Annotated in this window: 44 protein-coding genes, 1 other RNA gene and 1 riboswitch (1 of these 46 only partly in view); of the genes, 8 read left to right on the plus strand and 37 right to left on the minus strand. The window is 43.4% G+C overall.

What is annotated here, in order from left to right:
* The 11 genes from accC to ADI74_RS02040 all read right to left on the minus strand — a co-directional run.
* Positions 1-1,151: the 5' portion of an acetyl-CoA carboxylase biotin carboxylase subunit gene (gene accC, locus ADI74_RS01990; protein WP_049536708.1), read on the minus strand. 217 nt of this gene lie to the left of the window's left edge; the window shows 1,151 of its 1,368 coding nt (coding positions 1-1,151); its start codon is at positions 1,149-1,151; its stop codon lies off the left edge, out of view.
* Positions 1,152-1,162: 11 nt separating this feature from the next.
* Positions 1,163-1,585 carry a 3-hydroxyacyl-ACP dehydratase FabZ gene (gene fabZ, locus ADI74_RS01995; RefSeq protein ID WP_000565515.1) on the minus strand — a complete coding sequence of 141 codons (423 nt, stop codon included), beginning with the start codon at positions 1,583-1,585 and terminating at the stop codon, positions 1,163-1,165.
* Positions 1,582-2,070 carry an acetyl-CoA carboxylase biotin carboxyl carrier protein gene (gene accB, locus ADI74_RS02000; protein WP_049536710.1) on the minus strand — a complete coding sequence of 163 codons (489 nt, stop codon included), beginning with the start codon at positions 2,068-2,070 and terminating at the stop codon, positions 1,582-1,584. Before accB ends, fabZ begins: the two co-directional genes overlap by 4 nt.
* 2 nt (positions 2,071-2,072) lie before the next feature.
* Positions 2,073-3,308 (minus strand): beta-ketoacyl-ACP synthase II, encoded by a 1,236-nt coding sequence (gene fabF, locus ADI74_RS02005; protein WP_049536711.1) that lies wholly within the window; start codon positions 3,306-3,308, stop codon positions 2,073-2,075.
* Between the two features lie 28 nt (positions 3,309-3,336).
* A complete protein-coding gene (gene fabG / locus ADI74_RS02010) occupies positions 3,337-4,068 on the minus strand; it encodes a 3-oxoacyl-[acyl-carrier-protein] reductase (RefSeq protein WP_049536713.1) in 732 nt (243 codons plus the stop codon).
* 44 nt (positions 4,069-4,112) lie between these two features.
* A complete protein-coding gene (gene fabD, locus ADI74_RS02015) occupies positions 4,113-5,033 on the minus strand; it encodes an ACP S-malonyltransferase (protein WP_049536714.1) in 921 nt (306 codons plus the stop codon).
* The gene (gene fabK, locus ADI74_RS02020; RefSeq protein ID WP_049536715.1) at positions 5,026-6,000 is read right to left on the minus strand and encodes an enoyl-[acyl-carrier-protein] reductase FabK; all 975 of its coding nucleotides are present in this window, start codon (positions 5,998-6,000) and stop codon (positions 5,026-5,028) included. The genes fabD and fabK overlap by 8 nt, the downstream gene beginning before the upstream one ends.
* A 119-nt stretch (positions 6,001-6,119) precedes the next feature.
* Positions 6,120-6,344 (minus strand): acyl carrier protein, encoded by a 225-nt coding sequence (locus ADI74_RS02025; protein WP_000257839.1) that lies wholly within the window; start codon positions 6,342-6,344, stop codon positions 6,120-6,122.
* 56 nt (positions 6,345-6,400) lie between these two features.
* A complete protein-coding gene (locus ADI74_RS02030; protein ID WP_049536718.1) occupies positions 6,401-7,375 on the minus strand; it encodes a beta-ketoacyl-ACP synthase III in 975 nt (324 codons plus the stop codon).
* Positions 7,375-7,809 (minus strand): MarR family winged helix-turn-helix transcriptional regulator, encoded by a 435-nt coding sequence (locus ADI74_RS02035; RefSeq protein ID WP_049536719.1) that lies wholly within the window; start codon positions 7,807-7,809, stop codon positions 7,375-7,377. Before ADI74_RS02035 ends, ADI74_RS02030 begins: the two co-directional genes overlap by 1 nt.
* Before the next feature lie 90 nt (positions 7,810-7,899).
* A complete protein-coding gene (locus ADI74_RS02040) occupies positions 7,900-8,685 on the minus strand; it encodes an enoyl-CoA hydratase (protein WP_049536720.1) in 786 nt (261 codons plus the stop codon).
* Between the two features lie 277 nt (positions 8,686-8,962).
* Between ADI74_RS02040 and ADI74_RS02045 the strand changes: the two genes are divergently transcribed.
* From ADI74_RS02045 to serS, 3 genes are all read left to right on the plus strand, one after another.
* Complete coding sequence (locus tag ADI74_RS02045; RefSeq protein ID WP_049536721.1) at positions 8,963-10,327, plus strand: aspartate kinase; 1,365 nt, start codon at positions 8,963-8,965, stop codon at positions 10,325-10,327.
* A gap of 2 nt (positions 10,328-10,329) precedes the next feature.
* A complete protein-coding gene (locus tag ADI74_RS02050; RefSeq protein WP_000079374.1) occupies positions 10,330-10,701 on the plus strand; it encodes a DUF956 family protein in 372 nt (123 codons plus the stop codon).
* Between the two features lie 214 nt (positions 10,702-10,915).
* The gene (gene serS, locus ADI74_RS02055; protein ID WP_000884222.1) at positions 10,916-12,190 is read left to right on the plus strand and encodes a serine--tRNA ligase; all 1,275 of its coding nucleotides are present in this window, start codon (positions 10,916-10,918) and stop codon (positions 12,188-12,190) included.
* Between the two features lie 25 nt (positions 12,191-12,215).
* Here the strand turns inward: serS and ADI74_RS02060 are convergent, their stop codons facing one another.
* The 6 genes from ADI74_RS02060 to zapA all read right to left on the minus strand — a co-directional run bounded on the left by ADI74_RS02060 (position 12,216) and on the right by zapA (position 18,859).
* Entirely contained in the window at positions 12,216-13,115 is a 900-nt protein-coding gene (locus tag ADI74_RS02060) for a TDT family transporter (protein ID WP_049536722.1), read from the minus strand.
* Between the two features lie 110 nt (positions 13,116-13,225).
* Positions 13,226-13,774, minus strand: coding sequence for a carboxymuconolactone decarboxylase family protein (locus ADI74_RS02065; protein WP_049536723.1), 549 nt, complete (start codon positions 13,772-13,774; stop codon positions 13,226-13,228).
* Between the two features lie 131 nt (positions 13,775-13,905).
* On the minus strand, positions 13,906-15,228 hold the full coding sequence (locus tag ADI74_RS02070; protein ID WP_049536724.1) for an alanine/glycine:cation symporter family protein: 1,323 nt from the start codon (positions 15,226-15,228) through the stop codon (positions 13,906-13,908).
* A gap of 89 nt (positions 15,229-15,317) precedes the next feature.
* Positions 15,318-15,406: riboswitch (glycine riboswitch) on the minus strand.
* Between the two features lie 168 nt (positions 15,407-15,574).
* Positions 15,575-17,911 carry an endonuclease MutS2 gene (locus ADI74_RS02075; RefSeq protein WP_049536725.1) on the minus strand — a complete coding sequence of 779 codons (2,337 nt, stop codon included), beginning with the start codon at positions 17,909-17,911 and terminating at the stop codon, positions 15,575-15,577.
* 100 nt (positions 17,912-18,011) lie between these two features.
* On the minus strand, positions 18,012-18,560 hold the full coding sequence (locus ADI74_RS02080) for a CvpA family protein (RefSeq protein ID WP_049536726.1): 549 nt from the start codon (positions 18,558-18,560) through the stop codon (positions 18,012-18,014).
* Positions 18,557-18,859, minus strand: a complete 303-nt coding sequence (gene zapA, locus ADI74_RS02085) for a cell division protein ZapA (RefSeq protein ID WP_000002028.1) — start codon at positions 18,857-18,859, stop codon at positions 18,557-18,559. The genes ADI74_RS02080 and zapA overlap by 4 nt, the downstream gene beginning before the upstream one ends.
* Positions 18,860-18,945: 86 nt before the next feature.
* Here zapA and rnhC point away from each other — a divergent pair, with 86 nt between their 5' ends.
* From rnhC to ADI74_RS02100, 3 genes are all read left to right on the plus strand, one after another.
* Positions 18,946-19,827 (plus strand): ribonuclease HIII, encoded by an 882-nt coding sequence (gene rnhC / locus ADI74_RS02090; RefSeq protein ID WP_049536727.1) that lies wholly within the window; start codon positions 18,946-18,948, stop codon positions 19,825-19,827.
* 3 nt (positions 19,828-19,830) lie between these two features.
* Entirely contained in the window at positions 19,831-20,445 is a 615-nt protein-coding gene (gene lepB / locus ADI74_RS02095; RefSeq protein WP_049536728.1) for a signal peptidase I, read from the plus strand.
* A gap of 129 nt (positions 20,446-20,574) precedes the next feature.
* Positions 20,575-22,944, plus strand: coding sequence for an ATP-dependent RecD-like DNA helicase (locus tag ADI74_RS02100; protein ID WP_049536729.1), 2,370 nt, complete (start codon positions 20,575-20,577; stop codon positions 22,942-22,944).
* Between the two features lie 198 nt (positions 22,945-23,142).
* Here the strand turns inward: ADI74_RS02100 and tig are convergent, their stop codons facing one another.
* The 18 genes from tig to ADI74_RS02190 form a co-directional block, all read right to left on the minus strand.
* A complete protein-coding gene (gene tig, locus ADI74_RS02110; RefSeq protein WP_000116504.1) occupies positions 23,143-24,426 on the minus strand; it encodes a trigger factor in 1,284 nt (427 codons plus the stop codon).
* A gap of 90 nt (positions 24,427-24,516) precedes the next feature.
* A complete protein-coding gene (locus ADI74_RS02115; protein ID WP_049536730.1) occupies positions 24,517-25,173 on the minus strand; it encodes a DNA alkylation repair protein in 657 nt (218 codons plus the stop codon).
* Positions 25,174-25,806, minus strand: a complete 633-nt coding sequence (locus ADI74_RS02120; protein WP_049536731.1) for a response regulator transcription factor — start codon at positions 25,804-25,806, stop codon at positions 25,174-25,176.
* Between the two features lie 10 nt (positions 25,807-25,816).
* A complete protein-coding gene (locus tag ADI74_RS02125; protein WP_049536733.1) occupies positions 25,817-26,815 on the minus strand; it encodes a sensor histidine kinase in 999 nt (332 codons plus the stop codon).
* Positions 26,812-27,510, minus strand: coding sequence for a cell wall-active antibiotics response protein LiaF (gene liaF / locus ADI74_RS02130; RefSeq protein WP_000714479.1), 699 nt, complete (start codon positions 27,508-27,510; stop codon positions 26,812-26,814). Before liaF ends, ADI74_RS02125 begins: the two co-directional genes overlap by 4 nt.
* 116 nt (positions 27,511-27,626) lie before the next feature.
* Positions 27,627-28,628 carry a type 2 isopentenyl-diphosphate Delta-isomerase gene (gene fni / locus ADI74_RS02135; RefSeq protein WP_049536735.1) on the minus strand — a complete coding sequence of 334 codons (1,002 nt, stop codon included), beginning with the start codon at positions 28,626-28,628 and terminating at the stop codon, positions 27,627-27,629.
* Positions 28,612-29,619: a phosphomevalonate kinase gene (locus ADI74_RS02140; protein ID WP_049536736.1), complete on the minus strand. Its 1,008-nt coding sequence runs from the start codon at positions 29,617-29,619 to the stop codon at positions 28,612-28,614. The genes fni and ADI74_RS02140 overlap by 17 nt, the downstream gene beginning before the upstream one ends.
* Positions 29,606-30,559, minus strand: coding sequence for a diphosphomevalonate decarboxylase (gene mvaD / locus ADI74_RS02145; protein ID WP_049536737.1), 954 nt, complete (start codon positions 30,557-30,559; stop codon positions 29,606-29,608). Before mvaD ends, ADI74_RS02140 begins: the two co-directional genes overlap by 14 nt.
* Positions 30,541-31,419, minus strand: a complete 879-nt coding sequence (gene mvk, locus ADI74_RS02150; protein WP_049536738.1) for a mevalonate kinase — start codon at positions 31,417-31,419, stop codon at positions 30,541-30,543. The genes mvaD and mvk overlap by 19 nt, the downstream gene beginning before the upstream one ends.
* Positions 31,420-31,537: 118 nt before the next feature.
* Positions 31,538-32,557 (minus strand): choline-binding protein CbpC, encoded by a 1,020-nt coding sequence (cbpC, locus tag ADI74_RS02155; protein WP_049536740.1) that lies wholly within the window; start codon positions 32,555-32,557, stop codon positions 31,538-31,540.
* Between the two features lie 17 nt (positions 32,558-32,574).
* Positions 32,575-33,585, minus strand: a complete 1,011-nt coding sequence (cbpJ, locus tag ADI74_RS02160; protein ID WP_049536742.1) for a choline-binding protein CbpJ — start codon at positions 33,583-33,585, stop codon at positions 32,575-32,577.
* A 99-nt stretch (positions 33,586-33,684) separates the two neighbouring features.
* Positions 33,685-34,374 (minus strand): response regulator transcription factor, encoded by a 690-nt coding sequence (locus tag ADI74_RS02165; protein ID WP_000518005.1) that lies wholly within the window; start codon positions 34,372-34,374, stop codon positions 33,685-33,687.
* Positions 34,375-34,385: 11 nt separating this feature from the next.
* Complete coding sequence (gndA, locus tag ADI74_RS02170) at positions 34,386-35,810, minus strand: NADP-dependent phosphogluconate dehydrogenase (RefSeq protein WP_049536744.1); 1,425 nt, start codon at positions 35,808-35,810, stop codon at positions 34,386-34,388.
* Positions 35,811-35,885: 75 nt separating this feature from the next.
* Positions 35,886-37,325, minus strand: a complete 1,440-nt coding sequence (mapZ, locus tag ADI74_RS02175) for a cell division site-positioning protein MapZ (RefSeq protein ID WP_049536746.1) — start codon at positions 37,323-37,325, stop codon at positions 35,886-35,888.
* Positions 37,326-37,337: 12 nt separating this feature from the next.
* Positions 37,338-38,495 carry a THUMP domain-containing class I SAM-dependent RNA methyltransferase gene (locus ADI74_RS02180; protein ID WP_049536747.1) on the minus strand — a complete coding sequence of 386 codons (1,158 nt, stop codon included), beginning with the start codon at positions 38,493-38,495 and terminating at the stop codon, positions 37,338-37,340.
* Between the two features lie 84 nt (positions 38,496-38,579).
* Positions 38,580-38,961: RNase P RNA component class B (gene rnpB / locus ADI74_RS10585), an RNA gene on the minus strand.
* Between the two features lie 28 nt (positions 38,962-38,989).
* Positions 38,990-39,319 (minus strand): cell division regulator GpsB, encoded by a 330-nt coding sequence (gene gpsB, locus ADI74_RS02185; protein WP_000146521.1) that lies wholly within the window; start codon positions 39,317-39,319, stop codon positions 38,990-38,992.
* A 69-nt stretch (positions 39,320-39,388) separates the two neighbouring features.
* A complete protein-coding gene (locus ADI74_RS02190; RefSeq protein ID WP_049536748.1) occupies positions 39,389-39,916 on the minus strand; it encodes a DUF1273 domain-containing protein in 528 nt (175 codons plus the stop codon).
* Between the two features lie 67 nt (positions 39,917-39,983).
* Between ADI74_RS02190 and recU the strand changes: the two genes are divergently transcribed.
* On the plus strand, positions 39,984-40,580 hold the full coding sequence (gene recU, locus ADI74_RS02195) for a Holliday junction resolvase RecU (protein ID WP_000248765.1): 597 nt from the start codon (positions 39,984-39,986) through the stop codon (positions 40,578-40,580).
* Positions 40,577-42,730, plus strand: a complete 2,154-nt coding sequence (gene pbp1a, locus ADI74_RS02200; RefSeq protein WP_049536750.1) for a penicillin-binding protein PBP1A — start codon at positions 40,577-40,579, stop codon at positions 42,728-42,730. The genes recU and pbp1a overlap by 4 nt, the downstream gene beginning before the upstream one ends.
* A gap of 170 nt (positions 42,731-42,900) precedes the next feature.
* Here the strand turns inward: pbp1a and ADI74_RS02205 are convergent, their stop codons facing one another.
* On the minus strand, positions 42,901-51,156 hold the full coding sequence (locus tag ADI74_RS02205) for an SIALI-17 repeat-containing surface protein (protein WP_049536752.1): 8,256 nt from the start codon (positions 51,154-51,156) through the stop codon (positions 42,901-42,903).
* A 141-nt stretch (positions 51,157-51,297) separates the two neighbouring features.
* Positions 51,298-57,666: a SpGH101 family endo-alpha-N-acetylgalactosaminidase gene (locus ADI74_RS02210; protein ID WP_080980335.1), complete on the minus strand. Its 6,369-nt coding sequence runs from the start codon at positions 57,664-57,666 to the stop codon at positions 51,298-51,300.
* Between the last annotated feature and the right edge of the window lie 5 nt (positions 57,667-57,671).

The raw sequence follows: 57,671 nt of genomic DNA on the forward strand, positions 1-57,671 counted from the left end.
TAGTATGGAGGAATGGTATAACCTGGATAGACTGCAGAGTCTACACGCAAGCCAACTCCTCCACTTGGAAGGTAGAGGTTGGTGATTTTTCCTGGACTTGGAGCAAAGTTAAAAGCAGGATTTTCTGCATTGATCCGACACTCGATAGCATGACCTCGTAGGACAATATCTTCTTGTTTGAAAGGTAAAGGTTGCCCGGCAGCAATGCGAATCTGTTCCTTCACGATATCCACACCTGAAACAAACTCTGTGACTGGATGTTCAACTTGCACTCGAGTATTCATTTCCATGAAGTAGAAATTGCCACTGGCTTCATCTAGCAGAAACTCAATCGTCCCTGCATTTTCATAACCAACAGACTCCGCTGCACGAACGGCTGCAGCACCAATTTCATGACGAAGGGTTTTGCCAATCGCGATGGACGGGCTTTCTTCTAAGACCTTTTGGTTATTTCGTTGAAGAGAACAATCCCGTTCTCCTAGGTGGATGACGTGTCCCTCTTGGTCAGCAAGGATTTGGACCTCGATATGGCGAGCTGGATAAATCACACGTTCAAGATACATAGCGCCATTCCCAAAATTAGCCTTGGCTTCACTGGATGCTGTCTCAAAGGCTGCGACCAAGTCTTCTGCCTTTTCAACCTTACGAATCCCTTTTCCACCACCACCTGCCGATGCCTTAAGCATAACTGGGTAGCCAATCTTTTCTGCAACTGCAAGTGCCTCTTCAGCCGTATGAACTTCACCATCAGAGCCTGGGATAACTGGAACTCCAGCCTTGATCATTTGCTCACGCGCATTGATCTTATCTCCCATGGTATCCATCACAGCCCCAGAAGGACCGATAAACTTAATCCCCACTTCATCACACATAGTGGCAAACTTGGAGTTTTCGCTAAGAAAACCAAAACCAGGGTGAATGGCTTCTGCTTCTGTCAAAACTGCAGCAGATAAAATCGCATTGATATTGAGATAAGACTCTGTCGCCTTACCGGGTCCGATACAGATAGCTTCATCCGCTAGGAGTGTGTGAAGAGCTTCCTTATCAGCTGTTGAATAAACTGCTACGGTCGCAATGCCCAATTCACGCGCAGCTCGGATAATGCGAACCGCAATCTCACCACGGTTGGCAATCAAAATTTTACGAAACATGGAGAACCTCCTTAGTTTCCAATTGCAAAGGTAAGAGTACCACTCGCTGCAAGTTTGCCATCTACTTCAGCCTTTGCTTCAACCACGGCAATCGTACCACGACGTTTGACAAAGGTAGCCGTCATGACTAATTGATCACCTGGTACAACTTGCTTCTTAAACTTGACCTTGTCCATGCCAGCGTAAAAGACTAACTTTCCTTTGTTTTCAGGCTTGGACAATTCCAAGACACCCGCAGTCTGTGCCAAAGCTTCCATGATAAGAACACCTGGCATGACTGGGTATTGTGGAAAATGACCATTGAAGAAAGGTTCGTTGATCGTGACATTTTTAATGGCAACAATAGTATCTTCGCTCACTTCCAAGACACGGTCCACTAGGAGCATAGGGTAGCGATGGGGTAGAGCTTCTTTAATTCCTTGAATATCGATCATTTGATACGTACCAATCCTTTACCAAACTCAACCATTTCTTCATTTGAAACGAGAATTTCTGTCACCACACCATCCTTAGGTGCAGGAATTTCATTCATGACCTTCATGGCTTCGATGATTACCAAAGTTTGACCTTTTTTAACACTGTCTCCGACTGTGACAAAGGCAGGTTTATCTGGTCCAGCAGCCAAGTAAGCCACCCCTACAAGTGGACTCTCAACGACATCACCCTCTGGAGCAACAATCGATTCAGCTGGTGCTGGTGCTTCTACTACTGGACTCTCTACTGGAGTCGAAGGAGCTGAAACCGCTGGACTAGCAACCACTGCAGCAGGCGCTGAAGGAACTGGAGCTGGTGCTTCAGAAACCATTCTTCCTTCATTCTTACTGAACTGCAATTCGTCCTGTCCGTTTTTATAAGAAAATTCTCTCAAACTTGATTGGTCAAATTGAGCCATCAAGTCCTTGATCTCATTTAGATTCATAATTATTTATTCTCCCAACGTTTGAAAGCAAGAACCGCGTTGTGTCCACCAAAACCAAATGTATTTGAAATGGCATAAGGAATTTCTTGCCCCAAGCCTTGTCCATAAACGACATTTGCTTCGATATAGTCTGACAACTCGCTTGTTCCAGCTGTCATTGGTACATAGTTATGACGCATGGCTTCAATTGTAGCGATGGCTTCTACTGCCCCTGCAGCACCAAGCAAGTGTCCTGTAAAGGACTTGGTTGAAGATACAGGTACTTCTTTACCAAGGACAGCTACGATTGCGCCGCTTTCTCCTTTTTCATTAGCAGGAGTTGACGTTCCGTGGGCGTTGACGTAAGCCACTTGCTCTGGAGAAATTTCTGCTTCTTCCAAAGCTAATTTCATAGCCTTAATCGCACCTTGACCTTCTGGGTGAGGTGAAGTCATATGATAAGCATCACAGGTATTTCCATAACCAACTACTTCAGCCAGGATAGTTGCACCACGTTTTTCAGCATGTTCAAGGCTTTCAAGAACCAACATTCCTGAACCTTCTCCCATGACAAAGCCATTACGGTCTTTGTCAAACGGAATAGAAGCACGAGTTGGATCCTCTGTTGTTGATAGGGCTGTCAAAGCTTGGAAGCCAGCAATGGCAAAAGGAGTGATTGATGATTCTGATCCACCAACTAGCATGACATCTTGGAAACCAAACTTGATGGAACGGAAGGCATCTCCGATAGCATCATTTGACGAGGCACAGGCTGTATTGATTGATTTACAGATACCGTTTGCTCCGAAACGCATGGCAACATTTCCTGAAGCCATATTTGGCAAGGCTTTTGGAAGTGTCATTGGTTTAACACGTTTTGGACCTTTTTCATGAAGACGGATAACCTGATCTTCGATTTCCTTGATACCACCTATACCGGAAGCAACGATGACACCAAAGCGATCTTTATCTACCGTTTCTACATCAAGGTTAGCATGTGTCACTGCCTCTTGAGCCGCATACAAGGCATACAAAGAATAATCATCAAAACGGTTGGTATCTTTTTTGACAAAGTATTTATCAAATGGGAAATCTTGAATTTCAGCCGCATTGTGTACGGCAAACTCGCTGTGATCAAACTTAGTGATTTCACCAATTCCAATCTTCCCAGTCTGCAAACTGTTCCAAAATTCTTCTGGAGTATTTCCGATAGGAGAGGTCAATCCGTAACCTGTTACTACAACTCGATTTAGTTTCATCTGTCTTACCTATATCTTTCCTTATTTTTTACATGCTAAGTCCGCCATCAACAGCGAGAACTTGTCCAGTCAAATAATCTTGTCCAGCCAGGAACACTGTAGCATCTGCGATATGTTCTGCTTGTCCAAACTGTTTCATTGGGATTTGGGCCAATGTCGCTTCCTTGACCTTATCAGATAAAACAGCAGTCATATCTGACTCGATCATCCCTGGTGCAAGAGCATTTACACGCACATTGCGATTGGCAACCTCACGCGCTACTGACTTGGTAAAACCAATCAAACCAGCCTTGGAAGCCGCATAGTTGGCTTGTCCGATATTTCCCATCAGACCAACCACACTGGACATGTTGATAATCGCTCCTTCACGCGCCTTAATCATCTGTTTCAAGACAGCTTGAGTCATGTTAAAGGCCCCTGTCAGATTAATCTTAAGCACTTTTTCAAAGTCTTCTTCAGTCATCTTGAGCATGAGCATATCTTGAGTGATTCCAGCATTGTTGACCAAGACATCGACAGAACCGAGTTCAGCAATCGCTTGATCTACCATTCGCTTGGCATCTGCAAAGTCTGAAACATCACCTGAGATGGGTACTACTTTGACACCATAGTTTGAAAACTCAGCCAGCAATTCTTCTGAAATTGCCCCACGACTATTCAAAACTACATTAGCGCCTAGTTGGGCAAATTTGTGAGCAATGGCAAGTCCGATACCACGACTTGAACCTGTTACAAAGATATTTTTATTTTTTAGTTGCATTCTGTTCTCCTGTTTCCTGTTGTAATTTGTGGGAGAAGGGATCATTAGTTTCCTAACAAAGCAGCCAAGCTTGCTTGGTCTTCAACGTTAGCTAGCTTAGCTGATTTATCAATCTTTTTGACAAAGCCTGACAAGACTTTTCCTGGACCGATTTCAATGAAGTTGGTCACGCCAGCATCCTGCATGACTGCGATACTTTCGTAGAAACGAACCGGTTCCTTCACCTGACGCGTCAAGAGCTCTTGGATTCGGTCTTTTTCCATGATTGTAGCTTCAGTATTGCCGACTAGAGGGCAAATAAAGTCTGAGAAACTAATCCCCTCAAGAGCCCCAGCTAGCTGTTGGCTAGCTGGCTCTAGAAGGGCTGTGTGGAAAGGACCCGACACATTTAGGGGGATCAATCGTTTGGCTCCTGCTTCCTGCAAGAGTTGGACCGCACGGTCAACTGCAGCTACTTCACCACCAATGACGATTTGGCTTGGAGTATTGTAGTTAGCTGGAGTGACTATACCGACTTCAGAAGCTGTTTTACAAGCTTCCTCAATCACTTCTACTGGAGTGTTAAGGACAGCTACCATCTTCCCGGAGCCTGCGGGTGCCGCCTCTTCCATATAAGCTCCACGCTTAGCAACCAAGGCAACTGCCTCTTCAAAGTCCAAGGCTCCGCTAGCTACTAAAGCAGAATATTCCCCAAGGGACAATCCTGCTACCATATCCGGCTGATAACCCTTTTCTTTCAATAGACGGTAGATGGCAACCGAAGTCGCTAAAATTGCTGGTTGCGTATAACGGGTCTGGTTTAACTTGGTTTCTTCCTTATCAATCAGATCACGAAGGTCATAATCCAGTACTTGACTGGCTTGATCAATGGTTTCCTTGACGATAGGATAGTGGTCATAGAGGTCTCGTCCCATCCCTAGATACTGAGCACCTTGACCTGCAAATAGAAAGGCTGTTTTAGTCATTTCTTACAACTCCTGCCCAACGAGAGGCTTCTTCTTGAATTTTCTTGGCAGCGCCATAGTATAAATCTTTTAGGATTTCTTCGACGGTTTCTTCTTTAGAGACCAAACCAGCAATCTGACCTGCCATGACGGATCCACCTTCTACATCTCCATGAACAACAGCTTTGGCAAGAGCACCAGCTCCCATTTGTTCAAAGATTTCTAAATCTGGATTTTCTTGTTTAAAAGCATCTTTTTCAGCCTGCTCAAAGTCACGTGTCAACTGGTTTTTAATGGCACGAACAGCATGACCAAAATGTTGAGCTGAGATGGTTGTATCAATATCGCGCGCTTTGAGGATTTTTTCCTTGTAGTTTGGATGAGCGTTTGATTCCTTAGCTACTACAAATCGTGTACCAACCTGAATAGCATCCGCGCCTAACATAAAGGCTGCTGCCGCACCTTCACCATCAGCAATTCCTCCAGCAACAATAACTGGAATCGAAACAGCTGCAGCAACTTGACGAGCTAAGGTCATGGTTGTCAACTTTCCGATGTGTCCACCAGCTTCCATTCCTTCTGCAATGACCGCATCCGCACCGATTTTTTCCATCCGTTTTGCCAAAGCAACACTTGGAACAACAGGGATGACTGTGATACCTGCCTCGTGAAAACGAGACATATATTTACTTGGATTTCCAGCTCCTGTTGTTACTACCTTGACTCCTTCTTCGATCACAAGATCAACAATGTCATCAACAAATGGAGACAGGAGCATGATGTTGACTCCAAAAGGTTTATCAGTCAGTGCTTTAATCTTATCAATATTTGCCTTCACGACCTCTTTCGGTGCATTTCCACCACCGATAATCCCTAAACCGCCAGCTTTAGAAACAGCTCCAGCCAAGTCGCCATCAGCAACCCAGGCCATTCCTCCTTGGAAGATAGGGTAATCAATGTTCAATAATTCTGTAATACGTGTTTTCATAGTGCCTCCATCAGTCCTTGCTTACGTAATAGTTCGATTAGTATATTATTTGAGTCTCAAACTATTACCTAAACAAGAGGGAGTGGGTTTCCCCAACTCCTTCTATATCTTATTCGCTCTTATTTTGTTTTCTCTTCAACGTAGGCAACCAAGTCACCAACTGTTTTCAAGTTATCTTCTGCTTCGATTTGGATGTCAAAAGCATCTTCGATTTCAGAGATTACTTGGAACAAGTCCAAAGAATCTGCATCCAAATCATCAAAAGTAGATTCAAGTGTTACTTCTGATGCATCTTTTCCAAGTTCTTCAACGATAATTTCTTGTACTTTTTCAAATACTGCCATGATAGGACTCCTTTAAAATATAAAAATTTATAACAATGTGTTCACCACATGATTACCTAGATTGTAAGAATGAGCGTGCCCCAGGTCAAGCCTCCACCGAAGCCTGATAAAAGAATGGTCTGGCTACCGTCTAAACGGATCAACCCCTGATCCACACACTCTGATAGTAAAATCGGGATGCTAGCCGCACTGGTATTCCCATACTCCATCATATTGGCTGGAAGTTTGTCTCGGTCTACACCGATTTTTTTAGCCATCTTATCCAATATGCGGATATTGGCCTGATGAAGTAAGAGATAGTCCAAATCAGATGCCCCTACTGGACCTTCGTCAATGGTCTGCTTGATTGACCTAGCAACATCTCGAATCGCAAAATCAAAAACTGCTCGCCCATCCATCTTCAAAAATGCAGGAACTGCTTCTTGATTAGAGAAGGGGGGAGTCAAGGTCGTTTGCCCATAAGTTAAGCACTCGCTTCGAGCACCATCACTGTGTATACTCTCTGCAAGGAAGTGGCGGTTGTCACTTGTTTCCAAGAGAACTCCACCAGCACCGTCCCCAAAGAGTACAGCAGTCGATCGATCTGACCAGTCAACCGCCTTGGACAAGGTTTCAGCACCGATAACAATCCCTTTTTTGAACTGTCCAGATGTCAGAAACTTCTCAGCAGTTGAAAGTGCAAAAATAAATCCACTGCAGGCAGCTGTGAGATCAAAAGCAAAGGCTCTGTTAGCACCAATATTGGCCTGAACTCGCGCTGCTGTAGAGGGCATCATTGAGTCAGGTGTGATCGTTGCTACAATGATAAAATCGATCTGCTCAGCTTTTATGTTCGCCTTAGCCAGTAAACTTTTGGCAACTTCTGTCGCCAAATCACTCGTTGACTCCGTTTTTGAAATATGTCTTTGTTTAATTCCTGTACGACTTGAAATCCACTCATCGCTTGTATCCATGATTTGAGCCAAGTCTTGATTGGTGACCACTTGCTCGGGTACATAATGAGCAACCTGGCTTATTTTTGCAAAAGCCATTATTTCAAATCCTCCAAAAATTGATAAAGGTTAGTCAATCCTTTGCCCATAACATCCATTTCCTCAGGACTCATACCGTCGATAATTTTTTCGACCATGGCCTTGTGAAAACGTTTATGAAGGCGGTGGACTAGACGACCTTTCTTTGTCAAATGCAGATACACTACACGTCTATCCTGATCAGAACGAATACGCTCAATATAACCCTTTCTTTCCAGGTTATTCAAGCTCGTTGTAACCGTTCCAAGAGTTACCATCAGTTCCTTTGAAACCTTGCTTGGTGTTGCCTCCGGGAACTTCCCAATCACATCGATCGTGTGCATTTCTTTGATGGAGATGTCTTTGAATCGACTACCTCGTAAGCTAACCTCCTCGATCACAAGGACATTATTAAAAATGGATGTTAAATAATCATTTACTTGTTGGTAGTCCAAACTTTTTCCCTCCTCTTCAAAAAACTTTTACAATCAAAACATTTGATAGAGAAAGTATATCAAACTTCAAAAGATAGTGCAAGTATTTTTTTACTTTCCTGAAAATTTTGGTCGTCTTCTTTCTGAATGAGCCCGAACTCCTTCTTTAAAATCTTCGGTTTGAGCCAAGGATTCCTGCAACCTCAACTCTAATTCAGCATAATTTTGCCAATCCTTAAATTGGCTTTCCCAAACCAGCTTTTTAATTGCTGCATAGGAGTTAGCTGAACCGCGTCTGAGTTTTTTTAGAACTTGGTCTCGTGTTTTTTCCAGCTTATCTGCCTCACAGACTCGATAAACCACGCCCCACTCCAGAGCTTTTTCTGCTGTCAAGGCTTCTCCTGTCATTGCAAGCTGGGCTGCTCGTGTTACTCCTATACTACGACTTAGGAGATGAATACCTCCTGCATCAGGAGCCAAGCCAACCCCGACAAAGGCTTGAATGAACTTGGCCTTGTCTGTTGCTATACAAAAATCAACCGCTACTGCCATATTGGCTGCAGCTCCTGCAACGGCTCCATCTACTTCCATCAAAACTGGTTTTGGTATTTGCTTGATCTTATAGGAAATTGTATTGACCAATTCAGCGATTTTTGTCAGTGAAGGAATATCGTCCTCATCCACCGCCCGCTTCATCTCGACCAGGTCTCCCCCCACTGAGAAAACTTTTCCGTTCGCGTTAATCAAGATATACTGTACTGCTTGGTCCTGCTCTGCCAAGGTCAAAGCTTCTAAGATTTCCTCACACATTGGAATGTGAAAACCATTTGCCACTTCAGGACGATTCAGAGTAATAATAGCTAGATCATCTACGATCTGGTATAGGATATGATTCATAGCTTCTCCTTTTGTATGGTGATAAAATTATTTTATTATCAAAGTATACCTTTTTTGGGATAAAGGAACAAGAAAAAATCAATTAAAAGTGTCTCAGCCGATTATTTTACCTTCATTTATGAATTTGAGGAAAATTGACTTTCTTACTTTTTATCTATTTATCGATTGCCAGAATAAATTACCATTTGCTTCTATTAAAATAGGAAGATATTTTCTTCATTGAAAAAAGCCCCTCTTTCTGCTATAATCGTATAAAATACTTACTTGAGGAGTCCCTATGAAGGTTGTAAAATTTGGTGGAAGCTCTCTTGCCTCTGCTAGTCAGTTAGAAAAAGTTTTAAATATCGTTAAAAGCGATAAAGAGCGCCGTTTTGTGGTTGTTTCTGCACCGGGTAAACGCAATGCTGAGGATACCAAGGTTACAGATGCCTTGATCAAATACTATCGTGACTATGTGGCTGGAAATGACATCAGCACTAGCCAAAATTGGATTATCGACCGCTATGCGGCTATGGTGAGCGAACTAGGCTTAAAACCAACTGTTTTAGAGAAAATTTCTAAAAGTATCCGCGCCTTAGCGACTCTTCCCATTGAAGAAAATGACTTTCTCTATGACGCCTTCCTAGCGGCTGGGGAAAACAACAACGCCAAATTGATCGCAGCCTACTTTAACCAAAATGGTATTGATGCGCGCTATGTCCATCCTAGAGAAGCGGGAATTATCGTAACAAGCGAACCTGGAAATGCTCGCATCATTCCATCTAGTTATGACAAGATTGAAGGCTTGGCTGACAGCAACCAAGTCCTTGTTATTCCTGGTTTCTTTGGGGTTACTAAGGAAGATCAAATCTGTACCTTCTCACGTGGTGGATCCGACATAACAGGTTCCATCATTGCTGCAGGTGTCAAAGCTGATCTCTACGAAAACTTTACGGATGTTGACGGTATCTTTGCTGCCCATCCGGGTATCATTCACCAACCGCACTCTATCCCTGAATTGACCTACCGTGAGATGCGTGAATTGGCATATGCAGGTTTCTCAGTCCTTCACGATGAAGCTCTGCTCCCTGCCTACCGTGGGAAAATTCCTCTGGTTATCAAAAATACTAATAATCCTGATCATCCGGGTACTCGTATCGTTCTAAAGCATAGCAGTGATGAATTCCCAGTCGTTGGAATCGCTGGTGATTCTGGCTTTGTCAGCATCAACATGTCAAAATACCTCATGAACCGTGAAGTAGGATTTGGTCGCAAGGCACTACAAATCCTAGAAGATCTTAACATCGGATGGGAACACATGCCAACTGGTATTGATGATCTTTCAATCATTCTCCGCGGTCGCGAACTCACTCCTATCAAGGAAGAAGAAATTCTTCGTCAGTTGGTCCAAAAAGCTGAAGTGGATCATGTAGAGATCGAACACGATCTTTCCATCATTATGATTGTCGGAGAAAAAATGAAGAGTCACATCGGTGTAACAGCTACCGCAACACGGGCTCTATCAGAAAACAAGATCAACATCCAGATGATGTCCCAAGGTTCAAGTGAAGTTTCCATCATGTTTGTTGTCAATAAAGACCAAGAAAAGGCAGCTATCAAGGCTCTCTACCATGCCTTTTTCGATGAAAGTAAGGAAGACTAATTATGGCCCAATCTCTCAATAAAGTCATTGACCTGCAAACCACTGGAACATCTTATCTCTCTATCTCTGGAAAGGTTGGAAAATTTCTAGTCGGAGACCAAGCCTTGGAGTTTTATCCTGATGTCAATGTCGAACAATATATCCAAATCCCCTGGTCTAGCGTCAATCAAATCGGAGCCAACGTAAGTGGACGTAAAATCAGCCGTCACTTTGAAGTCTTTACCGATCAAGGTAAATTCCTCTTTGCCTCAAAAGACTCTGGAGCTATCCTCAAAATCGCTCGGGAAAAATTAGGAAACGACAAGGTCGTGAAACTTCCAACTCTACTCCAGACCATTGGACAAAAACTTAAAAATCTATTTGCAAAAAAGTAGAAACTTTAGTATAATCATAGCAACGGATAAGTAGGTTATCCTCTTCTTTCAGAAAGTCTGCGGGTGCTGCGAGCAGATAGGAGGGATAGGTGAAATTCTACCGTTGTTCACAATTACATATACAATCAAGTGCACACCTGTGAAGTTGGATGGAACCGTGGCCCTGCCACTCCAACGCTTTGTCAGGTGTGCTTTTTCATATAAAGGAGGACTTATGTTAGATATTAAACGTATTCGTACAGACTTTGATGCTGTCGCTGAAAAATTGGCTACACGCGGTGTAGATGCTGCTATCTTAAATGAGATGAAAGAAATCGATGCTAAACGTCGTGACATCTTGGTCAAGGTTGAAACTCTAAAAGCAGAACGTAACACAGTTTCTGCTGAGATTGCCCAAGCTAAGCGCAACAAGGAAAATGCCGATGACAAGATTGCTGCTATGCAAACCCTATCTGCTGAAGTCAAAGTCTTGGATGCTGAATTGGGGGAAATCGATGCTAAGTTGACAGAATTTACCACGACTCTTCCAAACATCCCAGCTGACAGCGTTCCTGTTGGAGCTGATGAGGACGATAATGTGGAAGTTCGCCGTTGGGGAACTCCGCGAGAGTTTGACTTTGAACCAAAAGCTCACTGGGATCTTGGTGAAGACTTAGGTATCCTTGACTGGGAACGTGGTGGAAAAGTGACGGGTGCTCGCTTCCTTTTCTATAAAGGTCTTGGCGCTCGTTTGGAACGTGCCATCTACAACTTTATGTTGGATGAGCATGGCAAGGAAGGCTATACAGAAGTCATCACACCGTACATAGTTAACCACGACTCTATGTTTGGCACTGGTCAATATCCAAAATTCAAAGAAGATACTTTTGAACTCAGCGATACCAACTTTGTCTTGATTCCAACGGCTGAGGTGCCCCTCACAAACTACTACCGTGATGAAATCCTTGACGGTAAAGACCTACCAATCTACTTCACTGCCATGAGTCCATCATTCCGTTCTGAAGCTGGTTCTGCAGGTCGTGATACACGTGGCTTGATTCGTCTACACCAATTCCACAAGGTTGAAATGGTCAAATTTGCCAAACCAGAAGAATCATACGAAGAACTGGAAAAAATGACAGCCAACGCTGAAAATATTCTTCAAAAACTCAACCTTCCATACCGTGTGGTTGCGCTCTCTACTGGGGATATGGGCTTCTCAGCTGCAAAAACTTATGACTTGGAAGTTTGGATTCCAGCGCAAAATACCTATCGTGAAATCTCAAGCTGTTCAAATACAGAAGATTTCCAAGCCCGTCGTGCCCAAATCCGTTACCGTGACGAAGCCGATGGCAAGGTGAAACTTCTTCATACCTTGAACGGTTCTGGACTTGCAGTTGGACGTACAGTGGCTGCTATTCTTGAAAACTATCAAAATGCAGATGGTTCTGTAACCATTCCAGAAGCTCTTCGTCCATACATGGGTGGAGCTGAAGTTATCAAACCATAAAAAATAAGGCCTAGCTAGAATATAGCTAGACCTTTTTTCGTAACCAAATCAGATAAGCACCTAAGACAAATAGCAAAAGACTTAAGCTAAAGAAAGTTTCCGCAAACACTAGATAATCTAAGAAAGGCAGTTTTACAATTCCTTGAGACATCTTGAGAGAGGTTGCTGAGATAATAGTGGGAAAGGTGAGGGCTGAGAAGGCTGTTTGAAAACCTTGTTTTAAAATTTTGGGCAAGCGAGTCAAAACGAAAATGAAAAACGACTGAGAGACAAGCATCAACAGTAGCAAGGCCCAGGTTGGCAGAGCAAGTCCACCGATACGCACCAGAGCTGCTAAGAGCAAAGAAAAAGGAGCACAGTAGATTCCTTCTTGCCCTAGTAGGGCTGGAGTCAATGGTTTTTTCTTTAAATCACTGTAAATCAATGGATAGAGAAAACAAGTAGCTAGAAAGCCGAAAGTCACCGTTAGGTAGGCAATCTGAATCAGGCCAACGACTGGATAGGTCAAGGCTGCCACTGCTATTCCCACATAAAGTACTGTCCAGCTTGGTGTTGCACTAGCTCTTTCCTCCACTCCCACAAAGCGACGAGAAAAATAAGCAATCAAAGCAAGATCCAAGATAAAGGAGAACCACCACAAAAGCTGGGCTAGGATAGACATAGACGGAACTAGTCGTAAGATATATGTTGAGAAAATCATCCCTGCCATGGGAAAAGTGGCCATGCCAGATAAGAGAGGGGCTTTGGTCAATTCTCGCTTGGTTTCAGACCAATTTCTTAGATGAAAAAGGAGAAAGAAGATCCATAAGACCAATCCAGTCAAACTAAATAAGTGCGATAGCACAGGCCAAGTATCCGCAATCAGGTTTCCTGCACCTGCCAAACCTAACAAACAACCAGAAAATACCAAGGGGAGTTTTTTCATGGCAACCTCCGTTAATCATATTATTATCAGTATAGCATAAAAACCCTTAAAATAGCATAGAAAAATGAAGACTGGATTGCTCAGCCTTCATTTTTTATTTATGATTCGAACTAGGCATAGGGTTGCAACTCTGGATTGATTGGCGTATCAGCTAGGTTGTTTGCATAATTGCAAAGGCTGGCTAGGCTGACTCCCAGAACCACGTCCAAGGCATTTTGTTGCGTATAGCCGACTTCTAAAAATTCACTAAGCGCTTCATCCCCTACACGACCCTTGGTATTGATGACTGCCAAGGTAAACTTAGCTAGGGTGTCCAATTTAGGATCTGTTTCAATCGGAGTGCGGTTGCGGAGAGCTTGGAGAAGATCATCATTCATCTGGATTTGTTTGATTGAAAAGGCTGTGTGACCTGCGACGCAGAAAGCACAACCATTGGTTACGGCAGCTGTGATTTGCACTACTTCTCTCTCAACTGGTGTCAGGCTGTTGCGACGGTTGATGGCTCCGACAGTTCGGTAGGCTTCAAGCGCGGTAGGAGCGTTGGCCAAGAGACCGATTAGGTTGGGAATATAGCCGTTGTTGTCTTTTTGTACTGTTTCAAGAACTTCTTTTACTTCTGCTGGTGCTGATTCTACTGTGTGGATTGTAAATGTTGTCATAAGAAACCTCTTTTCATTTTATTGTCATTTAGTCTATCATAGAATTTCACCCTTGGATAATATATATTTTCAATCGCCATGATAGGAATTGTCTATGAAATGAAAAAAATCACACTAAAAGTGTGATTGGGTTAGTGTTTAAAATACTTTTTAGTCTCAGCAATGACGACTGGCGACAAGACCAAAAGGGCAATCAAGTTTGGTAAAGCCATCAAGGCGTTGACGATGTCTGCAATAATCCAAACCATATCCAACTCGATAAATCCTCCCAACAAGACCATGACTACAAAGACTACACGGTAAAGCCAGATAAAGCGGACACCAAAGAGAAACTCGAAACAGCGTTCACCGTAGTAATTCCAGCCGAGAATTGTCGTAAAGGCAAAGAGAACCAAAAATATGGTCAAAAGAGCAGGGCCAAAATTTGAAAAAACTGTTGAAAAGGCTGACTGGGTCAAGGCAACTCCATTCAAATCACCACTCCAAACCCCAGTTACCAAGATTGTTAAACCAGTCAACGTACAGATAATGAGGGTATCAATAAAGGTTCCTGTCATGGAAATCAAGCCTTGCTCGACAGGCTCATTTGTCTTAGCTGCAGCCGCTGCAATGGGAGCTGAACCAAGACCAGATTCGTTAGAAAAGACTCCTCGCGCCACACCATTTTGGATAGCCATTCGAATGCTGGCACCTGCAAAACCTCCTACCGCAGCTACTGGGCTAAAGGCTGAAGTAAAGATCAGTGCAAGTGTGGCTGGGATTTTCTCGATATTGAAGAGAATAACTGTAAGAGTTCCTAGAATATAGACAATAGCCATAAAAGGAACCACTGCTGTCGAAACTTTTGATATGGATTTGAGGCCCCCAAAGACAGCAACCCCTACAAAAATGGATAAAATCAGAGCTGTGATAGCTGGATCAACTTGGGCTGTATTTTGAATGGATTCTGTAATCGAATTGACTTGGGTAAAGGTACCAATACCTAAAAGGGCTACCAATACACCCGCTAGGGCAAAGAAGATAGCAAGTGGACGCCACTTTTCTCCCATCCCCAAAAGAATGTAGTGCATGGGTCCTCCAGCTACAGCTCCATTTGCATCCTTGGTGCGGTACTTGATAGCCAGCAAGCCTTCGGCATATTTGGTCGCCATCCCAAAGAAGGCCGCCATCCACATCCAAAAAAGGGCACCTGGTCCCCCAACCTTAATGGCTGTCGCGACCCCGATGATATTTCCCGTACCAACGGTGGCTGCTAGAGCCGTACAGAGAGCGGCAAAGCTCGACACATCGCCGTGCCCCTTGTCCTTGGTAAAGATCAACTGAAAGGCCTTCGGGAGACGAGCTACCTGCAAAAGGCCTAATCGGATGGTCAAATAGATACCCGTCCCGACCAATAAGATCAAGAGGGGAGGTCCCCAAACGAAAGCATCAAGCGCTTTTAGCAATTCTAACATATCCTACTCCTATCTTTCAACCCCAAAAGAAAGAGCACATGCAAGATACATGTACTCTGGAATGCTTAGATAAATGCCAAAAAGCGGTCTATCCTAGCTCTGTCCTTTTACCTGAGAGTTTGAGCAGTTACCTGCCTTGCCCCTTCGGTGCCTTTACGGTCTCTCCAGAGTTCCGTCCATTTACAGTCATGGAAAACAAACCTTTCTCCACTTCTATTAAACTTCATTCGGTGTTGGTATTTTATTTTTTATTATTTTACAAGAAAAGTTAGCCTTTGTCAATATATTCTATGAAAATTTTTGACCTTTCATTTCTTTTTTCAGAAAGAGCGAATCCTTCTTCTCTCTATCCTTTAAAGGTCACAATAGTGGCGCCACTGCCTCCAGCATTTTGTGGGGCATAGCCGAAAGTCTTGACATGCTTGTTTCTTTGTAGGTATTTGGTGACACCTTCACGGATGACTCCCGTACCAATACCGTGAATGATGTCGACTTGCGCCATATTGTTTAGCAGAGCTTGGTCAATAAAGGCGTCCAGCTCATTCATGGCTTCTTCGTAACGTTTGCCTCGGAGATCTAGTCTTGCTTGCGGACCACGACCAGAAGCTCGTTTCACGACATTAACTTGTTTTTTCTTGACTGGAGCTTCTTGTTGAGCCTGAACAAGATCAAATTCCTTTTCTTCCAGGGTCATCTTAATCAAACCAACTTGGGCTTCCCAACGGCCATCCTTGAGCTGATTGGTCAAGGTTCCACGCTGACCATAACTGAGAACCACGATATCATCTCCAACCTTTGGAGCTCGTTTTTTCTTGGCTTTTTGAAGAACCTTGTTTTTGGACAAGTCGACTTTTTCAGGAGCCAGTTTTTTCAACTCAGCCTTAGCTTCAATGATTTCGTGGGGTTTGAGTTGAGACTTACTGTGGAGGTTTTTCAGGATTTGGTCACTCTCACTTAGAGCGAGTTCCACAATCTCAGCAGCTTGTTCACGCGCCTTGTTAAGCTCTGTTTCCTTCTCGCGATTGAGTTCGTTGTAGAGCTTTTTGAGAGCACGGTTCATCTTGAGGTTTTCTTGCTCGACCTCACGGATATTGTCCAAGCGTTTACGGCTTTCAAGCGTTTGCTCTTCCAATTGTTCAATGATACGGTTGACATCATTATCTTGATTGACCTGCTGGCTAGCATCTTCGACAATGACATCTGACAAACCCAGACGTTTGGCAATTTCAAAGGCATTACTTCGACCAGGAACTCCCTGCATAAAGCGATAGGTCGGACGCAGACTGGCTGTATCAAACTCCATGCTGGCATTTTGCACAAAGGCTGTCTCAATACCATAGGCCTTGAGTTCTGGATAGTGGGTCGTCGCCATGGTCTTGACCTGACGGAGACGAAGATCCTCCAAAATAGCCATAGCGAGGGCTGCCCCTTCCTGCGGATCGGTACCTGCCCCAAGCTCATCTAGCAATAAGAGCGAGTGCTGATTGACCTTGCCAAGAATATCTACGATATTGGTCATGTGGCTCGAGAAGGTAGACAGGCTTTGCTCGATAGACTGCTCATCCCCGATATCTGCGAAGATTTCTTCGAAAATAGCGACACGGCTCCCCTTATCAGCTAAAATGGGCAAGCCTGACTGGGCCATGAGTTGGGTCAAGCCCAAGGTTTTGAGCATGATGGTCTTCCCACCAGTATTGGGACCTGTAATGACAATGGCCGTTAATTCCTTACCAAAATGCACATCGTTTGCCACTGCATTTTTGACCAAAGGATGGCGAACATGAAGGAGTTGAATCTCTTGATTCTCTGAAAGTTGGGGAACGACTGCTTGTCTTTCTTGGATGAAACGCACCTTGGCACGAATCAAGTCTAAATGGCCGATAATCCATGCGTTATTAGCAATCTCAGCAGCATGAGGACGAACCCGTTCCGATAACTCCTGCAGGATACGAATCATCTCGTAGCGCTCATCTGCTCGCAAACTAGCGATTTCTTCGCTCAGTTTCACGACCTCACGGGGTTCGATATAGACTGTATTCCCACTGGCAGAGATGTCATGGACAACACCCGCAATCTTATTGCGATAGGTATTCTTGACTGGTAAGACTTGACGGCCATTTCTGCTAGCGATTATGCTTTCCGTCAACATCTGCGCTTTTTGCTTGAGCAAGTCTTGCAAGACATCTCGAACTTGACTCTCGCTATCATGGATTTTCCGACGGATGCGTGCCAGTTCTTCGCTGGCAAAATTCTCGATAAATCCTGCATCATTTAGGGCTTGGAGACTTCCTTGCAAGTGTGGAAAATCATGTAGTTTTTCAAACCATCTCGCCAACTGATCCAAACGTATATTTTCAAGATTGGCATAAAAACCTTGCAACTCTCTGCTAGCAAGCAAGACTCGTTTGAGGAGCAGGAACTCCTCAATATTGAGGTCTGCCCCCATCTCCAGACGCTTGCAAACAGCTGATATCTCACACGTCGCTAGTATGGAAAAGTGAGGTTGCTCCACAAATAGGGCTTGCATTTCCTCCATCTCTGTAAAGGCTTGCTTGATCTTATCCACCTTAGCAGTTGGAACCAAGCTTTTTAACTCCTCTAGTCCTTGTTCTGTCAAGAGATGAGGTTCAAATAAGGCTTTGATTTTATTAAATTCTAAGGTTTCTAGTATTTTTGTATTCATATTCTTTCCTTGTATGCTTGTTTATAAGATTATAGCAACTGGAGGTTTTGACCTAGTCCCCCAATCTGTAAACAAAGGGCTAGGAAAAATCCCGCCCTTTTTATCCGATTAAATTTGTCACCCAGAGTTGTTTGATAAAGTTTGTCGTAAAAGGGACACTTTGGATGATGTTTTTAGCTACTATACTTTTTTCGAGTGAATTTTGAATGACTGCTAGAGGCACCGTTGCAAGAATGGTCAGAGCCATTTGCAAGACAAATAAGGTTACCAATAGCGACAATAGGCCTGCTCCCATACGGAACCATTTGACATCGAGCTTTTTAGTTGGAATCAAGTGTAGGAACAAACCGATAAAACGTCCGATACTGTAACAAATTCCGAAAACTAAAAGGTAGGCGAGACCCGCATAAAAGACCTTGTCTAGCTGAAAAAGCTGGTCTGAAGGGAAGAAAAAGGTGCCCTGTCCTTCCTGAGGATTGGCATAAGGGACAAGCAAGTGGAAGTGGTCTCCCAGTGATTTATAAAACTGTCCCGCAACAAAGGCTGAAATCACTGCAACGAGGAAATAATAAACTTGCAACACCAAACCTCTACGGTAGCCGATGTAAAAGCCCCAAGCCAGAACCAATAAGAGTAGGATTGAAATCATAGGGAATCCTCAATCTTGCTCTGTTCTTGTTTGACAGCAATCAACTTGTGGCGGAGTTCTAACAACTCTTGCTCCTTGTCATCAAATTCAATCTCACGATTGAGCTGTGTAGACAGGCAATTGACCGCTAAAAGAAGCGCAATAGTTTCATCATCCGCCCCAGGCATTTGTTCTTTAATTGCTTGGTATTTTTCAGTCGCAACCTTGGCAATTTCCTCCATAAAGAGGTTGTCATGCTCGGTTGTTAAGGTTAATGTCTTTTTTCCGAATGTAAACTTATATCGATTTAGATTTGCCATAAAATTCACCTCACGATATTATACCAAATTTCGCTAACTTTGTCAGTTTTTACCAATTCTCCTGCTTTTGTGGTACAATAGAGACTATGGCAAGTATCACACTCACACCAAGTGAACAGGAAATTCAGAGCTTTTTAAGTCAGTATCAGAAGGCTCTCAGTCCTAGTAAAAATCCTTATATTCGCTATTTTTTGCGACTGCCTCAGGCAACGGTTTCCATCTATACTTCTGGAAAAGTCCTCCTGCAGGGCGAAGCTGCTGAGCAATACGCCAGTTTCTTTGGCTATCAGGTTCAACAAGAAAACAGTGGACAAGATTTTCCTATGATTGGGACTGATGAGGTGGGAAATGGTTCCTACTTTGGTGGTCTAGCTGTCGTGGCTTCCTTCGTGACACCTGATCAGCACGATTTCTTGCGAAAACTCGGTGTGGGGGATTCTAAGACTCTGACAGATCAAAAGATTCGTCAAATTGCCCCTATTCTCAAGGAAAAAATCCAGCACCAAGCGCTTCTCCTTTCACCGAGCAAGTACAACGAAGTTATCGGAGAGCGTTACAATGCTGTTTCTGTAAAAGTTGCCCTTCACAATCAGGCTATTTTTCTCCTACTTCAAAAAGGAGTCCAGCCAGAAAAAATCGTCATTGATGCTTTTACAAGTCCTAAAAACTATGACAAGTACTTGGCGCAAGAAGCCAATCATTTTCCAAACAAGATCACTTTGGAAGAAAAAGCTGAGGGCAAATACCTGGCTGTTGCAGTTAGCTCTATCATCGCGCGGGATCTCTTCCTCGAAAACTTGGAAAATCTTGGACGAGAACTGGGCTATCAACTGCCAAGTGGCGCTGGAACTGCATCTGATAAGGTTGCCAGTAAAATCCTGCAGGCCTATGGAATGAAAGGACTTCATTTCTGCGCCAAACTGCATTTTAAAAATACTGAAAAAGCCAAAGCACTTCTAGAAAGGTAAATTATGAATTCGTTTAAAACATTTCTAAAAGAATGGGGAGTTTTCTTCCTGATTATCGCACTGGTCGGTCTTAGCCGCATTTTCCTTTGGAGCAATGTCCGTGTAGAAGGACACTCGATGGACCCTACCCTAGCCGACGGAGAGGTTCTCTTCGTTGTCAAACACCTCCCAATTGACCGCTTCGACATCGTGGTTGCGCATGAGGAAGACGGAAATAAAGACATTGTCAAAAGGGTCATCGGTATGCCTGGAGATACCATCCGCTACGAAAATGATAAACTTTTTATCAATGGTGAAGAAACGGATGAACCTTACCTAGCTGAGTACCTCAACTTGTTCAAAACAGAAAAGTTGCAAAATACCTATACTGGTAAAGGATTTGAAGGCAATAAGGGAGTCTACTTTAGAGAACTTGCTCAAAAAGCACAGGCCTTTACGGTCGATGTCAATTCCAATACCAGCTTCAGCTTTACTGTCCCTCAAGGCGAGTACCTTCTCCTTGGTGACGATCGTCTAGTCTCTAGCGACAGCCGCCATGTCGGCACCTTCAAGGTAAGCGATATCAAAGGTGAAGCAAAATTCCGTTTCTGGCCACTTAACCGTATCGGAACTTTTTAAGATAAGGAAGAGGCCGAGAACGCTAAGTCTCAGTCTCTTTTTCTATTGCGAGTAGAAAACCTTTTAGCCTCCTAGCTTGTTGAAAGAAGCTAAGGGTCCAACTCTCATGAACTCATGTAAAGGAAACCTATGGAAGTTTATTTTTCAGGCACCATTGAACGGATTATTTTTGAAAATCCCAGTAATTTTTATCGCATCCTCCTCTTAGATATCGAAGATACCGATGCGGAGGACTTTGACGATTTTGAAATCATCGTTACAGGAACCATGGCGGACGTGATTGAAGGGGAAGACTACACTTTTTGGGGGCAAATCGTTCAGCACTCCAAGTATGGGGAACAGCTTCAGATCAGCCGTTATGAGCGGGCAAAACCCACTAGTAAGGGTCTAGTCAAGTACTTTTCTAGCAGCCATTTCAAGGGAATTGGACTCAAAATTGCTCAGAAAATCGTGGATAGCTACGGTGACAATACTATAGACGAAATTCTGGAGCATCCTGAAAAGCTAGAAAGCATTGCTGGACTCTCTGCCAAAAACCGTGAGGCTTTTGTCTCCACCCTCCGTCTCAACTATGGGACAGAAATGGTCTTGGCAAAACTTGCCAACTACGGCATTCCCAATAAACTAGCCTTTCAGATTCAAGACTTTTACAAGGAAGAAACTCTTGATGTGGTTGAAAATTATCCCTACCAGCTGGTCGAGGATATCAAAGGCTTGGGTTTTACCATCGCCGACCAATTAGCTGCCGAACTAGGCATCGAAAGTCAAGCTCCTGAACGCTTCCGTGCTGGTCTTGTCCACAGTCTCTTTCAAGGTTGTATGGATACGGGCGATACCTATATGGAAGCCCGTGATTTGCTGGAACAGACCCTAACTCTCCTCGAGTCTTCCCGTCCCGTGGAACTCGACCCCAGCCAAGTCGCCCAGGAACTCGCCCACCTCATTGAAGAAGACAAGGTTCAGCAGATTGATACCAAAATCTTTGATAATAGCCTCTTTTTCGCCGAAGAAGGCATCCGCAATAACTTGGTTCGTATCCTCGAAAAAGGAAAGCAAAAGAGTCATGATTTGGAAGCCATTCAAAAGCATATCGCTAGTGTTGAGGAAGAACTGGGTATCCAATACGATAGTATCCAAAAGCAAGCTATCTGTGACGCCATCCAGAACAAGGTCTTTATCCTGACAGGTGGACCTGGTACAGGTAAAACCACTGTTATCAATGGGATTATCGCTGTCTATGCCCTCTTAGAAGGACTCGATCTCAGGAAAAAAAGCAACTTACCTATTCTTCTCGCTGCACCAACTGGTCGAGCAGCTCGGCGCATGAATGAATTGACAGGTTTGCCTAGCGCGACTATACATCGCCATTTGGGGATGACAGGAGACGATGATACCAGCCATCTAGAAGATTATCTAGATGCCGACTTTATCATTGTAGATGAGTTTTCCATGGTGGATACTTGGCTAGCCAACCAACTCTTCTCCAACATTTCTTCTAACAGTAAAATTCTCATCGTGGGCGATAGCGACCAGCTACCTTCTGTTAGTCCTGGACAAGTCCTGGCTGATTTGCTCCAGATACCCCTGATTCCGCAGACTCGCTTGGAACGGATTTATCGTCAGAGCGAAGAATCAACTATCGTCACCTTGGCTAGTCAGATTCGACAAGGAATCCTGCCATCCGACTTTACCCAGAAAAAGGCAGACCGTTCCTACTTTGAAATCGCTAGTGGCCATATCCCAGCTACCATTGAGAAAATCCTCGGTGCTGCCCTCAGAAGTGGCATTCCGGCTCGCGATATTCAGGTGCTGGCGCCTATGTATCGAGGAACTGCTGGCATTGACGCCATCAACCAACTCATGCAAGACCTGCTCAATCCTCACCAAAAAGGACAAGTGAGCTTTGAAGCAACTCAGTGTCACTATCGAACAGGAGACAAGGTCATTCACCTAGTCAACGACGCTGAAGTTAATGTCTTTAACGGAGATCTAGGCTACATCACAGACCTGATTCCTGGAAAATACACCGAGTCCAAACAAGATGAGATTGTCATTGATTTTGATAGCAATGAGGTCATCTATCCTCGAAACGAATGGTACAAGATTCGACTAGCCTATGCTATGAGCATTCATAAGTCGCAGGGAAGTGAGTTTCCTGTTGTCATCCTGCCCATCACTAGTGCTAGCAAGCGCATGCTGGAACGCAATCTCATCTACACAGCCATTACACGTGCCAAGAGCAAGCTCATCCTTCTTGGCGAGTTACAGGCCTTTGACTATGCAGTCAAGCATATCGGGACTGCTCGCAAGACCTATCTGATTGAACGCTTCAGTGATTTAATTGAAAATAATATTGAAGAAAGTAAACAAGCCCTCTCTGAAACTGCCACAGCAAGTGACTCTGAACAATCCTACATCCTCACCGAGGAAAACTGGTCTAGTATTCCAGCCATGATTGGGATTACAGATGCAGACTTAAAAGAGATTTTTGGAAAATAGTACAGCAGAAAGCCCACCTAGTCAGGTGGGCTTTTTGTTTATTAATACTCAATGAAAATCAAAGAGCAAACTAGGAAGATAGCCGCAGGTTGCTCAAAGTACAGCTTTGAGGTTGTAGATAGAACTGACGAAGTCAGTAACATATATACGGTAAGGCGACGCTGACGTGGTTTGAAGAGATTTTCGAAGAGTATAAGATTATTTAACTGTTGCAGTGCTTGTGATCAATTCAACAGCTTTTTTAATAGTGATATCGTGTTTCAACATATCAGCTGAAAGCAAGTTTTGTACTTGTGCAACTTCCATATTGTAGTCTGCTGCCAATTGCTCGATTTCTTTTTGGATTTCTTCTTCTGAAGCGTCAAATCCTTCAGCTTTGGCAACTGCTTCGATAACAAGGTTAGTCTTTGTACGTGACTCAGCTTCTGCTTCGTATTGTTTGTGAAGGTCTTCTTGAGTAGTTCCAGTGATTTGGAAGTACATGTCAGGGTTGATACCTTGACGTTGCAAGTTTCCAAGGAATTCATTTACTGAACGGTGAACTTCTTCGTGGATCATTTCTTCTGGAAGTTCTACGATTTCAGCATTTTCTACAGCTTTATCGATTGCTGCACCTTCAACGGCATCTTTGTATGCTTCTTCTTTCGCAGCAGTCAATTCTTTGCGGTATTTTTCTTTCAATTCGTCAAGAGTTTCTACTTCTTCGTCGATATCTTTTGCAAGTTCATCGTCAAGAGCTGGAACTTCTTTAGCTTTTACTTCGTGAATAGTTGTTACGAATTTAGCTTCTTTACCTGCAAGGTCTTCTGCTTGGTAGTCTTCTGGGAATGTTACGATAACATCAACAGTTTCGCCAGCTGAGTGACCTACCAATTGGTCTTCAAAACCAGGTATGAATTGACCTGATCCAAGTCCAAGTGAGAAGTTTTCACCTTTTCCACCGTCGAACTCAACACCATCGATAGAACCAACGAAATCAATAACAACAGTGTCGCCATTTTCAGCAGCGCCTTCTTTGATAACCAATTCAGCCAAGTTATTGCGTTCGCGTTCGATACGTTCTTCAACGTCAGCGTCAGTTACTTCTTTTTCTACATCAACTGATACTTCAAGGTTTTTGTAGTCACCCAATTTTACTTCAGGTTTTGTCACGACTTCAGCTGTGATAACCCAGTCTTGACCTTTTTCCATTGAAGTCACATCGATTTTTGGTTGTGCAACAACTTCCAGACCAGCTTCTTTTACTGCAGCTTCATAAGCGTTTGGCAAAAGTGCGTTCATTGCATCTTGATAAAGAGCTTCTTCACCAAATTTTTGGTCGAAGATAGGGCGTGGAAGGTGACCTTTACGGAAACCAGGAACGTTAAGAGTTTTCTTTACTGAGTTAAATACACGGTCCAATTCTGGTTTGATTTGGTCTTGAGAGATAGTGAAAGTCAAGACACCACGGTTTGTTTCTTTGTTTTCAAATGATACAGACATTCTGTCATTTCTCCTTAAAATTTTTAATACAGTCCATTATACCATATAATAGCGACTTTTTTCAAGTAATGAATGCGCTTTTCAATAGTGCTAGAGGTACTTGCTCGCTTCCTTGATACTAAGTTCAGCCATTCTTTCCTTGTTTTTTTCGATGAAGCTTGTTACCCATTCCGGATTGGTTTTGGAGTAGTCTCTCAGGGCCCAACCGATGGCTTTGTTGATAAAAAATTCTGTCTGGTCCAGATTGTTTAGTAGGATCTTTTCCATCAGTTGGACATTCGTTTTCTCTTTTCTTAACAACTGGTGGTCAATAGCGACTCGTCTCAGCCAGATATTGTCTGAGAGGCTCCATTTTAAAAGCACTTCTTCAAGTTCCGGATGGTTAGCAACCAAACTCCCAACTACTCGGTCTAGGATATCTACTGTGTCCCACCAGGACTTGGTCACGACCAGACGCTCAAGCTTAGGCAAATCGTTCTCCGTCAAATAAGACTGCATAGCTTTCAAATAGTTGGCAGCCACATACTGGTATTCTCTAGCATCCTTTTCCCAGCAAGTGTCTACAAAATCCCAATCGATGAGCTTTGTTTTTTTCGCACTTGGAAAGTATTTTTTGTAGAGGGCATTTCTTTCAGGAGCTGCAATACCTAAAAAGGAAAATTGGTATCGCATATAGGCTTCCATTGGGCCTGCTTTCTCAGGGTCTTTTGCCGCTTCTAGCTCCTCAAGTATATCTGCAAAACTCATCTAAAAGTCCTCCTGCCCTACCAAGTGGTGTTGAAAGGCATAGACCGCAGCCTGGGTGCGATCGCTGACCTCAAGCTTGGCTAGAATGTTGGATACATGGGTCTTGACCGTCTTGAGTGAGATAAAGAGTTCATCTGCAATGCGCTGATTTTCGTAGCCCTTGGCGATGAGTTGAAGCACATCTCGTTCACGCGCAGTCAGATCCTCATGAAGTTCCATATGATTGCGGTGGTATTCGACCTTCTTGCTGACCTCTTGTTCAATAGCAAGCTCTCCAGCAGCAACCTTACGAACAGCGTGGAGCAGTTCGTCTGCACTAGAAGTCTTGAGCATATAACCTTTGGCACCCGCATTCAAGACAGGCATGATTTTTTCATTGTCTAGGTAAGAGGTCACAATCAAAATCTTGGCTTCAGGCCATTCTTTGAGGATGGCTAAGGTTGCATAAATCCCATTCATCTCAGGCATGACAATATCCATGACAATGACATCTGGACGCAGTTTCAAGGCCAAGTCAATACCTTGAGCCCCATTGGCAGCTTCGCCCACAACTTCTACATCGTCTTGGAGGTCAAAATAGCTTTTCAAGCCCAATCGAACCATTTCATGGTCATCTACCAGTAAAATTTTCATCTCTACTCCTTTATGATTCCTTATCTAGCAGGGGAATACGGATATCAACCGCCAGCCCTTGCTTAGGTGCTGTCAAGAGTTGAACCGTTCCTGCCATATCTTCGACCCGCTCCTTGATATTTCGCAGTCCATAACTCAAGTCATCTAAACTCCCTAACTGGAAACCAATCCCATTGTCCACCACCTTCAGCTGCAATTCAACATCAGTCTGATAGAGGTAGACATCTAAGCAAGATGCCTGGGCATGGCGGAGGGTATTGCTGATCAATTCCTGCAAAATACGGAAGATATGTTCTTCAATCTTCTTAGGCAATTTAGACACATTTTGCTTGAGGCTTACCTTGAGATCACTCTTGTCCTCAAGCTCTTTTAAGAGGATTTGAATCCCCTCAACCAAACTCTTCTCTTCCAACTCTACAGGACGCAAATGTAGGAGCAAGACCCGCAAATCTTTCTGGGCCGTTTCGAGAATGGCTGCGACACTTTGCAACTGGGTCTGCATCTTTTCTCTATCCAGCTTCAAAGCCTGCTGGCTGACACCTGATAAAATCATATGGGCTGCAAACAACTCCTGACTAACTGTATCGTGCAAGTCACGTGCAATCCGCTTCCGTTCTTTCTCGATGATTGCTTCTTCCCTGACCAGGCCTTGATTTTCAGCCTTTTGAACAGCTTCTGTCAAGAGATTGAGCTTGCCAGATAAGGACTTGAAACTGGCATCCAAGTCTGGATCTGCAAAAGAAACCACCTCTTTTCCTGCTAACAGTCGCTTGAGATTGACCTGCATTTTTCTGCGAGAAATTTCTTCCATCACCCTCCAAAAGAGGACAAAAAAGAAGGACATGGAAAGACTAAAGACAAAAATCAAGAAGATTAACTTTTCTGTTCTCTCAATATCTTGTAGCAAATAGGACCAATCAAGATTGAGAATATCAAGTAGACTATTGGTCAAAAAGAGGATAAAAAGGAGAGCAGTCAGCCCGATTAACAGATAAGATTGCTTTTTCATCCTCTGACCACCTCCACATCTCCAATCATACTGGTTAGGAAAATTTTGACGCTCTTGTTACTCTTGAGATAGTCTCTGGTCTCCTGATGATAGTGTTCATTTCGAAGGGATCTCTTAGGTTGATGAAGGAAGGTAAGATCTCCATAAAGACAGTTGACACTGAGGCTGATTTCCACATCTACAGGTACGATAATCCTAGTCGTTCCGACCATCTTTCTAAGGATAATGACATTATCATGATTGGTTAGGATAACTCTTTCTAAGTGAATGGTGTCCTTGCCCATGAGGCGAAAGAGGTTGATATCGTCAAACTGGCAGGTCTGGTGACTAGAGAAATGATGGAGATTGCCAAACCAAGGATTGCGTTCATTTTTTACTGTCATCACCTCTTCAAAGACCAAATCCGTCTCCTCTCTTTCTTGGTTCATCATTGGATAGAGAAGAAAGAGACTGTAGATCACCGCTACAAAGATAGCTAGAATCACAAAGGGATTGAGCATGACGATGAAAAAGAAAAGAATAGTCGCTACAAGGAGAAAGACGTTGTTGCCCTCTTTACCTGCATAATAGCGGAGCAAGAGCAAAAAGAGGAACAGAATCAGCAGAAAACGCGAAAAATGCTCTGATACCATCAAAATCAGAGCTCCCGTCAGCAGACAGGCTTCAATAAATAAAAAGATTTGAAATTTTTTCATAGCTGCATCCTCTCTTTCTATTTTATCACAATTTAAAAAAGTCACCTCGGTCTGAGGATGGAAAAAGCGGTTGACAAAGAGATACAAAAAAGGGCGGGATTCTTGTCCCGACCTCTTTACATCTGATCTTTTGCTTCTTTTAGTTTGCCATAAAGTATATAGTCTACTTTTTGCAGATCTGCTATGGTGGCACAATTAAGAGCACACATAATCAAACGCAGATCTTCTTTCCAGCTTTGGATGATGCTAATCACTTCTTCAACGGAGTAAGTTTCAATCAACTCTAGAACGGTACGTGACAGTCCTACAGCCTTGGCACCAAATACCAAGCACTTAATCATATCAAGCGGGTTCCGAACCCCTCCGCTGACCAAGAGTTCGACCTTGTCTTTCCAGTCTTGAGCATTGAGAAGGACTTGCATGGTAGACTGACCCCATTGATTAAGGTAATCACGCTGGCCACTACGGCGATTTTCGATATAAGCAAAGCTAGTACCACCACGACCTGACAGGTCAACGGTTCGAATTCCTAGTTCATAGGCTCTCTCGATGGTCTTTACATCCATCCCAAAGCCCACTTCCTTGAGAATAATAGGAACAGGGATACGCTTGCTATAGTCTGCCAGATGCGATTGCCAGCTTCTGAACTTTCGTTCTCCTTCGGGCATGAGTAATTCTTGCATGACATTGACATGCACTTGTAAGATGAGAGGATTCATCACTTCTACAGTCTGAAGTCCTAGGTCAACAGTTTTGTCCAAGCCAATATTGGTTCCAAGGAGGAGATTTGGATGGCTAGATTTGACAGAAAAAGAGTCATCTGTTGGATCTTTGAGGGCTGCGCTATAAGATCCCGTCACAAACAAAATCCCACATGCTTCTGCCACCTGAGCCAGTTTTTGATTGATTTCTCTCCCCTTATCGCTCCCACCTGTCATGGCATTGATATAAAAAGGAAAGTCCCATTTTCGACCAGCAAATTCTGTCGAAAGATCAATCTCATCTAGGTCATAGAGCGGTAGCGAAGAATGAATTAACTCCACCTCATCAAAGCTATTATAGGAGCTTTTCTGCTCAAGGGCATAGCGGATATGCTCGTCCTTACGATTTGTCATCATGTCCTATCCTTTCTTGGTATAAGAGCTCAATTCCCAGATCGGCCCAACGATTTTTTAGGGTTTCAGTTGATTGCTCATCAAAACTCAAGGCAATCCCACAGTCACCACCACCAGCGCCACTGCTCTTGGCAACGACTTGCAAATCTTGACTGGCTTCTTTCAACTGTCTCAGCGAAGGTGTGTATATATCTGGGCTCAAGCCTTCTAAGAGCTGGCTGGCTGTTTCCACCTGCTTGATGATTTTTTCTGCATTCCCCTGCTCCAAGGCTTCTACCAAAGCAGACACCATTGCTTTTGAGGATGTTAAAAAATTCTGGTCTATGTTTTGCTTGATTTGCTGAATCATGTCACTCGATACAGCCACTTCCTTGGTCCATCCCACTAGGAAATCACATTCTAGGGCTGGTTGCACTTGTGAGATCGAAAAGCCCCAATCACGCTCCAAAACTGTCGCCAAGTTTTCTTCTTCCAACCAAGCAGCCACCTTCTGGCGATCAAAAGACTGGTAGAGAATCAAATCCTCCGCCACAATACAGGCAAGGTCTCCCATGGAGCCGTTGTCCCCACGTTTAAGAAGTACAGCGCTAGCCAGCTTGAACAAGAGATTCTGATCAATTGAAAGATGATACAGAGCCAGCAGAGCCTTGACAACCAAGACAACGACACTACCACTAGAGCCTAGACCAAACTTTTTCCCTTCTCGTTCCATTTTTCCACTGATTTCTAGAGAAAAAGGCCTTAAATCCTGACCTCGATAGGTCAAAAAATCTTCCACTAGAGAAATCGTTTCTTGAATCAAGCTGTAGTCAGGATTTGGTGTCAAGTCCACTGCAAAATCAAACATATCTGAATAGATACGGTAGGTCTCAGAAAAGGCAATCTCTCCCCTCATATAGATAGGTATCGCCTTTATCAAGGCCAACTGTCCTAGTTCTAAAATGGCGTACTCACCAGCCCAATAGAGTTTTCCACAAGTCTTAACAGCAATCATCTTGGCTCAAATCCTTTGTTTTTGACACAATCAAGCGATAACGTTGACCAAATATTTCAGATAAATGCTCCAAGTCTTCCTCTTGACAGAGGACCTTGACATTAGGGCCAGCATCCATGGTAAAGTAACAGACTTCTCCTTGCTCACGAAGCTGGCGGACAAAGTCCATCGCTTCATAGCTTGCATCGGTCAGATAAGAAAAGGCTGGTGATGCTGTTTTGGTCGTAGCGTGCATAGCAAGGGCATTTTTCTCCGTTAATTCACCAACCTTGGCAAAGTCATTTTCCTTGAGATAGACCAGCATATCCTGATAATCCTTCTCAGATTGACGCACCCAGTCATCAAAAGTCGTCGAGGTTTCCACACAAAGTTTCATCCCATCACGGCTAGAAATTGGTTTTTTCTTATCCTCTAGCACCAACATGATCATAGCTAGTTTCAAGTCTGTCTCTACAGGGTAAATCTCCCCACTATCCTTATCCCAAGCACCTAGTGGTCCATAAAAACTACGAGAGGAAGAACCTGAAGCGAACTTAGCCTCCTGTGCCAACTGACTCCGATCCAAACCAAGCTGGAAATAGGCGTTGCAAGCCTTGACCAAGGCGGACAAACCACTAGAACTAGAGGACAAGCCCGCCGCAGTCGGCATGTTGTTTTGGGTATCGATACGGACAAAACCCTCACCTTCTGGACGGTAGCGGTCGATAATCTTGCTCATCTTGGCATGCTCCGCCTCATTTTGGAGCTGACCATTGATATAAAAGGCATCCGCCGTCGCATGGGCTGGTAGAGGCGACAAGGTCGTCTCTGTATACATATTTTCCAAAGTCAGAGAGATACTGCTAGTAGCAGGAACCATCTCTTTCTCTTTTTTCTTTCCCCAGTATTTGATAATGGCAATATTTGCATAGGAACGTACTGTTACAGGCTTTCGATCCATGTCTGAACAGCTCCTTTCTCTTCTAATCGTTTTGCTAGTTCTTCTGCTTGATCCAGATTGGTTGCCAAGGCTATGATACAGCCTCCTAGCCCACCACCGCTCATCTTGGCACCCAGAGCTCCGTAGCTCAGAGCCGTTTCAACGAGGGAATCCGCCTCAGGGCTACTGACACCAATTTCTTTTAGATGTAAATGTGCCTGACTGAATATTTGTCCCAGTTTTTTAGCATCTTTTTGTCTAATCGCATCTTCTGCCTGCTGGGTCAATTCTCCCAAGGCATGCAAAAACGGTAGGGCATCCTTCCCCTTGCTTTGAACCACTTGGATGGCTTCACGAGTGTGACCATACACGCCCGTATCTGCAATGACCAAATAAGCGGATAGGTCCATCTTAAGCTCTGTAAATCCAACGTTTTTAATAAAGCGAATAGGTTGGTCACTGAGACAGGTCTTGGCATCCAACCCGCTTGGATTCATATGGGCAATCATCTCAGCCCGATTGACCAAGATTTCTAGTACATCATGAGGCAGGTCGGCTTGATAGTAGTCAAAAACCGCACGAATAGCCGCTATACTGATAGCTGCTGACGAACCCATCCCTCGTTTTTCAGGGATAGCCGAGTCAATCACACAGCGAATGCAAGCATCCTTGATATTTAGATGTTCAAGCGAGGCATACACCGCCATAGATAAGGTATCCTCCTCATAAAGACGCCATGGACTTTCAGCAGGGACCACCTTGCAGGTCACCTCCACCTCTAAGAGAGGCAGAGAAATGGCAGGATAGCCGTAGACTACCGCATGCTCCCCTATTAAAATAATCTTACTATGTGCCTGACCGACACCAACTTTTTTTGTCATGTTTTCCTTTAACCAGACGGAAAGACCGTCTCACTTTTCATACAGTAGTATTTCTCCTATCTATTTTATTATATTTTCACAAAAAAAGCGATTGTTTCCTTTACAATCGCCTCTTTCATTATTGAACCCATTCGCCATTATAGTTGACGTAGTAGCCATCTACGGTAGTATTCACCGCCAAAGCACCTGAGCTATAAGCATAGTACCATTTACCATTGACCTGGAACCAGCCTGTCTTCATATCTCCATTACTTGCATGTAGATAATACCAAGTCGAACCTTCTTGATACCAACCAGTTGCCATTGCTCCTGATGAACGGAGATAGTACCATTTGTTCCCAAGGTTTTGCCAACCAGTTTTCATATCGCCATTTGGTTGGTCTAAATAATACCAAGTGGTACCTTCCTGATACCAGCCAGTCGCCATTGCTCCTGATGAACGGAGATAGTACCATTTATTACCAAGATGTTGCCAACCTGTTTGCATGATGCCAGTTGTTGGATCTAAGTAGTACCATGGAGCAGGTTTGCTTCTATCAATGCCAAAAGTAACATGGAAATCTTGAGTCCAACCCTTAGCAACTTCACCAATTGGTAGTGGATTGTAAGAATCATCGCCAGAAATTCCTAGCTTATTTAAATAATACCAATTGCCGTCTTCATAAGTCCAGCCAGTCTTTACAGCATAATTATTATCAAAATAATAAGTTCTCTTTTCAGCAGATGGAGTATATTGTTCACCGTATACTTTTCCTGTATTTTCAGACGTTTTTGCCTCTAGTACTTGTTTATCTGTTTGTTCTAGCAAAGCACCATCTTGTCCAAAATAGTACCACTTCTGTTGAAGGCCAATTTCTAAGACTGGACGATTATTAAATAAATTATCACGATAACCTGTTCCATGAATTTCTACGTATTGCCAACCGACAACCATCTCTCCTCTATCACCAAAATAGTAAGTTTTACCGTCTATTTTATGCCAATAGATTGCTTTATGATCATCTTTTACATAATATTTTCTATTATCCTTATCAACAAATTGGCCACCTGTGGTATCCGCAAATACAGTATTTGTAGCTAGCAAACCAAAGAAAAATGTTGCTAGTGCGACTTGCATCATTTTTTTCAAAAGCTTCATTTGTATCTCCTCCAAGATTAAATCCACTCACCAGATGAAGCAAAGTTATAAACTTTACCATCGATAGTTTGGCTACCTGTAACCATTGCTCCATTTGAATTGAGATAATACCAGTTTCCATTTACTTTGGTCCAACCTGTCTTCATATCTCCATTACTTGCATTTAGGTAGTACCAAGTTGAACCGTCTTTCACCCAACCAGTTGCCATAGCTCCTGATGAACGGAGATAGTACCACTTGTTACCAAGATATTGCCAGCCTGTTTTCATATCGCCATTTTCAGCATCTAAATAGTACCAAGTTGAGCCTTCCTGATACCAGCCAGTTGTCATAGCTCCTGATGAACGGAGGTAGTACCACTTATTGCCAATTTGATTCCAACCAGTTTGCATGATACCAGTTGTTGGATCTAGATAGTACCAAGCTGAACCATCATTTATCCAACCTGAACGTCTTTCACCACCAATATAGTTTTCTCCATTAATTTCCGTTTTAGCTAGATAATACCAATTAGACTGATCATAAAGCCAACCTGTCTCTAAAGAATGATTTTGATTAAAGTAATAGTTCGTGTAAAAACTCTTCTCTTCTTTATCTTCCGGATTTGTACGTTTTTCCCCATACTTTCTTCCAACACTGTCTTTAGTTTTAACCTCTAATGCTTTCCAACCAACAAACTCTTGTAGCACTCCATTTTTATCGAAATAGTACCACTCTGACTTTGGAAAACCTTCTAATCTGATACCATTTGGGTACGGACCAATTGTACTACCTTTAGATGGAAACGGAATATATTGCCAGCCGACCACCATCTCTCCAGATAAAGGATCAAAATAATAGTACTTCCCATCAATCACCCGCCAGTAGGTTTCTTTTAGTTCCCCCTTCTTGTAGTAGGTTCTACCATTTTCTTGGACAAATTGCCAGCCTTCTGAATAAGCATCATCCGCCAATACTGTGCTTGTCGCCAGCAAAGCAAAGAAAAAGACGGCTAGTCCAACTTGCATCATTATCTTAAATTTTTTCATTAGATCTTTCCTCCATAACTGATTGTAGCAAAGACCCGACTGTATGTCAATATATAGAAACTTCTCAAAAAAAGCGGTTACATAACTGCAACTGCTTTTCTATTCTTGCATGGTATAACCAACACCACGCACGGTTTTAATGTAGCTTTTTTGACCTTTTACATCAAGCTTGCTACGTAGATAACGGATATAAACATCCACGATATTGGTTTCTGTCGCACTTTCGTACTTCCAAACACTTTCCAATAACTGCTCACGAGTCAAGACCTTCTTGCTTCCCATGAGAGTGGCCAAAAGGTCATACTCACGGCGCGTCAGAGCAATCATCTCCTCGCCACGATAAACGGTATGATGTTCTACATCCATACGCAAATTGCGGTAAGACGTTGGGACCTTCATCTGACTACAATGTTGGTCAATAAAGTCCCGACCTCGGAAAATCGCTGAAATACGAGCCACCAGCTGATCAATAATCACTGGCTTATAGATGTAAGAAACGGCGAAGCGCTGGATTGTCTCAATCTGGTCTTGCAATTCTTCGCGATGGTCCAAGACCATGATCACTGAGGCCGGTTTTGTCCGACTCAGCCTCTCTGCAAAATCCTGGGCCGTCATATCCCCCAGACGAGCATTCAGTAAAATCAAGTCATAATCTGTCTGGAGAGCCATGGAGAGGGCTTTTTGCCCCTCCTCTACCAGATCAACACGGTATTGCTCTTTTTGGAGTTCCAGACTGAGAAAATGAGCTAGATTTCGTTCTTTCTCAAGTAATAAAATCCGTTTCCCCATGGCAGACCTACTTATTTTTCGTCATACCAAGAGTAGTGGAAGGTTCCTTCTTTGTCTTTACGTTGGTAAGTGTGAGCACCAAAGTAGTCACGTTGTGCTTGGATCAAGTTAGCAGGAAGGTCTGCTGAACGATAGCTATCAAAGTAAGTAATGGCTGCTGAGAAAGTTGGTACTGGTACACCAGCTTGAACAGCAAGAGCTACGATATCACGAACTGCTTGTTGGTACTTAGCAGTAACATCCAAGAAGTACTCATCCAAGAGAAGGTTTGCAAGGTCTGCATCACGGTTGTAAGCATCTGTGATCTTTTGCAAGAAACGTGAACGGATGATACAGCCATCACGCCAGATAGAGGCGATGTCCGCAAATGGCAAGTTCCAGTTGTTTTCTTTAGAAGCTACACGCAATTGGGCAAAACCTTGTGCGTAAGAAATGATTTTTGAGAAGTAAAGAGCTTGACGGATCTTTTCGATCAACTCAGCCTTGTCTCCTTCAAATTTGAAGGCAGCTGGTTTTGGTAGCACCTTGCTAGCATGTACACGCTCTTCTTTGTATGTAGAGATGTAGCGGGCAAATACTGACTCAGTGATAAGTGACAATGGCACACCAAGGTCAAGTGATGATTGGCTCGTCCATTTACCAGTTCCCTTATTACCTGCGGCATCAAGGATGTAGTCTACGATTGGGCCATCTTGACCTTCATCGTCTTTGCGTCCAAGAATATCAGCTGTGATTTGGATCAAATAGCTGTCCAATTCACCCTTGTTCCACTCAGTAAAGATTTCAGCCATATCTTCTGCAGAAAGACCAAGCAAGTGTTGCATGAGGTCATAGCTTTCTGCGATCAATTGCATGTCACCATACTCGATACCGTTGTGGACCATTTTCACATAGTGACCAGCTCCATCAGGACCGATGTAAGTCACACATGGTTTGCCATCTTCTGGTGCTTTAGCTGAGATTTCTTCAAGAACATCAGCAACCAATTCGTAGGCTTCTTTTTGTCCACCAGGCATGATAGAAGGACCTTCAAGGGCACCTTTTTCACCACCAGAAACTCCAGTACCAATAAAGTTGATACCTGAGTTTGCCAGTTCTTCATTACGACGGATGGTATCTTTGTAGAAAGTGTTTCCTCCGTCGATTAAGATATCACCCTTGTCAAGGTGTGGAAGAAGGGCCTGGATAGTTGCGTCTGTACCAGGTCCTGCTTGAACCATGAGCATGATACGACGAGGTTTTTCGATTGAGTTTACAAAGCTTTCCACGTCATAGCTTGGCACAAAGTTCTTTTCAGGATGGCAGGCAATTACGTCTTCTGTTTTTTCTTTACTACGGTTGTAAATGGCAACTGTATAGCCACGAGATTCGATATTTAGGGCAAGGTTACGACCCATTACGGCCATACCTACGACACCAAAGTTAGCTTTTGTCATGTGACACTCCTCTTGTTTAATATGTTTTATTTTATCATTTTTACCTATGAAAGGAAAGAATTTTGTAACGGTCTCCTAGTAGTCCAAGTCATCAGCATGACCAGAACCATTCCCTACAAAGTAACCCGTCTTACAGTTGAGAGTGAAGAGATAGGTTCCATCTGGTTTGTAAAGGTTGTAATAACCATTTCCGTTTACAATATTGACCCGTTCTAGGATATATTGGTTGCCAGTGATATAACCGCGAGCACGTGATGTCGCTAGGATTTGTTCCAAAACACCATCTGCAAAAGTCCAAGCAGGGTTGTTGCTATCGTCTACAGCTGTTTGGTTGTACGGTACACGACTAGCACTTCTTTGAAGGTTAACACCATCAGTCGACAAACCACCATTGGTATCTCTAGCTGGTGCTGTGGTACTTGTTGAAGGTGTCGTGCTGCTCGCATTGCTTTCTGTAGCTGAACTTGAACTTGCTTGACTAGAGCTTGAACTTGAACTAGAAGCACTTGTTTGTTGGCTCTTACCAAGGCTAATAGCTTTATCCAAGAGCTTGTCTAATTCTGTGTTACCTGTTTTGATTTCTGTAAACTTAGCGTCTGCTTTAGCTTTCGCATTGGTATCCAAGACACCGTCAGTGATTGCCGGACTTTCAAAGAGGGCATTGACATCTTGGATGGCCTTGATTTGACTTGCTAAACTATCGTATTTTGACTTAGCTAATGTATGATTACGACTACCTTCTAACTTATCTAGCAAGGTTTTCAGTTGACTCAACTTATCAAACTGGCTATTTTTCAAAGCTGTCTTATTTTCATCTGTATAAAAGGCATCATAGAGCGTATTAAACTCTTGCAAGTCGGTTTGCGATTCCTGATTGCTTGAAGATGATTGAGAAGCCTGAATTTCTTGGTTTGAGCGAGATACTTGTCGGTAGACATAATACGTTCCAGCAAGAACAAGAATTGCAGCCACCACTGAGGCAATGATGATCATTCCCTTTTTCTTAGAGTCTTTCTCAGATCCCGCCTGAGCCGAGCGTGATAGAGGAACAATCACTTCTTCCTCTTCTAGACTTTCTATCTCTTCATCTGTTTCTGTGTTGGCTAATACAAGTGGTTCCAGTTCTTGATTTTCCTCACCTAGAGGAGACAGCACAACACTAGCAGCCTCCGTTTCCTCTGTATGGCCAGAAACTTCCTCCGTAACAAGATGTGTTTCTTCGACTTCTTCAGAAGTCTCGCTAGATTCTCGCACTTCTTGAATCATATCTTCTAGACTTTGAGTGGAAGCTAGTTCTTCTTTTTTAAACTGACGAGTTTCAAACTTGTCAGCTTCAATCTCTTCACGGTGTTGTTTGATGTATTTGTCCAAGATATTGTCCTCAGGCAATACTCCTGCCTCCACCTCTTCATTCTTACGAATCACTTGACCAACAGTCAAATCTTTTGCTTCATCAAAGTCAAATTTGGGTTCTTGATGTCCTTTTTTATGACGATCACGTCTTTTCTTACTCATGAGTTCACCTTTCTATTTTAACTCCTGACGTTTGACACGCTGACCAAAGTATTGATACAAATCCACTTTTAAGGTCCCGTTATACAGTTTTCGTTTTTTATCTGCTGGACTTCCGTACTTGCTTTCAAAAGCTTCATCACTGGTCAGGATAAATTTACTCCAGGTTTTCAGTGGCGCAAATACCTGTCCCATCTCAGCATAGAGCTTGGTAACTCCTGCATCATCAGACAAGCGCTCTCCATATGGTGGATTGGAGATGATGACACCATTTACCTTGTCTGTGCGCAAGTCTTGTACCCGCATTTGCTTAAAGGTAATATCGCCCGCCACACCTGCTGCTTGGGCATTTGCCTTGGCAATTTCCACCATACGAGCGTCTATATCACAGCCCATAATATCCAGTTCAAGTTCACGATTGATTTTCTTAGTAGCCTCTGTGCGAACTTCTTGGATTAACCGATCGCTGACCCAGTTCCATTCTTCAAAAGCAAAGGAACGGCGAAGACCTGGAGCCATCTTTCTGGCAATCATAGCCGCCTCGATACAGAAAGTTCCTGACCCGCAGGTCGGATCAATCAAAGGCTTGTCTGGATACCAGTTAGAGAGTTGTAAAATGGCCGCTGCCATATTTTCTTTGATAGGCGCTCCACCCTTTTCCGTACGATAACCACGTTTAAAAAGGCTAGAACCTGTCGTGTCAATCATGACAGTTGCCATATCTTTCAGGATAGATACCTCAATCTTAAACTCGGGACCAGTTTCCATCAAGGGAACACCTTCTGGGCGGGCATAATGTTTTTGCAGTTTCTTGACAACAGCCTTCTTAGAAATAGCCTGCACACTGGGCTCATTGTGGAGTTTAGACTTAACACATTTGGCCTTTGAGATAGGGAAACGTGCTCCTAGCGGGAGATAGTTTTCCCAATCTAGAGCAAAAACTCCTTGAAAGAGCTCTTCAAAGGTCTTTGCAGGGAAGCTTCCAACTACAATCTTGATGCGGTTAGCTGCTCGAAGCCAAAGATTGGTCTCAATGATTGCCTTTACATCACCGTGGAAATGAACACGGCCATTTTCAACCTGGCAATCATAGCCTAGTTCTCGCACCTCACGTCCAACGACAGCTTCAAGACCCGCTGCAGCAGTTGCGATTAAATTAAATTCTTTTTTCATTTTACAGTCTTGTAAGACCTTTCTTTTGTTCACTTTAAAAAATGAGGTTGAGAAAGATTTCTCAGCCCCAACCTATATGCAATTTTCTATAAGCCATGTTTTGTTCCAGAAGTGACTAGGACCACTTCCTTCGATAATCATCTGTCTACCACTAACAGCATCTAGCTGCTAGCAGTCAGAGTACTACGTTCGTTTCCGTGCACTCCATGCCCCGACCAAAATTTGGGTTGCTAGCTTGAGGGGTTTACCGCGTTCCACTCTCTCCGTTTCCAGAGAGACTCCGTCACTGTGGCACTTTCAAGCCTAATCTGACTTATCCGAAGACTTAGCCATTTCGACTGCCGTAACGATCTCTCGTCCCTAGGCTTATGGTTTCGCCTAGCACAAACACTACAGGCATCACAGCCTGTGCTAGCATGGACTTTCCTCATGAAAAGAGAATCTCTTCACGCGATTATCCAAAAATTGCATTTATGCACTTGATAGACACTCAATTATACATCTTCATTGTCTAAAATTTGTTTACCAAACACTTCTTTTTCAAGTCGATTCAATCGTTTCAAGATATCAAAGTTTGTCATCGAGGTAGAAGCGGTAACTTCGATAGAATCTGGCTGAGTTGGAACTGACTGTGGTTTACGAGACAATTCGTCCTTCAAATCCGCTATCTCTTGACGAAGAGATTTGACCAAAGCCGCATAAGTCTCATAATCCTTAATCACATCATCAAGGAATTCATCCACTTCTGCTTTGCTATATCCGCGAACTTCACGTCCGAAGTCTTGTTCAAAAATATCTTTCGCTGAAAATATAATACTTGCCATGTCTCTCTCCATTCTGGGTTACTAGTATTATTATATAAAAAAAGACAAGTAAAAATCAAGGTCAAAGCCTTACTTTTCGGAAAAATTTTCTACTATTTCATTCAAGTCCTCAAATGTTAATCGTCTTGTAACATAGTCCGCTTGATTTTTCATCATTTGGTAAAAATATCGTAACTTGGTTTCCTTTTCTTCATCGTAAAAAAGATAACAAGTATCTGTATTTTCCAGCAGAAATTTCTGATAATCACGCAGTTGCCCCTTGTGCTCATATTGTGGATAGGCATATTTGACAAAGTCAACCTGCTTGAACTCACTCAATTTCGCTTGATTTGCTTCATTCCAATTACTGCCATGGGTTTCAAAATCAAAAATGGTCGCCAATTGAAATCCATAGTCTTCTTTCATTTCTTTAGCTACTTGAAGCGCCCAGTACTCAAAGCCCAAGGTCCCTGTAAAGACAAGCCAGGTCACCCCTTCCTCTGCTAGACCTTCCAAGTCTCTACCAATGGCTTTTTTGATCATGTCAACGCGAATATCCTTGTCATTAAAGAGACCAAGGTCGAAGGCAGAATAGCCTAAAATCAAGGCTGTATGCATTTTTTCATCCTTTCTGTATACTTTTATGGTATAATAGAGTGATGTTATTGTACCAATAAGGAGAATTATGGTCAACTATCCACATAAAATTTCATCACAAAAAAGACAACCATCCCTTTCAAAAACTAAAAATTTCGCAAATCGGGGGATGTCCTTTGAAAAGATGATCAATGCTACGAACGACTACTACTTGTCGCATGGGCTGGCTGTTATCCACAAGAAACCGACTCCCATCCAAATCGTACGTGTCGATTATCCCCAAAGAAGTCGAGCCAAGATTGTTGAAGCATACTTCAGACAGGCCTCAACAACAGACTATTCGGGGGTTTATGATGGATACTACATCGACTTTGAAGCAAAGGAAACTAGGCAGAAACATGCGATCCCGATGAAGAATTTTCATCTCCATCAGATCCAACACATGGAACAAGTCCTTGCCCAACAAGGGATCTGCTTTGTACTCCTTCACTTTTCTTCTCAGCAAGAAACCTACTTATTGCCGGCCATTGACTTGATTCGTTTCTATCATCAAGATATGGGACAAAAGTCAATGCCACTTGGATATATTCAAGAAAATGGATATAGGATTGAGCCTGGTGCCTTTCCTCAGATTCCCTATCTCGATATTATCAAAGAACATTTACTGGGTGGTAAAACAAGATGAACAAACAAATTTTCCTGCGAATAGCTAAGTATGTCAGTATCTGTCTCTTAACTGTATTTATCGCAGCAGTTGTGCTAGGCGGGGGACTCTTCCTCTACTATGTCAGCAAGGCTCCGGCCCTATCTGAAAGTAAACTAGTCGCTACAACGTCTAGCAAGATCTATGACAAAAACGATGAACTCATTGCCGATCTTGGATCAGAACGTCGGGTAAATGCGCAAGCAAATGAAATCCCTACAGAGTTGGTTAATGCCATCGTCTCAATTGAAGACCATCGTTTCTTTAATCACCGTGGGGTTGATACTATTCGTATCCTCGGTGCCACTCTACGAAATCTTCGTGGTGGTGGAGGCCTTCAGGGAGCTTCAACCTTAACGCAGCAGCTGATTAAATTAACTTATTTCTCTACATCAACGTCGGACCAGACTCTTTCACGTAAGGCTCAAGAAGCTTGGCTTGCCGTTCAACTAGAACAGAAAGCAACCAAGCAAGAAATCCTGACCTACTACATCAACAAGGTCTACATGTCAAACGGTAACTACGGTATGCAAACTGCTGCCCAAAATTACTATGGCAAGGACCTCAAAGATTTGAGTATCCCGCAGTTGGCTCTCCTTGCCGGAATGCCTCAGGCGCCAAATCAGTATGATCCATACTCACATCCAGAAGCTGCTCAAGAACGACGCAATCTCGTCCTCTCTGAGATGAAGGGACAAGGTTACATTTCAGCTGAGCAATATGAAAAAGCAATCAATACTCCAATTACGGACGGACTTCAAAGTCTAAAATCGGCTAATAGTTATCCTCCACACATGGACAACTATCTCAAAGAGGTAATCGATCAAGTCGAACAAGAAACAGGCTACAATCTCTTAACGACTGGTATGGATGTCTACACCAACGTTGATCCTAAAGTTCAACAACATCTCTGGGATATCTACAATACTGACGAGTATGTCAACTATCCAGATGATGAAATGCAAGTGGCATCAACAATCGTTGATGTGACAAACGGGAAAGTCATTGCCCAATTAGGTTCTCGTCACCAATCAAGCAATGTTTCTTTTGGAATCAATCAAGCTGTTGAAACCAACCGAGACTGGGGATCAACGATGAAGCCAATCACAGATTATGCACCTGCTTTGGAGTACGATATCTATGATTCAACTGCTTCAATTGTTCACGATGTTCCTTACAATTATCCTGGAACAGACACTCCTGTCTACAACTGGGATAGAAGTTACTTTGGAAATATTACCATCCAATATGCGCTCCAACAATCACGAAACGTTACAGCCGTAGAAACCTTGAATAAAGTTGGTTTAGACAGAGCCAAAACCTTCCTAAATGGACTTGGTATTGACTATTCAGATATGCACTATGCAAATGCCATTTCAAGTAATACAACTGAATCTAACAAAAAGTATGGAGCAAGTAGCGAAAAGATGGCTGCTGCTTACGCAGCTTTTGCTAACGGTGGTATCTACCGCAAGCCGATGTATATCAACAAAATTGTCTTCAGTGATGGCAGTTCAAAAGAATTCTCTGATCCTGGTACTCGTGCCATGAAAGAGACAACAGCCTATATGATGACGGATATGATGAAAACTGTCCTGGCATATGGAACTGGTCGAGGAGCCTACCTCCCATGGTTGCCACAAGCTGGTAAAACTGGTACATCAAACTACACGGATGATGAGATTGAAAACTACATTAAGAACACTGGTTATGTTGCTCCTGACGAAATGTTCGTTGGCTATACTCGTAAATATTCAATGGCCGTTTGGACTGGTTACTCGAACCGCCTGACTCCTATTGTTGGTGATGGCTTCTATGTTGCTGCTAAGGTTTACCGTTCGATGATGACTTATCTATCTGAAGATGATCATCCTGGTGACTGGACTATGCCAGAAGGACTCTACAGAGGTGGAGAATTCGTCTTTAAAAAAGGCGCACGTCCTGCGTGGACTGCTCCTGCTCCTCAGCAAAGTCCAACACCTGAAAGCTCTAGCTCAACTTCAGAGAGTTCTAGTACACAAGCAAGTACAACAACTCCAAATTCAGGTACAAGCGAGAACAATACGCAACAACCAAATACCACTCCTGGTCAACAAAACCAAAACCAGAACTCGCAACCAGCACAACCTTAAAATATGATCCACCCAAAATTGGGTGGATTTTTTCATACCATACAAACTTTCTTTTTTATTAAATTCAAAAAACCTGAGAAGAAATCTTCTCAGGTTTTTCTATTCTATGAACCTCACTATTATTGATTTAGAAAATATACTCTTAGTCAATCTTAGAAGGTTTTATAGTCCTAATCTTTCTTCATCTTTGCTACAAAGAGAGCAGATAGGGCTAGGCTAACTCCTGCTAGGAAGAGAGCTGTGTCAGATTGACTCTCACCAGTTGCTGGCAAGCTTTGTTCAGCTTTTTCTCGGTTCGTCACTTCTTGTTTTAGATCCGGTGCCGGTGTCTTACCTTCATCTGAAGCAAGTGAGCTAAGTTTAAACTCAGGTTTCTCTACTGTTGGAGCAGCTTGGTCGCCTACTGTCGATAATGGACCTGTGTATTCTGGAAGCTCATGTACCAGTGCCATAACAGCATTGACACCGCCCTTGAACTCAGGTTTCTCTATTGTCGGAGCAGCTTGGTCACCTACTGTCGCTACTGGGCCTGTGTACTCTGGAAGTTCATGTACTAGGGCTTCAACTGCATTGACACCGCCCTTGAACTCAGGTTTCTCTACTGTTGGAGCAGCTTGGTCACCTACTGTCGCTACTGGACCTGTATACTCTGGAAGTTCATGTACTAGGGCTTCAACTGAATTGACACCGCCTGTGAATTCAGGAACCTCAAGAACAGGTGCTGGCTCTTCGCCCTTACTTGATTGAACCGGTTCTTCTGTTAATTCTTGATGGAAGCTTGCCAATTCATAAAACTCAGCCTTGCCGCCTTCCCAGACTAATTTGACGTCTAGAAGAGAGCCGCCATTTCGGATAGCGAAGGTTTGGAGACTAGATGTAATGGCACCGAGGTCTGTCCAACTGTCTTGACCATCCTTGAGTGTTCTAGCAAGAATACGTGCTTTCGCTCCTTCAGGAAGACTAGAAACGAGACGAAGGTGGTTAGCATTGGTCGGCTCAGACAAGTGATAAACCAACTCGCCCTTGTCTTTTTCAGACTTATAGCTGGTCAAGACTTTTCCGTCTACAAGATTATTATAAAGGTTGCCTTGGCTTTCTCCACCACTTCCTTCTACTGTTGGATCATTGATTGGTTTGACAAATTCACCATCGTTGATGACCAATTCTGTAAATCCTACAAAACGGGCATCATAATCCGCTGTATAGAGGACACGGAGATAGTTGGCTTTGACTGGAGTCGTCAATTCACCCTCGATGTAGCGATTTCCTGGCATCTTAGAATCATGTGTCCAACCATCTGTCAGAGAATCATCGTGTTGGCTATTGGCCACACCATCTCCCACTGTCACGACATCTGTCCAAGTTTTACCGTCTTGACTGACTTGGATCTTACCATCACGAAGGTAGTTTTGAGTTCCGTCTTGGATGTAGGCTCTAATCTTCTTGATAGTGCGTTCGCTACCAAGTTTCAAGGTCACATGACCATCTTTACGGGCATAGTCTGAAAACTCAACGAAGTTGTTATAAACACCGTCAAATAGTTGATCTAGGTTGTTCAATTTACGAACATCATTGCTTCCGTATGTTGGATGAATGCCCATAGTTGTAGATTCTAGTTTGGTTGGTTGCACTTCTTTGGTTGTCACAAGGAGAGAAGTGGCTGTCACAGCTTGTTCCTGATCTGTTTTATTGACCAGACGAACATAACGTACTAAGTGGGTTGCCACAGATCTGTCTGTCAACTGGCTGGCTGATGTCCATTCTTGCGCATTTGCAGAGTACTCTAGGCTAAGAGCTGGATTGGCCTGACCTTTGAGTTGGATGCTCTTGATCTGATGGATACGGTCAAGCTTCATTCCTAGATAGCTATGAGCAGGGAGTTTGGTTCCAGCTGGAATTTGAAGCTCGTAACTGCCCAAGCTATCCACTACCGGCGTTTCCTTCAAGGAGTCCACGTTGGTGTCTGTTAACTCACTATTTCCAGAGCGTGTCTCAACAGAGAAGTCCTGAATACGCCACCAGAGGTCGAGAGCCTTGGTATTGCGGACTCGGATGTAACGAGCATTGATCGCTCTGGTCACTTCCTTGGTTTGTTCTCCTGATAGGCGATCCAACTCTTGCCATGCAGTTCCATCTGTAGAGTACTCAAGTGCACCTGCGGCAAGCTTATCACCCGTTCCTTGGCGAAGTCGTACTTTAGTGACTGACTTGACTTCACCGAGGTCAAGTTGTGCCCAGGCATCTACTGGTGTCGTATTGCTACCGTCAGCATTTGCCATCATGGCTTCTGTATTGTCCTTGCCATCAGTTATTTGACGGGCTGAGGTATTTAGTTTGTAAACTAAGTTTGAACTTAGACTAACTGTCGTTGCTTGTTGGCTACGAGCTTTTTCAACTGGACGGTTAACTGCAATTTCCTGAACTGCAAACCAGGTATTTTCACGATCTGCTGTCGCAATCATACGAACTGCTTTGGCCTTGATAGTGAGATTTTCAAACTTAAGAAGGGATTCATTTCCAACATAGCTTGGCTCTTTCAAAGTTACCCAGTTGTCATTTTCATCTTGATACTGCACTTCTGCCTTACTAAAGGTATCACGTGGATTTGCCTGCGTTCCCATAGCAAAGGTCAAGGTTTGGATATCTACCGGTTTGTTGAATTTCATACCGATATAATCACCTGTCTTGATGCTGTTTGGTGATTTAATAATCGCGTGGGTTGCCAAGTCGCCATCTGTTACTTCTGCCAAACCACCTTCTACACCTGTTCGATTGGTGATAAAGGTGCTGATGATTTGGTCTGGATGCAAGACTTTTTGAACTTCAGATGCTAGAACTTCCTTCAAGGATAGGATAAATGGACGAATATGTTGAACACCCAATTCAGCTTTTTCCATATGGTCTACATAATGGAAGGTGTGAGTTTGAGACTGTTCGTACAATTTCAAACCTTTATAGTAGCTATCCCAAAGTTTGGCTGCATCGTTTGTAGCCATAGCTTCTGTTCCTGTAAGGAAGGCATCTAGGGCATTCATTTGATCAATTGCATTATCCAACCAATAGTGGATTTGCGCAACCATCTTTTTATCGCCTGATGCTTTATAGAGTTCAGCTGCTTCTTTAATCTTGGCAAATTCTGCACGCAAGGCTGCACGTTCGGCAGTCACATCCTGACCTGCTTTGAGCTTGGTCATGAAGTCTGTCAATTTTGGAGCCAAGTCTACAGATTCTTCTAGTTTGACGACACGAGTATCCATGTTTTGGTTGATCATGTGCTTACCAAGTTCGCGGAAGGCTGCTGATACCTTGCTATCTTCAAAATGACCATTTTCTACAAAGTTGAAGGCAATATCATTGATTTTCTTAGCTTCTTCTTCTGATTTCCACTGTTTCCATGAGTATTGAGCTCCTGAAAAGAGGGCTATCTTAGATGGTTCAGACTGTTGCATTGGGTTCAACATAATACCTGATAGCAAGCTTGGATCCACATTTGGATGAAGGAATTTCTCACCACCACCTAGAATCAAGTGTTGTTTAGAGTTGTCTGTTACCGGCCAGTTAATCCAAAGTGAAACGGGGCGATAGGTCTTGCCACCTGCGGATAGATTGTTCTTGAGAGTTGAAAGGAAGCTTTCAGAGACTTCACCCCAAATCTTACCACCCGTCAAGGTCATGGATGTTGAACTTGGGAGATTTTCATTGAGGGATTTCAACTCATCTTCACGTCCATTACCCCAATACTGGCCAGGAACAAAGATCATTTCTTTACGAAGACCGCTGTAAGTTCCCTGCATTTCAGTCAACCAATCCGTCATGTCTTTCATCAAGCGGTTGTAGCTATTGTAGCCTCCGACTGGGCTCGGTGCATCATCTGCTAGAATACCAAACTCACGGACACCCACTTTCATCAACTGGGTAAATTTAGCCTTGATGGTTGCCAAATCTTCTTGGTAGTGCGCTTCATTGCCAAAGCGGATGCGGTTGTTCATGAATGGGTGGATGGTCCAGACATAGCGAGTTTTACTTTGATTTCCGACACGAGCAAGTTCACGAATTTCAGCTAGTTTTTCTTCTGGATAGAGTTCTCGCCATTTCTTGTTGTGGTATGGATCATCTTTTGGTGCAAAGAAGTATTGGTTCAATTTCAAATCGCCACCAAAACGCATGAGTTCTGCACGATCTGCGTTAGACCATGGGTTTCCATAGTAACCTTCGATGAAACCACGGTTCTTGAGCTCTGCGTAATCTTCTACTGTCACATTGCGAAGGACTGGCACTTGACTTTCCTTGAGCATATGTTTCAAGGTTGTCAAACCATAGAAGACCGCATCTGTATCTTTCCCGACGATAGAAATCGAGTTATCCTTGATGCTCAAAACATAGGCATCAATCTTGTCAAAGAGACCTGCTGAAACGTTTGACAAGTTTTGTTCTGCTTGTGAACCTTGTCCATGCACTCCAAGATAGATATTGGTTGCACCAGCGATTGCCGCCTTACCAGTTGTATAAGATACTTGATTGTCCTGCAAGACACTCTTCAAGCGATTACGGGTATAGATATCGAGTTGATCGCCCATAACCAGATTGACTTGCTTACGAAGGGCTGTAACTCCTTCTCCATAAGTCACTTTTTGTGGAGTTGGGAAGACCTTGTACTCTTTCTTAAGATAGTCATTGCTCTTGCTAGCAGCTGCAATGCTGTCTTCACTAGCTGGTTTACTTGCAGTGAATTGATCCGCCAATTCAACTGTTCCATCACCGGTTTGGTCTACTTTTGGTTTTTCTGGAGTAGATGGTGGTTGAGGCTGACTTGGTTCAGGTGTTTCTTGTCCTTCTTTGGCAGGTTTCAATAGATGAACTTCAGCCGCACTTGCAAAACCACCAACGCCTTCCAATACTTTCAACTCAATCTTGTTGGTATCTACCGCGGCAAAGTTAACTGTTTTTTCTTGGGCGTTGTTGTCCCAGCTTCCTTCTGAAACCTTGACCATTTGGCCATCTTTTTGTGCGTAGATTTCGTAGCGAGTAACAACACCATTTCCACCACCTGGACGAGGGAGATACGTCAAGCCATTGACTTTTTCTGCTTCTTTCAAGGTCATAGTAAGAGTGTATGGCGCAGTGTCACCAGTCCATTTAGTATGCCAGAAAGTATTTGGATCATTGTCAAAGGCCTTTTCAACAGCGCCTTCAGTCGCGTTTCCTGGAAGTTGCTGACTGCTTGCGGTTGCAGTAATCTTATCATTTGAAATCAAACGAGGATTTACAAATGGTTTATCTGACAACTCTGCACTATGCAAGATTCCTTTGAAACCACCGATGCTTTCAAGTGGTAGAACCAAGCTATTGTAGGCAAAGCGAGGATATTCTGGATTTGCGATACGCTCAATCTTCTCACCATCCACATAAACTTCAGTTGATTGTGGTTTGGTCACGATGGAGATTTGATAGCGTTTGTTCTTTTCAAGTTTCTTCTTGAACTGGATATGGAACTGTTCAAATTGATAAGCAAGATAGCCGTCTTTATCAGCTAGATAGATACGGTTGTCCCCACTTGTTGAGAAGGTTTGTTCCCCGTCTCCAGTGACAGTCACATCAAACTTCAAGACATGACTTGGACCAACATCACCTGCTAAGCCTTCGATGCTGCTGTCTTTCTCAAAAGCCAATCCCTGCTCGCTTGTCTTCACCTTCTTGCTTGCATAGTTCTTGACGGTTTCAGGATTGATGGTAAACAAGTCGCTTTGATCAATCTCTTTATCAGGATTTGACTGTGGCGCATAAGGGCTTGTTGGTAGGGTGCGTTCTGCAAAGGTCGCAGCTGCACGGTCAGATCCCCAAGTTCGCTCCGCAGTGGTTTGCATGCTCTTGAAGAATCGTTTAAAGATATCATAAGAGGTCAAGCCTGTCTCATGAAGGTCGATATTGTCATTCCAAACTGCGTGCCCACCACCAAGGATACTTGGATGAGAAGCTGGTAGAAGTGGACCTCCTCCCGTTCTAAAATCATTCGGTGTCCAGCTATTGTACTGACGTTCGTAGTTAGCATAGTCCCCATAAGCTGCTTGACTATTGCTTCCACTTGGTACACTATATGTAGGTACATCCGTGATGTTGATAATCTTAGCTCCCTGAGCAATGGCTTCATTTGGTCGTTGCCAGCCAATGCTCCAGATATCAACTTCTACTCCGTTCCAATCAACCGCTGTTTTACCACGTTTCGCACTGAGCGAGCCCCAGATACGAGGGGTGTATCCTTTAGACTTGATATATTGGGTCAAGTCATTGACATAGCGGCGATAGCTTTCGCGACTGCCGTAGTATTCGTCCGTTCCGATATGAACAGTGGATACACCATGCAAAGGGGCATCTGGGCCATCTAGGAGTTTGTCATAGACGGATTTGACAAATTTAAGAGTTTCTTCGTATTTATTGTCTAGATCGAGCATGGCTACACGTTCAACATTGTGTTTGCCAGCATAATCACTCAAACTACCTTGATACATGAGGTCTGGGCGGACTTTGACAAAGGACAAGGCGTGACCTGGTGTGTCAATTTCTGGCACTAGGTTGATATGAAGAGCCTTGGCCAATTTAATCAGATTTTGCATTTCTTCCTTGGTATAATGCTCATCTGATGTTAATTTTTGACCATTCTCACCGACAATGTCTGTCTCCACACGGAAACCAGTCTTGGCATGTTCAAGTACATACTTGAGTTGTTCTTCTGGACTTAAATTCTTACCTGCCAAGTGTTCCTTAAGGAAGATATAGTTATCGTTGAGGTGCAACTGCAAGTCGTTCATCTTGTAGTAAGCCATGTTGAGCATGATGTCTACAAGAGTGTCATAAGGGATAAATTTACGACCTGTATCTAGCATAAAGCCACGGTGGCTGAAACTTGGGAAATCACGAATTTCGCCATTTTGTAGGTCTGTTTCTCCCATTTGAAGAAGAGTACGAGTGGCGTAGAAGGCTCCTGTGTTTGTGGCAGCTTCGATGGTAATCACATCATTTTGGATAGTGATGCCGTAGCCTTCCTTACCGTAACCCTTGTTTTCAACTTTTTTAAATTCGATTCGTTTTTGAGCTTGCTTGTTACCTGTTGCAAGTTCCAATCCACGGCTTGCAAGGTCTGACTGGTAGAAGGTTGCTGCCTGATCAAAGCCTGAATCTCCTGTCGCAAGAACTGTATCTGAAGTGATAGAAGATTGACCTTCTTTTCCATACCATTGTTGAACAGCTGGTGCTACTTTTGGTTTCACACCCACACCTTCGTCCTGATGTAGCCCCTTGATGACTACTTCAAATTCCTTAGTGAAAGTATGGCTGTCTTTGATTTGCTGGACCATGACCTTGACACGTTGATCTGTCAGAGGTTTATGGATGTGATTTTGAAGGTCAATTACACCTTGTTTATTGCTTCCGATGAGACTGACTTCCCCTGGTAGGCTAGGTAAGACAAGAGACTGTCCGTCTTCTGCTACTGATAGTTCTGTTACTTGGCGGATATCCGTTACCTTACTATGGTCCGGAACGTTAGAATAAGCTCGAATTTCTTGGATTCCAACGTTTCTCCAGTTCATTGTTCCCGCTTGGTAATCATTGACCTCCAATTTGAGGTACTTAGCTTGGATACTGTCAGCTAGGTCTACTTTCTCATCTAAAACTGGATCTCCAGTTTTGGTATGAGCTAGTTTCCATTGTTTTTCTCCGTTAGCGCCCACGTCTTCTTGACCTGCATAGTAGAGACTCCAAGATTTGATATTGGGGTCATTTTGCCCATTACGAAGACGACGATCCCAGTCAATTTCTACATGTTTAATCAAGGTAGTCTTTGGCAGAGTTAGTTCAAAAGTTGGTTTTGGTACATCTTTGTCTGTAGCCCAACGAGTATTGTCATCTCCGTCGATAGCCTTATCCGCAGTAAAGTTGGTACCAGTCTCATGGTTGCTCGCCTGAGCAGTAGCACCTTCGAGATGATTGACATCTTCTCTATCTTCAATTTGCTTTTCAGCTGGTTTTGGTGCGGGCGTAGCAGTTTCAGCTGGTTTATTGTCTGCCTTTGGTGTTTCAACCGGTTTCGGCGTTTCTGCTGGCTTGGGACTTGTAGGACTTGTCTCTGGTTTTGCCTCTTCACTTGATGTAGGATTGCTTCCTTCGTCAGTCGCTGGAGTTTCTTCATGACTTGCTTCTGTTGCAGCTTCTGCATCCGCCTTTTCAAGCGCAGCGGCTAAATCATCTGGTAACTTATCCAGTGCTTCAACATGGGTGATACTTCCCTCTGTCTCTGAAGGTGTTGCTGTTTCTGCTGCCTGAACCATATTGGCGCCAAAGATACTAGCACCAATCATCACGGAGGCTGCACCGATTGCAAATTTTCTTATACTATAGTGACAGCGTTTCTCAAAAAAATGTCTATCCATCTTTCTCCTATTCCTTTCTTCCGCATACATGAGTAAGCGGTATCATTTCTCCTTTGAAAAAAGGAGAGAACCTAGAGGTCCTCTCCGGCTGTTTGTTCCTTTTTGATTCGAGTTGCTTTGAACTGCTAAAATCAAATCTCATTACTCTTCTTTACGTTTTGTCGCAAGAATCGCAGCAGATAAAGCGATGCTCACACTTGCTAAGAAGAGGGCTGCTTCTGAACCATGTTCTCCTGTAGCAGGAAGTTTCTCTTCATCTTTAGCTCCCGGAGTTTTGGTATCAGCTACTGGACTTGGAGTGAGCGGGTACTCAGGTTTTTCAACAGTTGGAGCTGCTTGATCTCCAGCTGTAGCCAATACACCTGTGTAGGCTGGTTTCTCGTTTACCAAGGCTTGGACCGCATTGACGCCACCCTTAAACTCAGGGACTTCATTTGCAGCCGCTAGGACCGCATTAGCGCCGCCCTTGAACTCAGGAACCTCATGTACAACTGCTTCTGCTGCATTGACACCGCCCTTAAACTCAGGTAGGTCATGTACAGCTGCTTCTGTTGCATTGACGCCGCCTTTGAACTCAGGTACATCAAGAACTGGTGGTTGTTCTTCACCCTTGCTACTTGTTGGAGCATCTGGTTTCGTAGCAGAATCTTTTAATTGGTTGAGATAGTCTGCGAAGTAGGCCACCATTCTTTCCGTCAAGAGATGGTTATCCGTCGCATATTTCATGCTTGCCTGAACGCTAGCTACTTCCTCTTGATTGTCTTTGTCTGTTAATTTCTGCGCCTTAGCTAAAGCTGCTTCATAGCCAGACATGTCAAGAGGTGTTTCTGCTACTTGCGGACGAGTAAAGATAAGTTCCGCTGCAGATTGGTATTTATCGCCACCATCTCCGTAAGTCTTGGTACCAGTAAGGACAATTTTCTTAGCCTTGATTGTCTTGCCAAAGTCAATGTCTTTTGGTTTGTTGTTATTTGGCCAATCTGTTACGGTGAAAGTATGTTCCTTACCAGACTCATCTGTGACAACCAGTTTCACATCTCGCAAGTTTCCATTTGAATCAGAGGCACGTGGAACATAACGAAGTCCTGTGATTTCAGTAGGTTCTTTCAAGACCATGGTTGCAGGCTTACCTACATCTCCTCCATTCCAAGATGTATGCCATAGGCTAGAAACATTGCCATCAAAGGCATTCTCTAGACCTTCACCTGGTTGAGCTGGCGCATCTAAACTTTCAAAGTCTTCTGCTACCAAGGCTGTCTTCTTCTGAACCAAAGCATTCTTCAAGGCTTCAATCTTGGCAATCTCTGCACGCGCTTCTTCTACGCTAATGTCATCATCTGCTTGGCTGAGGTTAAAGACCGCCTCTTTCAAAGCATCCATAGACTCTTTCGTGTAGTTAGTCATGGCAACCGTTGGCAAGTAGTTCTTCAGAGCATTTTCTGTCAACATCTTACCTGTTAGGGTAATTTCCTCGATGTGAAGATTGTCCATCATGAAGTCATTGTAACCACGGAAGTTGGCATTTCCGCCAGCATCTCCATGAGTATTGCTTGCGTTTCCAGTTGAGTAGATACCTACCCAAGTATCGCCTGTTTCTGCACCTGTCACGAGGAAGGTTACTTTCTTGGCTTTCTTAGAATCCGTCCAAGTATTTGGCAATTCATGCATTTCCAAGTTGCTTGCTTGACTACCACGACGACCTGACTGGAATTCTCCCTTACCGACTACAAAGGCATAGGTATTGTCTGATCCTGCTTCATATTCAAAGGTTACACGGTAGGTCTTACCAGCTTCAAAGCGGAAGTTTTGTGGAATAGTTTGGTAAACCAAGTTACGACGACTCACTAGTCCATTTGTCTTCAATGACCAATTTCCTTCGATAACATCATCGACTTTCTTACCATTCCAACCACGCTGTGTATATGGATCGTGTTTTTCAGACAAGTGAGTGCGGTTGTCTTCGACACCTTCGACACCACCTACTACAAATGGGAAGATTCCTTGAGCAACATTTTCAAAGTCTTGTTTGAAGGTTCCTTTACCTGTATCATGCTTGTCTCCGTACATGCTTGAATTGTTTTCAAAGGTACGAATTTCATCAAAGTATGTTGCTTCATCACCAGCTTCACGACTCAATGTCAGAGTGACATTTGATACATCAGATCCAGTTGTAAAGAAGGCGTACATATTTTGGAAGTAACTTGTATCGTCAACTGTAGCATTTTCACGACGATTGTTATGAGCATAAGCTTTGATATAGTTGAGAGCGAGTGACTTATTGGTATAAGTAGTCACTTCTTTCTCGCCAGTATTCACTGTGATACTTGCCTTAGCATTACTACGGTTATCGACACCAACATAAACCGCATACTTGGTATTTGGTTTCAAGCCAGTCAGTTTCTGAGTAAGGCTAACCTTGCTCTTATTGCCTTGGATACGAAGCATTTCATTTGCACCCTGTGATTTGACAATTTCTGCCTTGGAAGCATCACCAGAAATAGTCCAGTGTTTCAAGGTTCCACTGTTAAATCCTTGGTCATAGATGTGCATGCCTTCGCTCCATGACATTTCAGGATTGGTTTGTTTTGAACGGTAAAGAACGTATGGTTGATTTGCTAGAAGGTCTAGGGTAATCTTGCCATCTTTTACAGTTAGTTCTTGCTCTTCTGTTTTACCTTGGTCAGTTAGCTTGTAAAGGTAAACCTTGCTATTTGCCCAATCACTCGGAAGGGTCCAAGTTGTTGCACCGGCCTGCGTATTGAAGTAGTACATCTTTTCCTTTTCAGTAGGAAGTTTCTTACCATTTGCATCCCAGTTCCAAGGAGTCAAGTAAGCTGAACCATCTTGGATGACACGTCCATTGAGCGTTACTGTACGTTCGCGGTATTGCGGGCTATTGACATCGTTTGACTTACGAGTCACAACAACCTTGTTACCTGCTGCATCGACTAGCTCAACCTTCATTTCTGGAGTCCATTTATAGGTGCTACCATTATCGGTCATGGTAACTGGTGTACCATTTTCCCATTTACTTACAGTGAAGTGTTGGAAGTACTTAGTCATGACGTCATGGGCAAAGAGGTTAGTCACATAGCCATTGTAGTCGCTTCTTCCTTGCCAACCTTCAAAGTCTTTCATGCTGTAGCCACCTAGAAGTGGGTAGTTGGCTGCACCACCGTAACTTCTGTAGTCCCCAACCCAAGAATCTTTTTGGTGGTTGCGGATAAAGCGTGTGATGGCACTGTTGATACCTTTATTAGTGTAGCCACCATAGGTCAAGTCAGCTGCCCAGTGTTGGAAGGTAGAGTCGTATTCACCACCATGACCCCACTCGATCGCAAAGCGCCAGCCTTGTTTGTTGATTTCTTTGGCAAGAACGTGGGTAGCCCAGGCACCGTTATCACCTGATTGGCCATTGCCCCAAACATCCACATAGATAAAGTCGAGACCATCACCAAGTTTTTTCTTCAAGTCTTCCCAGCGAGCTAAGCGTCCATGCGCCAAGTCATAAGCAGCATCAATGTTGATACCTTGGTCTAACCAGTTCCAACCATAGCTGTAGCTTCCATCTGGATTCTTACGAAGAATATTTTCATTAAAGTACTTAGACTCAGGATAAGTCTCAGAAGCGTTCACGTGGATACCTAGATGAGCTCCATATTTCTTCGCTTTTTCAATCAATGTCTTGAAGTCTTCGACACCACCAATACGTTTACCAATATCAGCATAGTTCAAGTGACCAGAGTCGTGACCTTCACTACCATAACCTTTAAGGAGAACACCTTGCCCAAGACCATCTGTGTGGAGATTGATCTTCTTGATACCATCCAAGGTCATAAGGAATGGGTTTTGTGCTTGAGAACCAAAGTTCATCGCGATACGGTAAGCAGTGATATCCTTAACTTTTTCCCAACCTTGAGGGTTGTTCATGATGCTACGATAAGCAATGGCACCATCTTGCCAATCGACTTTGTTGTCAGCATTGGCGTCTTCGGTGATAACAACCTTGGCACTTGGAAGTTCCTTGGTGTATTCTGGGAAAACAATGCCCTTATAAGCTTTTTCCCATTGCCATTCAGAACTTTGGATTCCCACATAGTTTGTATTTCCAACAGTTTGTTTGAATGCTGTCAAACGAGTCCAGTCATTCGAACCACCACCGTAGCTGTTTTGAGAGTTACTCCAAACACCTGCAGCAAGCTTATCTGTAGAAACAAAACCATACATATAGCCCTTAGCCAAATCTTTCATTGGATTGGTTACAGCAATATGTTCATCTCCACTGATATGAGTGTTGTTTGACATGGTTGCCCCGTCAAACTTAGCTCCAGTTTGGTCGCTTGAAACTGACACAAGTGAGTTCCCCAAGAAATTGATAGAGGAGAGAAGTTTTCTTTCATCGTCAATCTTTTGACCTGGAGTAACTTGATTGTGGTTGACAATCTTGGTCACATCAAAATGCAACTGATTTTCTACAACTTGCAAGCGTACTGTCATATCTGCATTGATGAAATTCTTCTCGTCACGAAGCTTCATCAAGTACTCTGCAGTAGTATCATTGATCTTCTTATAGGTGACTTCAGGTGTAATTTCGCGATTGTTTACCAAGATTTTCTTAAGTTGTTGAACTTGTCCTGGCAAAGTATGCCCATTCAAGGTGTATTCTTTGACTCGAGGGAAGGCTTGGTCAATCACTGCCTTGAGAACCTTGGACTGGATCGTATCATAAGTCACCTTGCTATCATCAACAGCCGGACCTGTTTCTTTCTGGGCAGGAGTATCATCCGCTTTTACACCTTCTTGATTGTCTGTTTTAACGCTGACAACCGTACGGTCATTGCTATAAGTTCCTGCCTTGAGAAGGATCTTCTTCTCATTTTTAAGATTCTCATTGACCGTCCCCGGTAAGGTCACTGTGTCAAAGAGATTTACATCGTTATTGCTAGCATTGAGCTGGCCATCTGACTTAAGAGTGATAGAAAGACGGTTTACAGAACCCGTTTCTGGTGCTGCTACACGGTTTCCTTTATACCAAGTGCTATTTCCTGGAGTTTTGTATTCCCAGAACCAGCCACCTTGGTCATATCCAACAAAAACATTGTTCTTGGTATCTTTAAATTTCAAGAAGACACCAAAGCGTGATTTGCCCTTTTCAGAATCATCTTTGAAGGTTAAATCAACCGTCGCATTTCCATTAGCGTCAACTGTCAATCCTTGTTTTTCAAACAAAGCTGGTTTGCCATCATTGTCATTTTGGGCCGTTGAAGACAATTGATTGTAGCGAACACCCTTTTCTTCACGAATAGTGACGGTTCCTTGTTGCTCTTTATTCGCTACTGTTTGCCATTCAGGAGTTACTGCCTTAGGTGTTTCAGGTTTAGCAGCTGCAGGTTTATCCTCTTTTGGTTTTTCTTCAGCCGGTTTTTCTTTCTCTTCCAAGTCTGCTGGTTTCACACTTGAAATTCCCTGTATGTGGTCTTGAATCCATTTTAGTTGAGCTGGTGAGAAGAGAATGCCTCCGCTCCGTTTTCCAACTACACCATTTTGGTGAACACCGACTAGTTTGCCTTCTGTATCAAAGACACCGCCGCCACTAGCACCCGGTTTTCCTCCTTGGTAACCAATCCCTTGGACACCTTCTCCGTATGGTTCCGCAAAATCAACTGTAGTATTGACAATCGGATTCAATTTTCCTTCTGGATAACCAAAGACATGAAGCTTATCTCCGATTTTCTTAACTACTGGCTTTTTGGTTACTTCAACAGGCGTATTTTCGAGAACTGTACGCAATCTCACAAGGGCCAAATCATTTTTGAATCCTTTCAGATAGCCTTCACGATCCCAATGAATAATATCTTTCTTGCTAAACTTGACATCTGGCAATCCTGGATAAGAGATGCTATAGATATCTCCATCCCCTTGGTCATTATCCACAACCTTACGGATATTGCCGTCTTGGCTATCCTTGATAAAGTTGTGAGAAACCGTCAAGACAAGGTCTTTAGCAATGACAATACCGCTACCTTCTCCTGATGGCGTCTTAATCTTAACAGTCGCGCCGTAGTTTAATTCCCCATTGGTAGTCTTAGCCACATCTTCTGGGACGAGCTTCCCAGTATCTTGGGCCAACTGATCCTTGTCAACTTCGCGCCCATTGTCTTCAGCTTTCTCCAACTTATCTTCTAATTCTTTTGGCAGATTGCTCGGCTTTTCAGACTTTTCTTTTTCTTGAGCCAACAACTCTTCTTCTGTTTGTGGGCCTTCAGTAGTTTCAGCTGAACCAGGATTCTGAGCGGCAGCTTCCTTGTCAAAATCGTGCCCCTCATCACTAGCCTTCTTATCCAAATCAGCTAGTTCACTCGGCAAATTATCTGTTGAACCAACTCTTGCTTGATCAGCCAATACTGGGGCAGCAGCAAAGAAAGTCGCTCCAATCATCACCGAAGCTACTCCAAGCGTAAACTTACGAATGCTGAACTTACAGCGTTTTTCAAAAAATCGTTTATCCATGAACT

Source organism: Streptococcus pseudopneumoniae (assembly GCF_001074565.1).
Taxonomy (GTDB): Bacteria; Bacillota; Bacilli; order Lactobacillales; family Streptococcaceae; genus Streptococcus; species Streptococcus pseudopneumoniae_J.

Coding starts and splice junctions, on each gene's coding strand:
- mvaD (WP_049536737.1), bottom strand. CDS start 30,559: ATGGATCGAAAGCCTGTAACAGTACGTTCCTATGCAAATATTGCCATT.
- cbpC (WP_049536740.1), bottom strand. CDS start 32,557: ATGAAGCTTTTGAAAAAAATGATGCAAGTCGCACTAGCAACATTTTTC.
- ADI74_RS02075 (WP_049536725.1), bottom strand. CDS start 17,911: ATGAATACAAAAATACTAGAAACCTTAGAATTTAATAAAATCAAAGCC.
- fabD (WP_049536714.1), bottom strand. CDS start 5,033: ATGACTAAAACAGCCTTTCTATTTGCAGGTCAAGGTGCTCAGTATCTA.
- ADI74_RS02190 (WP_049536748.1), bottom strand. CDS start 39,916: ATGCATACAGCCTTGATTTTAGGCTATTCTGCCTTCGACCTTGGTCTC.
- recU (WP_000248765.1), top strand. CDS start 39,984: ATGGTCAACTATCCACATAAAATTTCATCACAAAAAAGACAACCATCC.
- ADI74_RS02125 (WP_049536733.1), bottom strand. CDS start 26,815: ATGAAAAAGCAATCTTATCTGTTAATCGGGCTGACTGCTCTCCTTTTT.
- ADI74_RS02100 (WP_049536729.1), top strand. CDS start 20,575: ATGGAAGTTTATTTTTCAGGCACCATTGAACGGATTATTTTTGAAAAT.
- ADI74_RS02205 (WP_049536752.1), bottom strand. CDS start 51,156: ATGGATAGACATTTTTTTGAGAAACGCTGTCACTATAGTATAAGAAAA.
- zapA (WP_000002028.1), bottom strand. CDS start 18,859: ATGGCAAATCTAAATCGATATAAGTTTACATTCGGAAAAAAGACATTA.
- ADI74_RS02210 (WP_080980335.1), bottom strand. CDS start 57,666: ATGGATAAACGATTTTTTGAAAAACGCTGTAAGTTCAGCATTCGTAAG.
- tig (WP_000116504.1), bottom strand. CDS start 24,426: ATGTCTGTATCATTTGAAAACAAAGAAACAAACCGTGGTGTCTTGACT.
- ADI74_RS02065 (WP_049536723.1), bottom strand. CDS start 13,774: ATGACAACATTTACAATCCACACAGTAGAATCAGCACCAGCAGAAGTA.
- fabG (WP_049536713.1), bottom strand. CDS start 4,068: ATGCAACTAAAAAATAAAAATATCTTTGTAACAGGTTCAAGTCGTGGT.
- fni (WP_049536735.1), bottom strand. CDS start 28,628: ATGATGACAAATCGTAAGGACGAGCATATCCGCTATGCCCTTGAGCAG.
- ADI74_RS02140 (WP_049536736.1), bottom strand. CDS start 29,619: ATGATTGCTGTTAAGACTTGTGGAAAACTCTATTGGGCTGGTGAGTAC.
- mapZ (WP_049536746.1), bottom strand. CDS start 37,325: ATGAGTAAGAAAAGACGTGATCGTCATAAAAAAGGACATCAAGAACCC.
- gpsB (WP_000146521.1), bottom strand. CDS start 39,319: ATGGCAAGTATTATATTTTCAGCGAAAGATATTTTTGAACAAGACTTC.
- ADI74_RS02165 (WP_000518005.1), bottom strand. CDS start 34,374: ATGGGGAAACGGATTTTATTACTTGAGAAAGAACGAAATCTAGCTCAT.
- cbpJ (WP_049536742.1), bottom strand. CDS start 33,585: ATGAAAAAATTTAAGATAATGATGCAAGTTGGACTAGCCGTCTTTTTC.
- ADI74_RS02115 (WP_049536730.1), bottom strand. CDS start 25,173: ATGAGTTTTGCAGATATACTTGAGGAGCTAGAAGCGGCAAAAGACCCT.
- serS (WP_000884222.1), top strand. CDS start 10,916: ATGTTAGATATTAAACGTATTCGTACAGACTTTGATGCTGTCGCTGAA.
- fabF (WP_049536711.1), bottom strand. CDS start 3,308: ATGAAACTAAATCGAGTTGTAGTAACAGGTTACGGATTGACCTCTCCT.
- ADI74_RS02080 (WP_049536726.1), bottom strand. CDS start 18,560: ATGATTTCAATCCTACTCTTATTGGTTCTGGCTTGGGGCTTTTACATC.
- accB (WP_049536710.1), bottom strand. CDS start 2,070: ATGAATCTAAATGAGATCAAGGACTTGATGGCTCAATTTGACCAATCA.
- ADI74_RS02070 (WP_049536724.1), bottom strand. CDS start 15,228: ATGTTAGAATTGCTAAAAGCGCTTGATGCTTTCGTTTGGGGACCTCCC.
- fabK (WP_049536715.1), bottom strand. CDS start 6,000: ATGAAAACACGTATTACAGAATTATTGAACATTGATTACCCTATCTTC.
- mvk (WP_049536738.1), bottom strand. CDS start 31,419: ATGACAAAAAAAGTTGGTGTCGGTCAGGCACATAGTAAGATTATTTTA.
- liaF (WP_000714479.1), bottom strand. CDS start 27,510: ATGAAAAAATTTCAAATCTTTTTATTTATTGAAGCCTGTCTGCTGACG.
- ADI74_RS02040 (WP_049536720.1), bottom strand. CDS start 8,685: ATGAATCATATCCTATACCAGATCGTAGATGATCTAGCTATTATTACT.
- ADI74_RS02045 (WP_049536721.1), top strand. CDS start 8,963: ATGAAGGTTGTAAAATTTGGTGGAAGCTCTCTTGCCTCTGCTAGTCAG.
- ADI74_RS02120 (WP_049536731.1), bottom strand. CDS start 25,806: ATGAAAATTTTACTGGTAGATGACCATGAAATGGTTCGATTGGGCTTG.
- ADI74_RS02180 (WP_049536747.1), bottom strand. CDS start 38,495: ATGAAAAAAGAATTTAATTTAATCGCAACTGCTGCAGCGGGTCTTGAA.
- fabZ (WP_000565515.1), bottom strand. CDS start 1,585: ATGATCGATATTCAAGGAATTAAAGAAGCTCTACCCCATCGCTACCCT.
- ADI74_RS02060 (WP_049536722.1), bottom strand. CDS start 13,115: ATGAAAAAACTCCCCTTGGTATTTTCTGGTTGTTTGTTAGGTTTGGCA.
- lepB (WP_049536728.1), top strand. CDS start 19,831: ATGAATTCGTTTAAAACATTTCTAAAAGAATGGGGAGTTTTCTTCCTG.
- gndA (WP_049536744.1), bottom strand. CDS start 35,810: ATGACAAAAGCTAACTTTGGTGTCGTAGGTATGGCCGTAATGGGTCGT.
- rnhC (WP_049536727.1), top strand. CDS start 18,946: ATGGCAAGTATCACACTCACACCAAGTGAACAGGAAATTCAGAGCTTT.
- ADI74_RS02030 (WP_049536718.1), bottom strand. CDS start 7,375: ATGGCTTTTGCAAAAATAAGCCAGGTTGCTCATTATGTACCCGAGCAA.
- pbp1a (WP_049536750.1), top strand. CDS start 40,577: ATGAACAAACAAATTTTCCTGCGAATAGCTAAGTATGTCAGTATCTGT.
- ADI74_RS02025 (WP_000257839.1), bottom strand. CDS start 6,344: ATGGCAGTATTTGAAAAAGTACAAGAAATTATCGTTGAAGAACTTGGA.
- ADI74_RS02050 (WP_000079374.1), top strand. CDS start 10,330: ATGGCCCAATCTCTCAATAAAGTCATTGACCTGCAAACCACTGGAACA.